Annotated in this window: 49 protein-coding genes, 1 tRNA gene and 1 pseudogene (2 of these 51 cut by a window edge); 28 read left to right on the top strand and 23 right to left on the bottom strand. The window is 65.6% G+C overall.

Features of this window, described 5'->3' with window-relative positions; genetic code table 11:
* A protein-coding gene (locus tag M9921_11235; GenBank protein ID MCO5297420.1) for a porin crosses the window boundary here: on the bottom strand, positions 1–516 show its beginning. It extends 813 nt beyond the left edge of the window; 516 of the gene's 1,329 nt are visible here — the first part of the coding sequence; its start codon is at positions 514–516; its stop codon lies beyond the left edge, outside the window.
* A gap of 150 nt (positions 517–666) precedes the next feature.
* On the opposite strand from M9921_11235, the gene M9921_11230 reads away from it, so the two are divergent.
* The gene (locus M9921_11230) at positions 667–2,142 is read left to right on the top strand and encodes a hypothetical protein (GenBank protein MCO5297419.1); all 1,476 of its coding nucleotides are present in this window, start codon (positions 667–669) and stop codon (positions 2,140–2,142) included.
* Positions 2,143–2,218: 76 nt separating this feature from the next.
* Here the strand turns inward: M9921_11230 and M9921_11225 are convergent.
* Positions 2,219–2,293 (bottom strand) — tRNA-Ala (locus tag M9921_11225).
* Positions 2,294–2,487: 194 nt separating this feature from the next.
* Between M9921_11225 and M9921_11220 the strand changes: the two genes are divergently transcribed.
* Positions 2,488–3,111: a PEP-CTERM sorting domain-containing protein gene (locus tag M9921_11220; protein MCO5297418.1), complete on the top strand. Its 624-nt coding sequence runs from the start codon at positions 2,488–2,490 to the stop codon at positions 3,109–3,111.
* Between the two features lie 112 nt (positions 3,112–3,223).
* On the top strand, positions 3,224–3,922 hold the full coding sequence (locus M9921_11215; GenBank protein ID MCO5297417.1) for a hypothetical protein: 699 nt from the start codon (positions 3,224–3,226) through the stop codon (positions 3,920–3,922).
* Between the two features lie 7 nt (positions 3,923–3,929).
* Here the strand turns inward: M9921_11215 and icd are convergent, their stop codons facing one another.
* The gene (icd, locus tag M9921_11210; protein MCO5297416.1) at positions 3,930–5,147 is read right to left on the bottom strand and encodes an NADP-dependent isocitrate dehydrogenase; all 1,218 of its coding nucleotides are present in this window, start codon (positions 5,145–5,147) and stop codon (positions 3,930–3,932) included.
* 75 nt (positions 5,148–5,222) lie between these two features.
* Between icd and coaD the strand changes: the two genes are divergently transcribed.
* Together coaD and M9921_11200 are read left to right on the top strand one after the other, a co-directional pair.
* Positions 5,223–5,705 (top strand): pantetheine-phosphate adenylyltransferase, encoded by a 483-nt coding sequence (gene coaD / locus M9921_11205; protein ID MCO5297415.1) that lies wholly within the window; start codon positions 5,223–5,225, stop codon positions 5,703–5,705.
* Between the two features lie 128 nt (positions 5,706–5,833).
* A complete protein-coding gene (locus tag M9921_11200; GenBank protein ID MCO5297414.1) occupies positions 5,834–6,406 on the top strand; it encodes a hypothetical protein in 573 nt (190 codons plus the stop codon).
* 4 nt (positions 6,407–6,410) lie between these two features.
* Here the strand turns inward: M9921_11200 and uvrC are convergent, their stop codons facing one another.
* The 4 genes from uvrC to M9921_11180 all read right to left on the bottom strand — a co-directional run bounded on the left by uvrC (position 6,411) and on the right by M9921_11180 (position 13,625).
* A complete protein-coding gene (gene uvrC, locus M9921_11195; protein ID MCO5297413.1) occupies positions 6,411–8,336 on the bottom strand; it encodes an excinuclease ABC subunit UvrC in 1,926 nt (641 codons plus the stop codon).
* Between the two features lie 87 nt (positions 8,337–8,423).
* Entirely contained in the window at positions 8,424–10,463 is a 2,040-nt protein-coding gene (locus M9921_11190) for a hypothetical protein (GenBank protein ID MCO5297412.1), read from the bottom strand.
* Positions 10,464–10,713: 250 nt separating this feature from the next.
* Complete coding sequence (locus M9921_11185) at positions 10,714–13,155, bottom strand: zinc-dependent metalloprotease (GenBank protein MCO5297411.1); 2,442 nt, start codon at positions 13,153–13,155, stop codon at positions 10,714–10,716.
* An 83-nt stretch (positions 13,156–13,238) separates the two neighbouring features.
* On the bottom strand, positions 13,239–13,625 hold the full coding sequence (locus M9921_11180; protein MCO5297410.1) for a hypothetical protein: 387 nt from the start codon (positions 13,623–13,625) through the stop codon (positions 13,239–13,241).
* 38 nt (positions 13,626–13,663) lie between these two features.
* Between M9921_11180 and M9921_11175 the strand changes: the two genes are divergently transcribed.
* The 4 genes from M9921_11175 (at position 13,664) to M9921_11160 (ending at position 15,125) form a co-directional block, all read left to right on the top strand.
* Positions 13,664–13,834, top strand: a complete 171-nt coding sequence (locus M9921_11175) for a thioredoxin family protein (protein MCO5297409.1) — start codon at positions 13,664–13,666, stop codon at positions 13,832–13,834.
* A 75-nt stretch (positions 13,835–13,909) separates the two neighbouring features.
* Positions 13,910–14,221 carry a hypothetical protein gene (locus M9921_11170; GenBank protein ID MCO5297408.1) on the top strand — a complete coding sequence of 104 codons (312 nt, stop codon included), beginning with the start codon at positions 13,910–13,912 and terminating at the stop codon, positions 14,219–14,221.
* Between the two features lie 38 nt (positions 14,222–14,259).
* The gene (locus M9921_11165) at positions 14,260–14,595 is read left to right on the top strand and encodes a VOC family protein (protein ID MCO5297407.1); all 336 of its coding nucleotides are present in this window, start codon (positions 14,260–14,262) and stop codon (positions 14,593–14,595) included.
* On the top strand, positions 14,595–15,125 hold the full coding sequence (locus tag M9921_11160) for a hypothetical protein (GenBank protein ID MCO5297406.1): 531 nt from the start codon (positions 14,595–14,597) through the stop codon (positions 15,123–15,125). Before M9921_11165 ends, M9921_11160 begins: the two co-directional genes overlap by 1 nt.
* A gap of 57 nt (positions 15,126–15,182) precedes the next feature.
* Here the strand turns inward: M9921_11160 and M9921_11155 are convergent, their stop codons facing one another.
* The 3 genes from M9921_11155 to M9921_11145 are packed head-to-tail and all read right to left on the bottom strand — an operon-like array spanning position 15,183 to position 17,573.
* On the bottom strand, positions 15,183–16,094 hold the full coding sequence (locus M9921_11155; GenBank protein ID MCO5297405.1) for a hypothetical protein: 912 nt from the start codon (positions 16,092–16,094) through the stop codon (positions 15,183–15,185).
* A gap of 45 nt (positions 16,095–16,139) precedes the next feature.
* Positions 16,140–16,355, bottom strand: coding sequence for a hypothetical protein (locus M9921_11150; protein ID MCO5297404.1), 216 nt, complete (start codon positions 16,353–16,355; stop codon positions 16,140–16,142).
* Between the two features lie 36 nt (positions 16,356–16,391).
* Complete coding sequence (locus tag M9921_11145) at positions 16,392–17,573, bottom strand: sodium:proton antiporter (protein MCO5297403.1); 1,182 nt, start codon at positions 17,571–17,573, stop codon at positions 16,392–16,394.
* A 120-nt stretch (positions 17,574–17,693) separates the two neighbouring features.
* On the opposite strand from M9921_11145, the gene M9921_11140 reads away from it, so the two are divergent.
* Positions 17,694–18,134 (top strand): Hsp20/alpha crystallin family protein, encoded by a 441-nt coding sequence (locus M9921_11140; protein MCO5297402.1) that lies wholly within the window; start codon positions 17,694–17,696, stop codon positions 18,132–18,134.
* A gap of 144 nt (positions 18,135–18,278) precedes the next feature.
* Here M9921_11140 and uvrB read toward each other — a convergent pair.
* A pseudogene (uvrB, locus tag M9921_11135) lies at positions 18,279–20,264 on the bottom strand (excinuclease ABC subunit UvrB).
* Positions 20,265–20,355: 91 nt separating this feature from the next.
* Here uvrB and M9921_11130 point away from each other — a divergent pair.
* Positions 20,356–22,662: a CocE/NonD family hydrolase gene (locus M9921_11130; GenBank protein MCO5297401.1), complete on the top strand. Its 2,307-nt coding sequence runs from the start codon at positions 20,356–20,358 to the stop codon at positions 22,660–22,662.
* On the opposite strand, the gene M9921_11125 is transcribed toward M9921_11130, so the two are convergent.
* The 3 genes from M9921_11125 to M9921_11115 are packed head-to-tail and all read right to left on the bottom strand — an operon-like array spanning position 22,657 to position 25,803.
* Positions 22,657–23,490 carry an MBL fold metallo-hydrolase gene (locus M9921_11125; protein ID MCO5297400.1) on the bottom strand — a complete coding sequence of 278 codons (834 nt, stop codon included), beginning with the start codon at positions 23,488–23,490 and terminating at the stop codon, positions 22,657–22,659. The two genes, M9921_11130 and M9921_11125, sit on opposite strands and share 6 nt — an antisense overlap.
* A complete protein-coding gene (locus M9921_11120) occupies positions 23,487–24,761 on the bottom strand; it encodes an aminotransferase class V-fold PLP-dependent enzyme (protein MCO5297399.1) in 1,275 nt (424 codons plus the stop codon). Before M9921_11120 ends, M9921_11125 begins: the two co-directional genes overlap by 4 nt.
* A gap of 40 nt (positions 24,762–24,801) precedes the next feature.
* On the bottom strand, positions 24,802–25,803 hold the full coding sequence (locus M9921_11115) for a uroporphyrinogen decarboxylase family protein (protein MCO5297398.1): 1,002 nt from the start codon (positions 25,801–25,803) through the stop codon (positions 24,802–24,804).
* A 124-nt stretch (positions 25,804–25,927) separates the two neighbouring features.
* Between M9921_11115 and M9921_11110 the strand changes: the two genes are divergently transcribed.
* A complete protein-coding gene (locus M9921_11110) occupies positions 25,928–28,138 on the top strand; it encodes a transglutaminase domain-containing protein (protein ID MCO5297397.1) in 2,211 nt (736 codons plus the stop codon).
* A 10-nt stretch (positions 28,139–28,148) separates the two neighbouring features.
* Here the strand turns inward: M9921_11110 and M9921_11105 are convergent, their stop codons facing one another.
* Positions 28,149–29,300, bottom strand: a complete 1,152-nt coding sequence (locus tag M9921_11105) for a beta-lactamase family protein (protein ID MCO5297396.1) — start codon at positions 29,298–29,300, stop codon at positions 28,149–28,151.
* Between the two features lie 33 nt (positions 29,301–29,333).
* Between M9921_11105 and M9921_11100 the strand changes: the two genes are divergently transcribed.
* Genes M9921_11100 through M9921_11085 form a run of 4 tightly spaced genes read left to right on the top strand, consistent with a single transcriptional unit; the run spans position 29,334 to position 33,778 of the window.
* The gene (locus M9921_11100) at positions 29,334–31,751 is read left to right on the top strand and encodes a prolyl oligopeptidase family serine peptidase (GenBank protein MCO5297395.1); all 2,418 of its coding nucleotides are present in this window, start codon (positions 29,334–29,336) and stop codon (positions 31,749–31,751) included.
* Entirely contained in the window at positions 31,724–32,419 is a 696-nt protein-coding gene (locus M9921_11095) for an alpha/beta fold hydrolase (GenBank protein ID MCO5297394.1), read from the top strand. Before M9921_11100 ends, M9921_11095 begins: the two co-directional genes overlap by 28 nt.
* The gene (locus M9921_11090; GenBank protein MCO5297393.1) at positions 32,412–33,008 is read left to right on the top strand and encodes a hypothetical protein; all 597 of its coding nucleotides are present in this window, start codon (positions 32,412–32,414) and stop codon (positions 33,006–33,008) included. The genes M9921_11095 and M9921_11090 overlap by 8 nt, the downstream gene beginning before the upstream one ends.
* Positions 33,005–33,778, top strand: a complete 774-nt coding sequence (locus M9921_11085; GenBank protein ID MCO5297392.1) for a class II aldolase/adducin family protein — start codon at positions 33,005–33,007, stop codon at positions 33,776–33,778. Before M9921_11090 ends, M9921_11085 begins: the two co-directional genes overlap by 4 nt.
* A 46-nt stretch (positions 33,779–33,824) precedes the next feature.
* Here M9921_11085 and M9921_11080 read toward each other — a convergent pair whose 3' ends face one another.
* From M9921_11080 to M9921_11065, 4 genes are read right to left on the bottom strand one after another with little or no spacing between them, the layout of a single operon-like run.
* Entirely contained in the window at positions 33,825–34,826 is a 1,002-nt protein-coding gene (locus M9921_11080; protein ID MCO5297391.1) for an ABC transporter substrate-binding protein, read from the bottom strand.
* A gap of 4 nt (positions 34,827–34,830) precedes the next feature.
* Complete coding sequence (locus M9921_11075; protein ID MCO5297390.1) at positions 34,831–35,829, bottom strand: ABC transporter permease; 999 nt, start codon at positions 35,827–35,829, stop codon at positions 34,831–34,833.
* A complete protein-coding gene (locus tag M9921_11070) occupies positions 35,826–37,313 on the bottom strand; it encodes a sugar ABC transporter ATP-binding protein (protein ID MCO5297389.1) in 1,488 nt (495 codons plus the stop codon). The genes M9921_11075 and M9921_11070 overlap by 4 nt, the downstream gene beginning before the upstream one ends.
* A 21-nt stretch (positions 37,314–37,334) precedes the next feature.
* On the bottom strand, positions 37,335–38,009 hold the full coding sequence (locus M9921_11065) for a hypothetical protein (GenBank protein MCO5297388.1): 675 nt from the start codon (positions 38,007–38,009) through the stop codon (positions 37,335–37,337).
* Positions 38,010–38,169: 160 nt separating this feature from the next.
* Between M9921_11065 and M9921_11060 the strand changes: the two genes are divergently transcribed.
* From M9921_11060 to M9921_11050, 3 genes are read left to right on the top strand one after another with little or no spacing between them, the layout of a single operon-like run.
* Positions 38,170–39,165: a substrate-binding domain-containing protein gene (locus M9921_11060; protein ID MCO5297387.1), complete on the top strand. Its 996-nt coding sequence runs from the start codon at positions 38,170–38,172 to the stop codon at positions 39,163–39,165.
* Positions 39,162–40,622 (top strand): sugar ABC transporter ATP-binding protein, encoded by a 1,461-nt coding sequence (locus M9921_11055; protein ID MCO5297386.1) that lies wholly within the window; start codon positions 39,162–39,164, stop codon positions 40,620–40,622. The genes M9921_11060 and M9921_11055 overlap by 4 nt, the downstream gene beginning before the upstream one ends.
* Positions 40,619–41,584, top strand: coding sequence for an ABC transporter permease (locus M9921_11050; GenBank protein ID MCO5297385.1), 966 nt, complete (start codon positions 40,619–40,621; stop codon positions 41,582–41,584). Before M9921_11055 ends, M9921_11050 begins: the two co-directional genes overlap by 4 nt.
* A gap of 97 nt (positions 41,585–41,681) precedes the next feature.
* Here the strand turns inward: M9921_11050 and M9921_11045 are convergent, their stop codons facing one another.
* Positions 41,682–42,404 (bottom strand): RsiV family protein, encoded by a 723-nt coding sequence (locus tag M9921_11045; protein MCO5297384.1) that lies wholly within the window; start codon positions 42,402–42,404, stop codon positions 41,682–41,684.
* A 244-nt stretch (positions 42,405–42,648) separates the two neighbouring features.
* Here M9921_11045 and M9921_11040 point away from each other — a divergent pair, with 244 nt between their 5' ends.
* On the top strand, positions 42,649–45,699 hold the full coding sequence (locus tag M9921_11040; protein ID MCO5297383.1) for a non-lysosomal glucosylceramidase: 3,051 nt from the start codon (positions 42,649–42,651) through the stop codon (positions 45,697–45,699).
* A gap of 73 nt (positions 45,700–45,772) precedes the next feature.
* Positions 45,773–46,243 (top strand): DinB family protein, encoded by a 471-nt coding sequence (locus tag M9921_11035; protein ID MCO5297382.1) that lies wholly within the window; start codon positions 45,773–45,775, stop codon positions 46,241–46,243.
* On the opposite strand, the gene M9921_11030 is transcribed toward M9921_11035, so the two are convergent.
* Entirely contained in the window at positions 46,233–46,784 is a 552-nt protein-coding gene (locus M9921_11030) for a hypothetical protein (protein ID MCO5297381.1), read from the bottom strand. The genes M9921_11035 and M9921_11030 overlap by 11 nt on opposite strands.
* 109 nt (positions 46,785–46,893) lie before the next feature.
* Here M9921_11030 and M9921_11025 point away from each other — a divergent pair, with 109 nt between their 5' ends.
* The 7 genes from M9921_11025 (at position 46,894) to M9921_10995 (ending at position 56,642) form a co-directional block, all read left to right on the top strand.
* Positions 46,894–47,643 carry a formylglycine-generating enzyme family protein gene (locus M9921_11025; GenBank protein MCO5297380.1) on the top strand — a complete coding sequence of 250 codons (750 nt, stop codon included), beginning with the start codon at positions 46,894–46,896 and terminating at the stop codon, positions 47,641–47,643.
* 35 nt (positions 47,644–47,678) lie between these two features.
* On the top strand, positions 47,679–48,923 hold the full coding sequence (locus M9921_11020) for a Gfo/Idh/MocA family oxidoreductase (GenBank protein MCO5297379.1): 1,245 nt from the start codon (positions 47,679–47,681) through the stop codon (positions 48,921–48,923).
* A gap of 4 nt (positions 48,924–48,927) precedes the next feature.
* Complete coding sequence (locus tag M9921_11015; protein ID MCO5297378.1) at positions 48,928–49,851, top strand: TIM barrel protein; 924 nt, start codon at positions 48,928–48,930, stop codon at positions 49,849–49,851.
* Between the two features lie 265 nt (positions 49,852–50,116).
* A complete protein-coding gene (locus M9921_11010) occupies positions 50,117–51,646 on the top strand; it encodes a Re/Si-specific NAD(P)(+) transhydrogenase subunit alpha (protein ID MCO5297377.1) in 1,530 nt (509 codons plus the stop codon).
* A 7-nt stretch (positions 51,647–51,653) separates the two neighbouring features.
* The gene (gene pntB, locus M9921_11005) at positions 51,654–53,135 is read left to right on the top strand and encodes a Re/Si-specific NAD(P)(+) transhydrogenase subunit beta (protein MCO5297376.1); all 1,482 of its coding nucleotides are present in this window, start codon (positions 51,654–51,656) and stop codon (positions 53,133–53,135) included.
* 28 nt (positions 53,136–53,163) lie between these two features.
* The gene (locus M9921_11000) at positions 53,164–53,919 is read left to right on the top strand and encodes a phytanoyl-CoA dioxygenase family protein (GenBank protein ID MCO5297375.1); all 756 of its coding nucleotides are present in this window, start codon (positions 53,164–53,166) and stop codon (positions 53,917–53,919) included.
* Complete coding sequence (locus M9921_10995; GenBank protein ID MCO5297374.1) at positions 53,919–56,642, top strand: glycoside hydrolase family 95 protein; 2,724 nt, start codon at positions 53,919–53,921, stop codon at positions 56,640–56,642. The genes M9921_11000 and M9921_10995 overlap by 1 nt, the downstream gene beginning before the upstream one ends.
* 213 nt (positions 56,643–56,855) lie before the next feature.
* Here M9921_10995 and M9921_10990 read toward each other — a convergent pair whose 3' ends face one another.
* The gene (locus M9921_10990; protein MCO5297373.1) at positions 56,856–57,614 is read right to left on the bottom strand and encodes a phytanoyl-CoA dioxygenase family protein; all 759 of its coding nucleotides are present in this window, start codon (positions 57,612–57,614) and stop codon (positions 56,856–56,858) included.
* A 9-nt stretch (positions 57,615–57,623) separates the two neighbouring features.
* Positions 57,624–57,671: the final stretch of a hypothetical protein gene (locus M9921_10985; GenBank protein ID MCO5297372.1), read on the bottom strand. The gene runs 2,118 nt beyond the window's last position; the window shows 48 of its 2,166 coding nt (coding positions 2,119–2,166); its start codon lies off the right edge, out of view; it ends in the stop codon at positions 57,624–57,626.

Genomic DNA, 57,671 nt, shown 5'->3' with positions numbered 1-57,671 from the left:
CGTGGCGAGGTCGAAGCTGACTTTGGCGCTCGTTCGGGCATCGGCTTGGTAGCCGAATCCCATGCGCAATCGGCGGAGATTGAACGAGCTCTGCTCTTTGCCCTCTTCGCCGCTGTCCCGGTACTGGAACTGCAGGTAGTTCGAAAGCTTGAGCTTCTTCGCATCCTCGTCCTCGGCCTTGGGCGCCGTCGGACGGGCATCGATCCAGTCGTGGATGCCGGCGACGGCGTCTTCGACCTTGGCCAGTCGCTCGTTGATCTCCTGAAGTTCGGCGACGAGCTTCTTCAACTCGTCCAAGGCGCCTTTGTCGGTCGCGACATCGCCCTTGATCGCCAGTTCGCCGATCTTTCTCGAGACCTCCCTCGCGCCTGCCGAGAGTTCTCGGACTTCCGACTGGCGCTGTTCGAGCAGGGCCCTGGCCTGCTGTTTGTCAAGGGACGGATCGGCGGTGGTTCCCTGCGCGTTCGCGAGCGCCGCGACGGCGGCAAGTCCCAACCAGATGAGTTTCCTGTTCATTAAGAGCACCCCCATGCTCGTCTTCGCCGGCTTCTGCCGACGATGCGGACGCTTGGGAGTTTCGGGGCGGGCGATTAAGGCGACGTTAGCGATTCGTTAAGAGTGGGTTAAGGGGGACGGGAATCGGGGCGGTGGGTAACCTGCGACTCTATGAGAGCCGGACTGCTTGGACCCGTCCTTCTCCTCGTTACGACCTGCGGTGCGCAGTCTGGGCCGATGGCCGTCGACGCGCTGGACGGCTATGTCGCCAAGACGAGCCACTCGATCCAGGTGCGCGGAGAGACGATCGATTACACGGCCGTTGCCGGGCACATCCCGATCCGCAGCGACGCGGGCGAACTCGAGGGGCAGATGTTCTACGCGGCCTATTTCAAGGACGGCGCGGACGTCGGGAGCCGGCCGATCACGTTCGCTTACAACGGCGGTCCCGGTTCGGCCTCGCTCTGGCTGCACATGGGTGCGATCGGCCCGAAGCGCGTCGCGATGAACGACGATGGGAGCATGCCCGCGCCGCCGTACCACGCGGTGGACAACGAGGACACCTGGCTGCCGTCGACGGACATCGTGATGGTCGATGCCATGGGCACGGGCTACAGCCGCCTGGCCAAACCCGAGTTTGGGAGCCGGTTCTACGGGGTGCAGCAGGATCTGCGGGCATTCACCGAATTCGTGCGGGCGTTCTTGACCAAATACAACCGGTTCCGCTCGCCGGTCTACCTCGCCGGCGAGAGCTACGGGGGCATCCGCACGGCCGGACTCAGCGCCTCGCTGCTGCGCTCGGGAATCGCCTTGAACGGAGCGATCATCATCTCGGGGACGATGAACTACGCCACCCTCGACGCAGCGCGTGGCAACGACCTCCCCTTCATCGGTTTCCTCCCCAGTTACGCCACGACCGCCTGGTACCACAAGAAGCTCTCGCCCGCGTTGCAGAAACTGACCGTCGACCAGATCGCGGCCCAAGCCGAGGCGTTCGCAAAGGGGGAGTACGCGGCCGCGCTGCTCCAGGGCACCTCGATCGACCCCGCGGAGGAGACCCAGGTCGTGAAACGGATGAGCGCGCTCACGGGGCTCTCGGAGACCTTCATCCGACAAGCCCACCTTCGCGTGTCCGACGGCCGCTTCTTCAAAGAGCTGATGCGCGACGAGAACAAGACGACCGGGCGCTACGACGCCCGACTGACCGGAACCGACGCGCTGCAGGTCGGAGATCGTCCGGACTACGACCCCAGCGACGCGGCCACGGGCCCGGTCTTCTACGCGTGCATCTGCGACACGCTCAGCCAGGAGTTGAACTACCACACCGAGCTCAAGTACCGGATTCGCAACACCGACGGAGGGGGTTGGGACGAGGGGGACGCCGGCGGTTACGTCGACACGAGCGAGGCCCTGCGGTCGGCGCTCGTGCGCAACCCCCACATGCGCCTGCTGATGTGCTACGGGTGGTACGACCTCGCCTGCCCGTTCGGAGCGGCTCACTACACACTGAACCACATGGACCTGAACGACCAGGCCCTTTCGAGAATCTCCTGGCAGTACTACACCGCCGGGCACATGATGTACATCGAGAGGGCGTCCAGAGAGAAGCTCGCGCGCGACGTGGCCGAGTTCATCCGCCTTCGCTGAAGCTTCGGCGGACGGTGTCCTGCCGTTTGGGCGAAGCCCCGGCAACGGCGAAGCCAGACGAAGCCTTGGCGGAGTCTGGTGGAGGCAGGGGGATTCGAACCCCCGACATCCTGCTTGCAAAGCAGGCGCTCTCCCACTGAGCTATGCCCCCACGGCGAGGCCAGAGTTTACCGCCGTCGCCGTCCCGGCAAAACTGCTGGTCTACAATGGGATTTTCTTGCAACCGCGACCCAATCGTGTTACAGTGGAGCTGGTAGAACGACTGCCGTTCTCTCAGCAGATCATTGAGTTGCTTGCGACAGGGGCATGCCCCGCCGATCGGCAATTTCAGGGGATACATTAAAGATGAAAAGACTCTTAACATTGACGTTTCTTGCGGTGTGCGCGTCGTCCTTCGGCCAAGTGTGGGTCGAGGTTGGGGATGCGCCGGAACTCCTTCCCGGGCAGTTGACCCTCGGTTCGGGCCCGTTGACGACGATTCGCGGCTCTTTTGACGCCACGACGAACGCCGACGTCTACTGCATCACGATCACCGACCCGGGTGCGTTCAGCGCTTCGACGGTTGGCGGCACGACGCTGGACACGCAGCTCTTCTTGTTCAACTCCAGCGGCTTTGGCGTCACGTTCGACGACGACGATCCTGCCGGGACTGGCCTCCAGTCGAAGATCACGGGCGCGTTCGTTCCGGGACCTGGGACGTACTTCCTCGGGATCTCGCGCTGGGACTACGATGCCAACAGCGCCGGCGGAGAGATCTGGCTTGACACACCGTACGGCGTCGAGCGGGCTCCCGACGGCCCCGGTGCGGGAGGACCTCTCTCGAGCTGGGCCGGCACCGGCACGACCGCCGGCGACTACTCGATCGCCCTGACCGGCGCGGGCTACCACGCCCCCGTCCCCGAGCCCGCTTCCATGCTGGCGCTCGGACTCGGCGCGGCGGCCATGCTGCGGCGACGCAAGAAGGCCTAACGTTCTTCGTTGCCTTTTGGGGAGACCGGGTTCCGCAAGGAGCCCGGTCTTCTTTGTTTTAGGACCCGTCCCCCTTGAGCAACTCGCGGCCCCGTCGTGCGTCTGTAGGGGTATGCGGACCGCTCTCCTCGCACTCCTCGCGTTCTTGGCCCTTCCCGCGTTCGGGCAGGAGGTCGACCTGGGCAAACCGATCGACGACGGCGTGCGACCGTTCGTCGTGGGGGCGCTCACGGCGGTCCAAAAGGACCCCAATGCCAAAGCGCGGATCGAGCCTTTCGCGCTCGGCCTCACCGGCTGGAAGATGCGCGGCATGGCGCCGTTCCTCTTCTCGACCTACGAGGCGCTGCAGTTCAAGGTCGCCGCGCTGGGCTTGGGCGTTTGGGACCCCGATCTGGGCAAAGCCATGGCCGCCATCGCCGACCGCGCCAAACCCGACGAACCCGCCACGCTCACGGACGACGAGCGCTCCAAGCTCAATCTGGGCACCATCGCCCACGCCGAGCGGTTCACCAAGCTGGGCGGTGTGCCGCAGTGGGAGTACTTCGTGGGCGCGGGGCTTGGCGAACTCGGCACGAACCTCACCCTGTGGATCTACATGCAGGAGGAGGAGTCGCTCGCCACCGACCTCACGAAGAACCTCAAGGGTCTCGGTGAGAAGGCCGACAAGGCGCCCAAGGGTGCCGACAAGGAGTTGGTCGCAGACCTCAAATCGCTCGCCGGCATGGCCAAGGACAAGTACGCCCGCCCCGACATCGAGAAGATCGCCGAGGCGGCCACCAAGGCCATGCAGCGAGCGCTAAAGGCAGGCTAGCCCCGACCTACATCTTGCCGACGACCGCGTCGCCAAACTCGCTGCACTTGAGCAGCGTGGCTCCCTCCATCTGCCGGTGGAAGTCGTAGGTCACCGTCTTGGCGGCGATCGCACCGTCCACACCCTTGAGGATGAGGTCGGCGGCCTCGGTCCAACCCATGTAGCGGAACATCATCTCGCCCGAGAGGATGACGGACGACGGGTTCACCATGTCCTTCCCCGCGTACTTCGGCGCCGTGCCGTGCGTGGCCTCGAAGATCGCGTGGCCCGTGGTGTAGTTGATGTTCCCGCCCGGGGCGATCCCGATGCCCCCCACCTCCGCGGCCAGCGCGTCGCTGATGTAGTCGCCGTTCAAGTTCATCGTGGCGATGACGTCGTACTCCTTCGGGCGCAGGAGGATCTGCTGCAGGAACGCGTCGGCGATCACGTCCTTCACGATCAGCCCGTGCTCCTCGATGATTTGCCACGGCCCACCCTCGTAGTCCACCGCGCCGTACTTCTCCTTGGCGACCTGGTAGCCCCAATCGCGGAAGGCGCCCTCCGTGAACTTCATGATGTTGCCCTTGTGGACAAGCGTGAGGCTCGGACGCTTGTTCGCGATCGCGTAGTCGATCGCGGCCACCACGAGGCGGTCGGTCCCGGCCCGCGACGAGGGCTTGATGCCAAAGCCGCTCGACTCGGGGAACCGCACCTTGGCGTACCGGTCGGGGAAGTGCTCCTTGAGCAGGGCCGCGAACTTCTTCGCGTCCTCGGTGCCTTCCTGGAACTCGATGCCGGCGTAGATGTCCTCGCTGTTTTCGCGGAAGATCACCATGTCCACGGCGCCGGGGTCCTTCACGGGGCTCGGCACCCCTTCGAACCACCGCACGGGGCGCAGGCACACGTAGAGGTCGAGGATCTGGCGCAGGGCCACGTTGAGCGATCGGATGCCTCCACCGACGGGCGTCGTGAGGGGACCCTTGATGCCGACCAGGTAGTCGCGAAACGCATCCAGCGTCGCGTCCGGGAGCCAGTTGCCCGTCTCGTTGAACGCCTTCTCTCCCGCAAGCACCTCGCGCCACTCGATCTTGCGCTCGCCTCCGTAGGCCTTCGCGACGGCCGCGTCGAAGACCCGGACGCTGGCGTTCCAAATGTCGGGGCCGGTGCCGTCGCCTTCGATGAACGGAAGAATCGGATCGTTGGGAACGTGAAGTCCCTGGGCGGACATGGTGATGGGAGAGGGCATGATTGCCCGGAGTTTACCGACTGCGTGCCGCCACGACGAACGACAAACGACCGCCGACAAACGATACAATGAACCATGAAGCTCGCGATCTACCCGGGATCGTTCGATCCCCCGACGCTCGGGCACATGGACGTGATCGAACGGGCCGCGCGGCTTTTCGACACGCTGATCGTGGGCGTGGGAATCAACCGGGCCAAGAAACCGTTGCTCGAGGCGACGGACCGGGTCGAGGCCCTGCAAAAGAGCTGTTCCAGCCTGCCCAACGTGCGGGTGGAGACGTTCGAGGGCCTGCTCATCGATTTCGCCGAACGCACCGGGGCCCGCGCCATTGTGAGGGGCCTGCGCGCGACCGCGGATTTCGAGTACGAGTTTCAGATGGCGATGGTCAACCGCCGGCTGCGCGAAGAGCTGGAGACGGTGTTTCTCATGACCAAGTGGGAGTACTCCTACTTGAGCAGCAGCATCGTGCGCGAGTTGGCGACCCTCGGAGGAGACTACACGTCGATGGTGCCCGAGCCCGTCGCCGAGGTGTTGGCGCAAGCGTTGCGTTCTCCCTAGCGGGTTGTGGATAACTCGCACGATTCGAGGGAATCCTGCATGACCCTCGAACCCGTCATGTCACAATAGGAGCGCGGCGCGGCCCGCGCGCGCGGGTCTTGGAGGCGGAATTCGTGGACATTCTACGCATGCTCGAGCAATTGAACGATCTGGCCGTGGAGCAGCCCAGGACCTACCTTGGCGTCACGTTCGGCTTGAACAAGGAAGAGATCGCGATGCAGATCGCGAAGGTCCGCGCTTCCCTGCCCAACGAACTCAAGGTCGCCGCGGTGACCGTTCGCGAATCGGAGCGCATCGTGGACACGGCCCGCGAGGACGCCACGATGACCCTCACCAACTCGAAGAAGGAGGGCGAGCGGATCCTTCAGGACGCCAAGGCGACGGCCGACAAGATCCTCCAGGAAGCGAAGCACGAGGCCGAACGCATCGTGGAAGCAGGCCGCTCCCAGCAAGAGCGCATGGTGGCCGAGAGCGAGGTCCTCAAACTGGCCAAGGCCCAAGCCGAAGAGATTCGGAACAGCGCGGACCGGGACGCGGTGCAGATGCGGCGCGGCGCCGACAAGTACGCCTACGACATGCTGACGCAGCTCGAAGGGGTCGTCGGCAAGGTCATGACCGCGATCGAGCGGGGCAAGGGCGAGATCCATAAGCCCGACACCGCGGTGGTGAATCCGCGGGACCGCGAAAGGGCCCGCGTCTAGCGGACTATTCGCCCAGACACTCTTTCACCGTCTCCGCCAGACGGCGCGTCATGGTGGGGACCGCGGCGATCTCATCGACGGTCGCGCGACGGATCGCTGCGACGGACCCGAAGCTCCTCAGGAGCAGCCGCTTGCGCCGAGGACCGACGCCGGGCACCTCTTCGAGCGCGGATCCGGTGAACCGTTTGTCGCGCACCTTTCGGTGGTAGGTGAGGGCGAACCGGTGCGCCTCGTCGCGGAGTCTGCGCAGCAGCAGCAGGCCCGGGGAGTGCATCGGCAGCTCGATCGCCCGATACCCGTAGCGCCCCCCGTCCGGCCCGTCGTAGGCGTACTCCAACACCCCGTTCTCATCGATCAAGACCCGCTCGTGCGGCTGCGCCTCTTCGATCGGGATGGGCACGTAAACCAGTTCCATGCGCTTGGCCAGGCCCACCATCGGCACCGTGAGTCCCAAGTCGTCGCGCGCCTTGAGCGCTGCGGAAAGTTGCCCCTTGCCCCCGTCGATCATCACGAGGTCGGGCAGTTGGCGGAACTTCTCGTCCTTGTCGAGGAACGCCCGGAACCGGCGCAGCAGCACCTCGTGCATCATGGCGAAGTCGTTCGGGCTCTCCGGGTGGTAGCGGATCTTGAACCTCCGGTACTCGTTCTTCGCCGGCTCGCCGCTCTCGACGACGACCATCGAGCCCACGGGCGCGGTGCCTTGGATATTGGAGATGTCGTACCCCTCCACGCGGACGGGCGGCGCAGGAAGGTCCAACGCCTCCTGCAACTCGGTCATCGCCTGCTCCGCCCAAGCCTCCTTGCGCTCGATCTCCTCGCTGAAGACCGCCAGCGCCTGTTCCGCGTTGTCGGCCGCCAGTTCGACGAGGCGCAACCGTCCGCCGCCCCGTGGGACTTCGAGCTTGACCGCCGATCCCCGCTTGGACCGCAGCCACTGCTCCACGATCGCGCGCTCCTCGATTTCCACCGGAAGCAGCACCTCGCGAGGCACCTCGGGCGCATCGGAGTAGTACTGCTTGACAAACTCCTGCACGGCCTCGCCGGGCGCGGCCTCGCTGCTCCCGTCGAGATAGAACTGGCGCTGGCCGATCAGTTTGCCGCTGCGGACGTAGAGCATCTGGATTGCGGAACCGCGCTCGTCCTTCACGACGGCGATCACGTCCTGGTCCACCTGGTTGGTGGAGAGCACCTTCTGGCGCTGAAGGATCGATTCCAGCGAGGCGATCTGGTCCCGGATCTTGGCCGCCCGCTCGAAGTCGAGGGCGTCGGCCGCTTCGCCCATCTCCGTGCGCATCCCTTTGAGCAGCCCCTCCTCTTTGCCGGAAAGAAACTGCTCCACCTGCTTGACGACGGCCTTGTACGCGTCGCGGTCCGCGAGGCCGGCGCACGGGGCGAAGCACTGGCCCAGGTGATGGTAGAGGCACGGCCGTTGTTCGGCTCGGCCGCTCCAGCTCTTGCCGCAGGGGATCAGCGGGAACACCTTGTGGAGGATTTGGAGCGTCTCGCGCACCGCCCACGCGCTGGTGTAGGGTCCGAAGTAGCGCGCCCCGTCCTTCCGGACCCGCCGGGTGAACAGGACGCGCGGGAACTTCTCGTTGGTGATGGTGATGTAGGGGTAGCTCTTGTCGTCGCGCAGGCGCACGTTGTAGGGCGGGCGGTGGCGCTTGATGAGGTTGCACTCGAGCACGAGGGCCTCGAGTTCCGAGTCCACGACGAACGTTTCGATGTCCCGCACGCGCGCGACCATCCGCGCGATGCGCGTGCTGTGCCGGGTGGAGGCCTGGAAGTAGCTTCGCACCCGGTTCTTCAGCACGAGGGCCTTGCCCACGTAGAGCACCTCGCCCTTCTCGTCGCGGAACACGTAGCAGCCCGGCTGGGCGGAGAGGCCCTTGAGCTTTTTGGCGACGTGTTCGTGGACTTGGCGGGGCATGGGGAGCGTTGATCGTTGGTCGTTTGTCGTTTGTCGTTTGTCGTGCAGACGATGAACGATAGACGATAAACGACCAACGATCAGAGATTACCGGCCGTCCAACTCCTTGGCGGCTTTCTCCGACTTTGCGGCCGCGTCGGCGTCTCCGCTGCTGCCCCAAGCCCGCGCGGCGTCTTCCCGGTGGCGGGCGGCCTCTTCGAGGGCTTGCGCCTTCTCGAGATCTCCGGCCTCGCGCGCCTTGGCGGCGGCGTCCCAGTCCTCGGCGGCGTGGTAGGCGTTCGCGGCGGCGTTCCGCTTCTGCTGCGCGCGCTCGGCGTTGGTCTCGCCCTTCGCCGACTCGCGCCAGCCCGCAGCGTCGGCTCGGGCCGCCTCCGCGTTGCCGCGATCTTTCTGGACGGCGCTCTCGCCGTCGGCAAGCGTCGCTTGGACCGAGTAAGCGCCGATCCGCGTGGCGACGAGTTCGATCGCGACGACGTTCGTCGCGCCTCCGGTGGACCGCTTCACGCCGCGCGAACGGATCGTGGCCGCGTCGTCCGAAGGGTCCTCGATCATCACGGCGACCGGCTCGGTGGTCCCGATCACCCGCAGGTTGCGCCGGGCGGCTTGCCCAAGCACGAGCGTCGTCGGCGCGGCGTCCCAAGCGATCGCGAGGGTTTGAAGCGTCGCGGGCGCGCTTGCGATCCCGTCCGCCTCCACCACGATCGAGGCCGAGCCGGGTGTCACGTCTGCCGGCACCGCGAACTTGATCGACGCGGGCGACGAAGCCAGGACCGGGACGACCCGGTCGTTGACTTTGACCACCGGGTTCGAAGGGCCGAACGAGCCGCCGAGAGAAACGACGCTGCCGGGCAGCGCGTACTTCGGCGCGTTGCGGATCGAGGGCTTGCCGTCGATCAGGGTTCCCGCACCGACCACCAGCGCCGAGACGAGTACGTCGCCGATGCGGACATGCGCGGTCGAGGACCCTGAAGGCACCTCGGCGACCCACGAGCCGTCGTCTCGACGCGTCACGGGAAGGGCCTGCCCTTGCCCATCGGTGACCTGGACGGCGTCAGGGGCGATCACGTTTCCCGAGAGGGTCGCGGCGGAGAACACCATCGGCGCCCCTGCGACGACCTGGTCGGGCACCGCGACCACGACGCCGGTCAACGTGCCGCTGTTCGCACCGAGCGAAGCCATCGGCTTGCCGTTCTTGTCGAACTTGGTCGTCTTCACCGGCTTGCCGTTCTTGTACTCGGTCTCGGTGCGGCTTCCGTCCGGGTGCTCCTCGATCTCGCGCACCTTGTGGCCGTTCTTGTACTCCGTCTTGCGATGCGTTCCGTCCTTGTCGGTCTCCTCTGTGGAGGTGGGCCTGCCCGATGGGTCGTAGTCGGTTTTCTTGACGGGCTTGCCATCGGGACCGTACTCGGTCTCGGAGCTCTTGCGGCCTTGGCCGTCGTACTCGGTCTTCTTCTTGGGCTTGCCGTCCTTGTCGTACTCGGTCGAACTCGTGGTCTTGCGCCCGTCGGGCGAGACGTCGTCCACCTTCTTGGGCTTGCCGTCCGGGTAGTACTCGGTCTTCGTGCGGGTGGAGGTCCCGTTCGCCTTCACCTCGGTCTTATCTTCGGTGACCTTCTTTCCGTCCTTCGAAGTCCCCTTGGAGACGCGCTTCGTCTTGGCTTTCTTATCGGTCTCCTCCTCCTCGTAGTTGCCATTGGCGTCCGTCGTCGTGGTCTTTTCGCGCACGACCTTTCCCTTCTCGCGGTCGGTTTCCTTGACCTGTTTGGTGCCGTTCTTGTCGGTGTACTCCTCGCGGGTGCTGGAGGAGTCCCCTTTCGTGTGGGTCTCGGTCGTCTTGCCCTTCGCGTCGCGTTCGAACTCCGTCTCCTCGACGGTTTCGCCCTTGGCGTTCACGGTCTTCGAGCTCTGCTTGCGCAGGGTGCCCTTCTTGTCGTACTCGGACTCGGTCCGGGTGGTGGTCCCGTCCCCGTTCTTGGTCTCCTTGACCTCGATTCGCGACCCATCGGCCTTGACGGTCGTACCGGACTGTTGCGGCTCTTGCCACGGCGAGGCGAAAGCCCGGGGGCCCGCGCCTAAGACGAAAGCGGCGACGGCGAGCGTCGCCAAGGTGCTGTTCTTCAGTTTCATCGCATCCTCCCCGCCCCCGGTTCGGGGGCCCTTCCGTTCCGCGGGGCGGATAACTACCAACACAGAAGATTACGGAGGACGAAATGTTCCCAACGAAGCCGTTTCGTCGTTGATCGTTGGTCGTTGATCGTTGGTCGTTGGTCGTTGGTCGTTGATCGTTGGTCGTTGATCGTTTGTCGTCGGAGGGTGCCCCTCTCCCCGACAAACGACAAACGACAAACGACAAACGATAGACGACAGGCGAGACGGCCTAGCCTCCCTTGTTCGGGTCCAGGATGCGGTCGATGGTTCGTCGGCAATCCTGAAGGTGCAGGATCGTCAGCTTGTCCTTGACCTTGGGAAGGGCTCGGTCGATCGTCGCCGCCAGACCCTTGAGCGCCCACACGGCCACGCCGCGCAGTTCGGTCGTTGTGGCGGCATCCCCCACCAGCTTGCCCCGATAGATCTCGAGATAGGCCCGCTGGAGGCTTCTTCGATACTCGTCGATCACCGGCGCCGTGGTCAGCAGCTCGCGCCAGATGCCGTTCTGCAGGTCGGCGACCATCTCCGTGATCGGATAGGCTCGATCGCCGATCATCGCCACGTTGTCGGTCATCCGGTTGATCCGGTCGTCCGAAAGGAGCGAGGCCAACAGCCCTCGCTGCGTGCCCACGACCTGCTCGGTCCAGCCGGCTGGGTCGATCTTGAGCAACACCCCCGGATCGAGGAACGGCTCGGGGGTGGCGAACGCATGCTCGTTCAGGAACGCGATCGCCGCGGCCTGGCGGGCCTTCGGCACCGGCACGAACACGTCCCCGCCGCGGCCTGCGTGCCAGTTCGTCTCGACGACGCCGCCGACGAGGCGCGTCACGTGGTTCAGCTCCATCGAGCGCTGCCCCAGCACGCGCTGGTAGACCTCCTGCAGGAACGAGTAATCCTCGCCCGGTTTGGTGGTGGCCGCCACGAGGTACTTCATCACGCGCTCGAGGTTCAACAAGCCGAGCCGGGTCGCTTCCAAGGCGTCGTCGCCGAGATCTTCCGACTGTTGGGTCGGATCCTCGCGCATGCCGCCGCCGAACCGCAGCATCGGGTTCGTCACCTGTCGCGCGGCAATCTTATCGAGCTCGGTCTTCTCCTGGGACGCGTTGCCGAGGATCGGTTTGTAGCCCCACTCGATCGCGAAGAGATCGTAGGGTCCGAGGGTTGGAATGAGGCGAGCCCCGTCGCCGGGTTGGGCGACGTAGTTGAAGCGCCCGTAGTCCATCACGGACGCCTCGGTTCCGTACTGCTCGGTGAACTTGGGGTCGCGCAGTTGAGCGATCGAGTAGGTCGACGAGCCCCGGAAGTTGTGCTGCAATCCGAGGGTGTGCCCGACCTCGTGGGCGACGACGTACTCGATCAGCCGGCCGGTCAGCTCGTCGGGAAGAGGCAACCGTTGGGCGGAGGGATCGTTGGGCGAAGCCTGCACGAAGTACCACATCTGCGCGAGGTTCAGCACGTTGTGCCAAACGATGATGTGCGCGGAGATCGTCTCCCCGCTGCGCGGGTCCTGAACGCTCGGCCCCATGGCGTTCTCCGTGGGTGTGGGCGCCCAGCGCACGACCGAGTAGCGCGCGTCCTCAGGGTCCCAGTTGGGATCTTCCGCTGCGGTCGGCGCGTCGCGGGCGACGATCGCGTTGCGGAAACCCGCGGTCTCGAACGCCTTGTTCCACCATTCGATGCCCTGCTTCATCGGGGCGCGCCACTTCTCGGGCACCTCCCGGCTCAAATAGAAGACGATCGGCTTGACGGGCTCGGAGACCGCCGCGGCGGGGTCCTTCTTCTCCAAGCGGAACCGCGAGATGTACCGCTTGTCCATCACCCGGTTCTCGGGTGCCCCGTACTCTTGGAAGCCCACGCTGAAGTAGCCCACGCGGGAGTCGTATTCGCGCGGGTGCATCGGCGTTTCCGGGAGGAGGACCATCGAATAGTGCACCAGTGCCGTCGCGCTGGAGGCCGTGTTGCGGGCCCCTCCCGCGCCCCGTCCGCCAAACGGGCTAGGTGCGGCGGGCGGCGCGGCGTTGAAGGTGAGCAGCGAGCGGGTCTCGATGTTCGTGGGGAAAGCCTTGACCGAGTCGATGTACGAGCGGGAGGCGTCCACGTTCCCACCGTTGACCGCGCGCTTGGCGGAAAAGTCCTGGGGGTCGCTCGTGAAGAACTTCGTGACGTCGATCACGGCCGATCCGCCCTCTCCCTCGGCCTCGACGTCGAACGCCGCGATGATCGGCTCGACGGAGGCGGCTGCGACGGCGATCTTGATCGCGGCGTCGTCGGCGGCTCGGATGCTGTGGCTGACTTTGCGGAGGAAGATCTTGTTCTCGCGGCGCGTCCAGCGCACGACGTTGTCTCCCAGTTGGGTTCCGCCGAATCCGCCCAGCGGGCTCTCGGCGATCTCCGTCGTCCAGAGCATTTCGGCTCCCAGAGCCTGCTTGGGGATTTCGAAGAGCACTTTGTCCCCAATGCGGTGAACGGCGAACAGACCGGTTTGGGTCTTGGCTTCGGCCGTGACGACCTCTTTGTACGGCTTCGGTTCACCGGGCTTCGACGTCTGCCGCTGCTCCTTGGGGGCCTCGCGTTGGGGTGGCGGCTCCGTCGGGGGCGACGTTTGCGCCCAGACGGCGGGCATGAGGACGGCGACGATCAGCGGCACCAAGCCGCGCGTGGGAAAACTCATTGGTTGGAAACCCTCCAAGCAACGATTCTAGCAAGGTCGCCAATCCCGACGGAAGGGCTGTTTCCCCCAAGGGCGGATCCGGGTCACTTCCGAGGGAGCGCCGCACGCACCCGAAGCATCTCGACGAGCAGCGCCTGATCCGACTTCGACATCGCCGCGTGCACGCTCGCGAACAGGTCTCGTTGCGACTTGCCCAACTGGGCGTAAGTGAGTTGCAGGGCCTTCTTGTCCGACCACAAGGCGGGTTTGGTCGGCTGCGGCGGGATCTTCCCTGCGGCCACGAGCGCCGATCGGAGCACACTCCGCCCCGTGCCCGACGCCCGGGCCAACAGCATCTTCGCCTGGGATCTTCGGGACGCTTCGAGCTTGTGAATCACCTCGTCCATGCGGTCCGCGGTGGGTGCCTTCTGCGCCGAAACGGCAGCAAACAGGCTCGCAGCCGCGACGATCGCAAGGATCAGGCGAAACATGGTGCCCATTATGGACCGAAGTCGCCTAAAATGGGGCCATGAAGATCCGCCCACTCTCCACGCTCGCCGTGTTGCTGGTCCTTGTGGGAAGCGCGATGAGCCAGACGCCTTCCAAGCCCAAGAGCACGGACGTTCTCCTTGCGGCGGCCAAGCAAGAGGCCCGCGCCCAGAAGAAGAGCCTTTTCGTCATCTTCCACGCCTCGTGGTGAGGGTGGTGCAAACGGCTGGATGCCGTTTTGAACCAGGAGCAGTTCAAACCGTTTTTCGATCGATACTTCGTACGAGTGTATGTCACCGTCTTGGAAAGCGGGGACAAGAAGGCTACCGAGAACCCAGGAGGGGCCAAGCTGATGGCCGACCTTGGGGGAGACAAAGCCGGATTGCCGTTCACCGCGATGCTCGACGCGGACGGCAAGATGATCCTCAACTCGATCCGCCCCGGCGAGAAGGGCGGCAACATCGGGCATCCGATGGAACCCGAAGAGATCGCGCACTTCATGGAGATGGTTCGCAAAGGGGCGCCCCGCGCCACCAAGGCCGAACTCGACAAGTTGGAGGCGTTTCTCAAGGCGCAAAAGAGAGGCGGGCTTCGGTGATCGCGGGGTTTGAGACCACGTGGTGCCAGACATCCGACATGGATCGCTCGGTGGCCTTCTACCGCGACGTGCTCGGGCTGAAGCCCGCGGTCGTGAGTCCGTACTGGTCGCACTTCGAGCTGGAGGGCGGGGCGCTGGGCCTGCACCCTCCCCTCGAAGGGGCGTCCGCCCCGTATGCGGTGGCCAAGAAGGGATGGGTCGTCGGTGTTCGAACCCCGGACGTGAAGGCGTTGCGCGAGAAGCTCGTCGCCGCCGGCGCCGACGTCGATGCGGACTACTACGAGCTTCCCCAAGGCACTTCGCTCACCTTTCGGGATCCCGACGGGAACCCGATCCAAGCCGTTCAGTTAGGGGTCAAGAAGGCCGACCTGTAGTGGAAGACCATCCGGAAACACGGTACACCTACCTCGTCGACGCCGACGACCGCATATTGCAGGTCGATCCCAACTGGTGCCAGTTCGCCATCGAAAACGGGGCGCCGCACCTGCCGGAGAGCGTGATCGGCGAAGAGCTCTACCGCTTCTTTGGCGACCCGACCCTCGTCCAGCTCTATCGCGAAATCGCAGCCGGCGTACGGAGAACCAAGCGGACGGTCATCGTCCCTTTTCGTTGCGACTCCGCCGATCGGGTGCGGCTGATGGAGTTGGAGATCGAGGCCCTGGACGACGGCGTGCTGCGTTACCAGGGGGTCCTGCTGGAAGAGTCGGCCATGGCCGAACGTCCGACCCCGCGGCCAGGCCGCCGGATTCCCACGTGCTCGGTGTGCCTATTCACCCAGATGGGGGAGGAGTGGGTGAGTCCAGGAACCCGCCCCAACGACCCCGAAATGTCCGAATGGTCCCTGTGCCCGACGTGCTCGGAGGCGTTGGCCCACTGGCGATCGCTCGGCTCTCCCGAACCCTGAATTCCATCTGCGTGCCCCATTGAGTCCCACGACCGCTCGACGGGCGTGCCAAGACGTTCAGCGACTCCCGATCCGAGGCTTGCGATACTCTCCTGCGAGAGAGGCGGCTTGCGGCGGCACCAGTTGCGCGACCGGATCGTCCGTCTCCACCAGTGCGATGATCAACGGGTATTTGCCCGGCGGTGCGAGTTCGGTGCACTTCGTCCCGATCGCCGAGCCCCAGGCGATCCCTTCGCTGTACCCTCGAAACCGCACGATCCTCCGCGCGGCGGTGTCGATGGCGAACTCGGCCGCGAGCGTTCCGCTCTGCCCGCGATTCCCCGCGGCGTTCTGTTGCGCAAACTCCCCCTCGAGTCCGAAACGCAGCACCGAACCTTCCCGGGCGAGCACATGCACCTGGAACGAGGCTTTGCGCACCTCTTCCGGCAGCCACATGTCGGGCTCCCCACGCACGTTGTCGATCAAGTGAAAGCGGGCGAGGCGCGCGGCAAAGGTCGCGGGCAGATCGAACGCATCGCCGACTTGGTGGGCGGAGAGAGCGGCGATCTCTTCCGGATACACCCAAATGTGGTCGCGTCCGATGCTTCGGTTGATGGGGTTCGCCCCCTCCGGCACCGGTCGGATGCGGGCGTAGGAGCGAAGCACCGACGTCCCGGTTTCGGCGGGCGGCTTCGGTCGAGGGGACGGACCACCGAAATCGGGATTCGCCGAAGGGTGCTTGCGCGATGCCGACAGTCCTTCGTCCAGAGTTTCGACCACTTTCTCGGCGGATTGCCAGTCGGTGAAGGCGAACGGCGCCCCGTCGGGCCCGAACACGTAGTAGCCCTCGGCCTCCTCGCCCATGTCCACGTGGTAGTTGAGCTTCCGGGCCATGGCCACGAACCAGTGCGCGACCGGGGTGTCGGGCCCCTGCAGTTCGCGAAGGTTCCCCGCCACCGGCACGAAATCGCGCCGGAGTCGCTCGATCACTTCGGGTTGGCTGAAGATCGACGCACGGCCGATCTGCCCCTTGGTTCACGTGGTGCCGAGCGGGTGGCCGTTCATCGTCCAGAGGAAGAGCGGCTTGTGCAGTTCCGCCGCCTCGCGCCGCGCCTGCATCAGGTCGACGCGCCACGGAATCTTCAACCAAGCGTCTTCCGCGGCGGTCGGGAGAACCGAAGCCACACGTTGGTCCAGGCTCGGGTTCTGGAGGCCGGAGAGCGCGAACATCGCCGCGAAAAGCGCAAACATGCCTTCATTGTACGTTTGTCGGGCCCTCGACAGAGGCTAATCGCACTGGTCGGCGGGAATGCGCGCGAGCAGGGGCTTCACCGTCAACCCCTGCACGACCACCGAGAACGCGACCACGGCGAACGCCACCGTCACCACTTCGTGCCGCCCCGGCAGGGACTCGGGCAGCGCGAGGGCCAGCGCGAGGGCGAGCGCACCGCGCAACCCGCCCCAAAAGAGGATGTGCTGGTGCAGGCCCCGCACCCGTTTGCCCGTGCGGGCGAAGAGCGCGCAGACCGCGTAGACGGAGACCGCGCGCCCCAAGAGCACGAATCCGATGCCCGACAAGGAGGCGACCCAAACCAGCGCGTAATCGGGTTGCGCCAAACGCGTCCCCATCAGAAGGAACACCAGCGAGTTGGCCACGAACGCCGCAAACTCCCAGAACGTCTCGGCATCGTCCCGCCCTCGGGCCGTGAGCGCCTTGAGCGGTCCCCAATTCCCGAGAATCAGCCCCGAGACGAGCGTGGCCAGCACCCCCGAAAGGTGGAGGTGCTCCGCGCCAAGGAACGCTCCGAACGCCGCCACCGTGGTGATGGTCACCTCCACCAGGTGGTCGGTTGTCCGGCCCATCAGCAGCAGGCATGCTCCGCCCACGAGCGCGCCCACCGCGATGCCTCCGCCAGCCGTGACCAAGAACGAGCCGGCCGCCTCGACCGCCGTGGGAGCCTCTCCTGTGACCGCCACCAACGCGACGGCGAAGAATGCCGCGGCGGCGCCGTCGTTGAGCAGACTCTCGCCCTCGACCAGCAGCTTCAACCGCCCCTGGACGTTCGCCTCCTTCATCATCGCGATGACCGAAACGGGATCGGTCGCCGAAATGAGGACGCCGAACATCAGCGCGGGACGCCAATCCCAGCCGAGCGCGTAGTGCATGCCCGCGAACACGCACAGACTCGCCAACAAAACCCCGACGGTGGCCATCGCCGCCAAGGGCGCGATGTCCCGCTTCAACTCGCCCCAGCGAATGGCCAGCGCCGCCTCGAAGATCAGAGGCGGCAGGAAGAGGGTGAAGATCAGCTCCTTCGTGACCCGGATCCCCGAGTCCCACTGGAAGACCGCCATCGCCCCTCCCGTGAGAACCAGACCGATCGTGTAGGGCAACCGCACGCGGCGCGCGAGAATCGACACCACCGCGGCGATCAGGAGCAAAATCTCGATCCGATCGATCGTGAACACCAGCCAACACTACCCGTGCCCGTCAGAAAATCTTGAGATTCTTGGAACTTGAGCGCATAATAGGGTTGTTATATGATATAGCCACACTCAAGTGGCGAAAATGGAGGTCAATTGAGAACGATGATTACCCGCTACACACCCTTTGCACGCCTTCGCGACATCGACCGCTTCGGCAAGATGATGGACGAGATGTTTGGCGGGGCGTCCGACGAAGTGCGCGGCACCTGGATGCCCGCTGTGGACATCAAGGAGACGGCCGAGGCGCTGAAGTTCGTCGCCGAACTGCCCGGCATGGACGAGGAGAAGATCGAGGTGGAGCTCGTCGGCGACGTCCTCACGATTCGAGGCGAGCGAGAGTTCGCCAAGGAAGAGAATCGCGAGGACTACGTTCGAATCGAGCGGAGCTACGGTTCCTTCCAGCGCTCGTTCACCATCGACATTCCGGTCGATCGCGAGAAGGTCGAGGCATCCTACGAGCACGGCGTGCTCACCGTGTTGGTGCCGAAGGCGCCGGGCGTCGTGGGTCGCAAGGTCCCGATCAATAAGCAGGCGACTTCGTAAGCGCCCGCTAGTCGTCTATCGTTGGTCGTTTGTCGACGGCTCTCCCCGACAAACGACCAACGATCAGCGCTCCCGGCCGTGCCGGCCGGGAAGCTTCCTCTTCGAACTCACGCCCAACTTGCCGTCGACGGCCCCGAGGTTTTTGCGCAAGGCGGCGATCTCGTCGCGGAGGGCGGCCGCCTTCTCGAACTCCATCGCCTTGGCGAGGTCTTTCATCTCCTGCTCCATCGCGTTGACCAGCAGAGGCAGATCCTCGAGGCGGATGGGGTTGTCGGGATCGACGATGCCCTCTCCGTACTGCGCCACGACCTCGGCCACGGCGTCGTAGGAGCGCACGGTCTCGCGGACGACCTTCTTCACCGTCTCCGGAGCCACACCGTGCTCCTCGTTGTACGCGGCTTGGATCGCGCGGCGGCGGTTCGTCTCGTCGATCGCCCGCTCCATTGAACCGGTCATCTGATCGGCATAGAGGATCACGGTCCCGTCCACGTTGCGCGCGGCCCGTCCAATGGTCTGCACCAGCGACGTCTCGGATCGAAGAAAGCCCTCCTTGTCCGCGTCCAGGATCGCGACGAGCGTGACCTCCGGCAGGTCGAGGCCCTCGCGCAAGAGGTTCACGCCCACGATCACGTCGTAGACGCCCAGTCTTAGATCGCGGAGAATCTCCGGGCGCTCCAAGGAATGCACGTTGGAGTGAATGTATTGCACCTTCACTCCCAAATCCTGTAGATAACCGGTCAAATCCTCGGCCATCTTCTTGGTGAGCGTCGTGACGAGCGCGCGCTGCTTCTTCGCGACCCGCGTCTGGATCTCGGCCATGAGATCGTCGATCTGGCCCTTGGTCGGCCGCACCACGACCTCGGGGTCCAGCAGGTACGTCGGGCGGATGATCTGCTCGACGCGGTTGCTCTCGTTCTCGGCCTCGAACGGGCCGGGGGTCGCACTCACGAAGATCACCTGCTTGACCCGGGTCAGGAACTCCTCGAACTTGAGCGGCCGGTTATCGAGCGCCGACGGCAAACGAAAGCCGTAGTCGACGAGCACCGACTTGCGCTGCTGGTCCCCGTTGTACATCGCCCGGATCTGCGGCAGGGTCTGGTGGCTCTCGTCGATGAACACCACGGCGTCGCTGGGAAGGAAGTCGAGCAGCGTGTACGGCGCGGTGCCGGGCGCCCGCCCGTCGAAGTAGCGCGAGTAGTTCTCGATGCCGCTGCAGTAGCCCAGTTCCCGCATCATCTCAAGATCGAACTCGGTGCGCTGGCGAAGCCGTTGCGCCTCGAGCAGCTTGTTCTGCTGCGTGAACGCGGCGCACTGCTGCTCCAGCTCCTCCTCGATCTGTTCGATCACCGCGTCGAGGCGCTCCCACGGCGTCACGTAGTGCGTCGCGGGAAAGATGCTGACCTTCGTGGGTTCGTCCAGCACTTCCTGCGTGAGGGGATCGAAGAGCCGAATCCGCTCGACCGAGTCGCCGAAGAACTCGATCCGGGTCACGACCTCCTCGTCCTTGGGCTGCACCTCCAGCGTGTCGCCGCGCACGCGGAACGTGCCGCGCTCCAACGCCATCTCGTTGCGCACGAACTGCATCTGCACCAGCTTCTTCAGCGCGGCGTCGAGGTCGAACGGCAGCCCGCTCTCAAACGTGATCACCGACTCCGCGTACTCGCTCGGCGAGCCCAAGCCGTAGATGCACGACACCGAAGCCACGACGATCACGTCGCGCCGCTCCAGCAGCGCCTGGGTCGCGGCATGGCGCAGCCGGTCGATCTCGTCGTTGGTGCTCGAGTCCTTCTCGATGTATGTGTCGGACTGGGGCACGTACGCCTCGGGCTGATAGTAGTCGTAGTAGCTGATGAAGTAGTGCACCGCGTTGTCGGGAAAGAACGCGCGGAACTCCTGGCACAACTGGGCGGCCAGCGTCTTGTTGTGCGCCATCACGAGGGCGGGACGCTGGGACTTGGCGATGATGCTCGCCATCGTGTAGGTCTTGCCGGTGCCGGTCGCGCCCAGCAGGGTCTGGAAGCGGTACCCCGAATCGAGGCCCTCGACCAACCCTTCGATCGCCGCGGCCTGATCGCCCTTGGGAGAGAAGTCTTGGCTCAGCTTGATGGGCCTGTCGTAGGAGACGATCATCCGTTCATTCTACGCCGGGGTCCGCCGCACGACGGCACGTCCCTCCATCGGAGGACTGTACGGGTCCTCGCGGGCGGGATAGACTGGGCCCATGATGCGGTCTTTGCGCTGGCTTCTCCCAACCCTTGCGACCCTGCTTGCGGCCATCGCCGTGGGGCAACCCAAGGAGCTCGTGTGGCGTGTCGCCGAGTCCCAGATCGCCACCACGGTGTACGAGCGCCACGCCGACGGGACGTTCCGCTCGGAGACACACCTCTCGGTGGCGACACAGAAGATCGACAGCGTGCTGACCGGCCGGTTCGTCGACGGCAAGCTGGTCGAGTTCCGACTCGAGCAGGAGGCCGGCCCGCAGAAGGCCGTCCTCACGGGAGCGGACGGCAAGACCCGGGTCACGGTCAACGACAAGACGACCGAGGGCAAGTTCACCCCTCCCAGCGCGGTGTTCTCGAACTACCATCCGTGGATTCTCTCGACGGCCATCGGGCAGTTCAATCCGGATGGCCCCCCTTCCCAGAAGGTCTCCACCTTCCTCCCCGAAGCCCTTGCCGAGATGCCCTTCGAGATCGTGCGCCTCGCCACGAAGAGCATCGAGGTCGGCGGCAAGGCCGAGGTGATCGACGCCTACCGCGTCAAGCTCCCCAACGTCGAGATCGACGTCTTTCTGAACCCGAAGAAGGAGGTCGTGGGCTGGCTCGTCCCGACGCAGCGCCTCGACGTGGGCGCCAAGGGGTACGAGGCCTTGTTTGTGGACCCGACGACCAAGATGCCCGAGCTCAGCCAGCCCACGTTCACCGCCAAGGTCGAGCGCGGGGTGAAGATTCCCGTGCGCGACGGGGTGGAGCTCGCCGCGGACATGGCACGCCCGACGGCCGAAGGCAAGTACCCCGCGATCCTCGTCCGCTCGCCCTACGGGCGGGCGGCGTCCGCGATCGAGGCCGAATGGTGGGCCAAGCGCGGCTACGTTTTCATCGCGCAGGACGTGCGCGGGCGCGGCGACAGCAAGGGCGACTGGAACCCGTTCATGCCCGAGCGCGCGGACGGTTTCGACACGATCGAGTGGATCTCGAAGCAGCCTTGGAGCGACGGCAAGGTCGGCATGATCGGGGGCTCGTACCTCGGCATGGTGCAGTGGCAGGCCGCGGTCGAGAAGCCGCCCGCGCTCAAGTGCATCGTGCCGCAAGTGTCTCCGCCCGACATGTTCTACAACATCCCGTGGGACCACGGAATCCCGTTCCTCTTCGGCTCGATCTGGTGGGCCCGGGTGGTGCAGGGCCAAGAAGGGGTCGGTGGGGCGTTCGCTCCCGTCACCCACTTCAGCGGCCTCCTCAGCCTGCCGATCACGAAGGCCGACGACGCCGTGCTCGGCTACGACGTGCCCTTCGTGGACGATTGGTGGACCCGCACGACCAACAAGGCGTTCGCCCCGGGCAACTTCCAAAGCGACCTCAAGAACGTGGACATCCCCGCCCTGATGATCAGCGGATGGTGGGATGGGGACGGCATCGGCACGAAGACCAACTGGGAGCGGATGCGCGCCTTGCACAAGCCCAACCAGTACCTGATCTACGGCCCGTGGACGCACCTGTTCAACACGACGTCCAGCATGGGCGACGTCGACTATGGGCCCGGGGCCATCCTCGAGCTGAACTCCGTCTACCTGCGGTGGTTCGACCGATGGCTCAAGGACAAGCCCGTTCTCGACGCCCTGCCGAAGGTGAAGATCTTCGTGACCGGCGACAACGAGTGGCGCACGTTCGCCGACTGGCCGCCCAAGGAGGCGCCGGAGACGACCCTGTACTTCGCCGCCGACGGCCTCCTGAGCGAACAGAAGCAGGGCATGCCAAAGCCCACCACCTACACCTACGACCCCTCGGACTTCAAGCTCCAGGACACGCTGGAGATCGGTACGGGCGGCGGAAGCACCGTGTTGGAGGCTCGCACCAAGGACGACTACGCGCTCTTCAAGACCGAGCCCCTCAAGGAGGAGACACTCGTCGGAGGGCCGCTTTCGGTGGACCTCTACTTCAAGACCGACGTCGTGGACACCGACTTCTTTGCGATGCTGGTGGACTTCGACGAGAAGGGCGTCATGCGGTTGGTCGGGATGCCGGGGAAACTGCGTGCTCAGTATCGGCACAACATGGACCGCCCCGAGTTGCTCGAACCCGGGCACCTCTACTCGTTGACGTTGGACCTGTGGGACACCGCCCACGCCTTCAAGCCGGGACACCGCATCGGCGTGATCGTGACCAGCGCGATGTTCCCGAACTACGCCAGGAACCTCAACACGGGGGAGCCGGTGACGACGGGGACGCGCATGGTCACCGCGCACCAGACGATCTTCCACGACGTCGCGCGGCCGAGCGCCCTGCGGTTCCACGAATTGCCAAAGTCATAACTCGAAGCGCATGCCTTCCTTCACCGCGTCGGGCGCGTCGCGCTCGGCGTTGGTGTGGTTGAGATGGATGAACCATAGCTTGGCGCGGGCTCCGCGCAGGAGTTCGCGCGTGTGCGGCACCATCGGGTGCGGGATTTCCGCGAGGTTGCGCCCGATCTCGGCGGGCTCGCCGAACGTGCCGTCCACGAACAGCAGATCCACCTTGTCCGCAAGGTCTCGGATCGAGCGGTTCCATCGCTCCCACTGATCGATGTCGGGAATGAACACGGCCTTTCGGTTGGGACCGTCGATGCGAAAGCCCACGGTGTCCGTGAACTCGTCGCGATGCGGCACGAGGAAGGGTGTCACCGTGACCCCACCGGGAAGCGCGACGCCCTCGTCGGGCACCAAGGGGTTCAGGTCGATGTTCCCGAGGGTCACCAGCAGACTCCATGGCCCGTTGTCCGCCAGGAACTTCCGCATCCGCTCGGTGCCCCATACCGGCACTTTCTTCGCGCCGATCGACTCCCGGCCGAAGTACATCAAGCCCGTGTAGTGTCCGAGGTGGGCGTGCGTCAGGAACACGCCGTCGGGCGGGTGTCCGCCATTGAGGGCGTAGAGTTGTTCCGACATGTCGGGGGTCGCGTCGAAGAGGTAGTTCGTGCCGGTCGTGCGGTCGATCAGGCCGAGGCAAGCGACCTTCTCCGGCTTCCGCAACCCGTCGTGGACCTCTTTGCACGCGCCCTTCATGCAGCCCAAGTGGGGCATGCCCGCATCCTGGGCGACACCGAGCACCACCAGCTCCCACCGCGGGGCGAGGACGAGTCCGGCGAGTGCCGCGAGGATCACGCGATCCCCTCCCGCGCGGCGATGCGCATGGCCGCGGCGAAGCGGTCGATCTCTTCGAACGTGGTGTAGACGTTCGGGGTCACGCGGATGCCCTTGAAGCTCGGGTGGTTGATGCCGGTGACGAACACCCCGTGCTTATCGAGCAACCAACCTGCGAGGTCCCCGGGCTCGATCCCCACCACCTCGACGGTGGTCAGGCCGCACGAGTGCGCTGGCTGGAGGTTGGTGTGGAAGCGCACCTTGGGCTCGTCGGCGAGGACCCGCGTCCATCGGGACCGCAGGGCCCGCAGGCGCGCGGCCTTGCGCTCGACTCCGATCAGCTCGTGGAAGGTCAGCGCCTCCGCGATCGCGTTGTGGTTCGCGGCGGGATGCGTCCCGATCTCCTCGAACTTGCGGATGTTCTCCGTCTGCTCCTCCGCCGCGGCCATCATCGGCCACAGGCCCGCGATCTTCTCCTTCCTCACGGAGAGGAAGCCGGTGCCGATGGGGGCCATCAGCCACTTATGCAGCGAGCACCCGTAGTAGTCGCACTGCAGCCCGTCGCGCGTGAACGGGAACTGGGCGAACGCGTGCGCGCCATCGACGATGACGGGGATGCCGCGCTTGCGACCCAACAGGCAGACTTCGCGCACCGGGTTGATCTGTCCGTTGAGGAAGACCACCTGCGACACCAAGATCAGTCTCGTCCGGGGGGTGATTCCTTGCTCGAACCGCTTCACGATCTCCGAGGTGGACCGCACGACGGGTGGCACCTCGACCTGCACGAGCTTGATTCCATCGCGTCGCTCGCGCTGCTTGATCGTGGTGACCATGCGCGGGTAGTCCAGGTCGCTGGTGAGCACTTCGTCCCCGGGCTCGAGGTCGAACCCGAGGAGGCAGATCTCCAGCGCCTCGGACGCGTTCCGGGTGATGGCCATCTCTTCGGGGTCGCATCCGAACACCGCGGCCAACCGACGTCGGACCGACTCGATTTCAGGCTCCAGGTGCCGCCACATCAGGTAGCTCGGCCCCTGGTTGGAGTACTCCAACTGCCGTTCGAGCGCCTCGAGCACCACCCGCGGGGACGGGCAGACGCCCCCGTTGTTGAAGTTCGCGAAGTTGCGGTCGAGGGTGAACGCCTGCTGAATCTGGATCCAGAAATCCTCGTCCTCGGCACACAATTCGGGCACGCCGTCGGCTTTGCTGACGAGTTTGGCGACAAGGTCGAGGGTGTCGTCGCGAAACGCTCCGGCGGCGATCGCGGACCCCAGAAAGGCACGGCGGCTCAACATGCCGTTGGAGTTCGACACACCCGCCCGGGTCCCTTCCCAATCAAAGGGCCGCCGCGCGCGCCAGGGCGCGGACGTTCGCGTCGCTGGTGTCGGGCGGAATCTCGCACCCCGCGGAGACGATCGCGCGTTCCCCGGCCTCCTCACGGCACCGCCGCGCGGAGGCGAACACCGCCTCCGGTGTCGCGTCGCGCACGACACCGACCGGATCGGAAGAGCCGCAGAACACCTGGTGTGGCGCCAACAACGCCGCGTGGGGGGCCATCGAGCCGGCGAGATGATCCACATCGACGATGTCGGCCCCAGTGTCGATCATGTCGGGCAGCAGCCGGGAGGTGTTCCCGCAAATGTGCAGCTTCGCCAGCGCCCCGAGCGAGTGCACGTGGGCCACGATCTCTTTCTCCCCTTCGAGGAAGAACTCGCGGTACTGCTCGGGGCCGATTTGGGAGCACGCGGCATCCCCCATCCCGATCGCGTGGGCTCCGGCCCGCACCTGCGCCTCCGCAAACCGCTTGGCGAAGGCGACTGCGATCTCCACGCCCCGCCCGACGGCCGCGGGATCGTCGTACAGGTCCATACACGCGTCCGCCAAACCCCGCCACAACGAGTACACCGCGAAGGGTCCCTCCACCCATCCCACGATGAACTGCTGGTCGCCGAAGCGACGGGCAAAGCGCTCGATCTGACAAATCCGCCCGTCCAGCCGAGGGTGGGTGAGGTCCTGAGGCGCGCGAAGGGTCTCCACCTCCGCTGCAGTTGCTGCGAGCGGGCCCGTTTCATGCGGCAGTCCGTTTTCGGGATACCGCACCTCCATGCCAAACGCCTCGACCTCCGCATAGGGATCGGACATGACGTTGACCCAGTCCATTCCGAAGTCGGCGGCAGTCCGTGCCATGGCCTCGACATGGGCCTCCGGATCGAGGCAGAAGGCCCTGTACGGGACCCCTGCGTGGAGTGCGGCAAACCGCATGACGATCGGGTGAAACGGCACACGGTCCACGGTTTCTCCGCGAAGAAATAGGAGGGTGCGTTCGAGGGAGTTCATTCCGTTCAGGGGTGGCCGGGCACCACGTTCTGCCTCATCCCATTATAATTGCGAGAGGCTTGCGGAAACGCTCGCTCTCATATCAAGGAGACATCATGCAAACGACAACCCGGAGGTGCGCCCGATGGCTCGTCACCTCTTGAATCTCGTCCTCGCGCTAGCGGCGTGCCCGCTGGCCCAAACCGCCCCGACTCCGGTCGACGGGCCCAAGACCCTCACCACCCGGTTCACTTACAAAGCGGTGGTCCCCAAGATCCCGAACGGCGCGCGCGCGCTCGATTTGTGGCTTCCCCTCCCCTCGGACAACGCGTTCCAGCACGTGTCCGACGTGGTGGTGACGAGTCCGACCGCGCACCGGATCACCCAAGAGCCCAAGTTCAACAACCGCATGGTCTACGTGCACGCCGACGGAGCGAAGGCGCCGTTTACCGTCGAGGTCGCATTCACGGTCCAGCGGACGGAAGCGGCCATTCTTGCGGGCAGCGCTCCCGGCCAAGTCGATGCGTCGAAGGCGGTCGCCTTCTTGGAGCCGGACGCCAAGGTTCCCGTCGGGGGCCGGTTCGGAACGATCGCCAACGAGGTCACCAGTGGCCAAGTCAGCGCGATCGACAAAGTGCGCGCGGAGTTCGACCACGTGGTCGCCACGATGGAGTACGACTACAAGAAGGAGTCGCCCCAATTGGGCGATGGGGACGTCCCCTTCGTCTGCGACTACAAGAAGGGGAACTGCTCCGACCTGCACAGCTACCTCATTTCACTCGCGCGCAGCGAAGGGATTCCCGCCTATCTCGAATATGGGTTTCCGATCGCCGGCGTGCCCGTCGCCAATCCGCTGCCCATGGAGGGCAAGATCGGCGGCTACCACTGTTGGACCTGGTTCCAGGACCAGAACAACCGATGGCTGCCCGTCGACGCGTCGGACGGCCGTCGTTGGAAGGACAGCGGCGATTCGAGGACGAGCGCTCACATGTTCGGCAACTTGATCCTCGAGCGAAGCGCCGTGGCCATGTCGCGAGGACGCGATCTCGTGCTGGCTCCCCCGCAAAAGCAGGGGCCGCGGAACTACTTCATCTACCCCTATGCCGAGGCTGATGGCAACACCATCGACGCCACGTGGGAGCTCTCGTACAAAGTGCTCGAGCTGAAGGGCGGCGACATGCAGCAACAGATGGACGAACTCCGTCGGCTCGTGATGAGCCAACAGGCGGAGATCGCCGCGCTCAAAGCCGCGAACGGGAGCGGGGCGAAGCCCCAAACTCCCGTGGCGCCGTCGACGGGCGAGAAGATCGGCGTGTACGGATTCGTCCGCCTCGATGCGATCTCGGACAGCCACAAGACCAGCGGCACGCAAACGCCGCAGTGGGTCTTGTCCGACTCCACCGCGGGGTCCGGCAACGCGCAGTTCGCGATGCACCCTCGGCTCACGCGGTTGGGTTTCAACCTGGCGGCCCCGTCGGGAGCCGTCAAGGGCTGGGACGTCACGGGCAAGATCGAGCTGGACTTCCAAAACGGGGGCAGCGAGTCGCGGGAAACCCCGCGGGCGCGCATCCTGTACGTGGACCTCAAGAATGGGCCGACCAGTTGGAGAATCGGACAGGACTGGGATCTGATCTCGCCGCTCTTCCCTTCGCCCAACGACGACACGATGATGTGGAACGCCGGCAACCTCGGTGATCGGCGTCCGCAAGTCCGATTCACCTACGCTCCTGAGAACCAGCCCACCACGTTTGCGGTGGCCCTGGGCCTCACGGGAGCGATCGACGCGAAGGACATGGACATGAACGGCACCCGGGACGGCGAGGAGTCCGGTGCTCCGCACGTCCAAGCCCGATTCGGGTTCAAAGGCGCCAACGTCCAAGGCGGCGTCTGGGGCCTGGCGGGAACCGAGCGCACCGCCACCGCGGTTGGCGGAGAGACCCGGTTCCAAAGCAAGGGCATCGGGGTCGACGCTTCGGTCAACCTCGGTGGGGGCGGCGATCTCCGCGGCGAGTGGTGGAGCGGCGAGAACCTCTCGGACTTCCGAGGCGGAATCGGCCAAGGCGTCAACACCACCACTGGGAACGAGATCCAGAGCAGCGGCGGTTGGGCCGAACTGGGCTATAAATCGTCTCCCAACCACCGCATCGCGGTGGGCTACACCATCGATGATCCGCGCGATGGCGATGTGGCGTCTGGAGGCCGCATCCGAAACCGCGCCTGGTACGTGCACAACAAGTGGACCCTGGGCTCAGGTCTTGAAATCGGCCTGAACTACATCAACTGGACCACGGACTGGAAGGGCATGTCGAGCGGAACCGACAATCGGTTCAACCTCTACGTCGCCCACAAGTTCTAGTCGAAACCCCTCATCCCCCTTGCCGCTCGGGCGGGGGGATGGGGGCCAACACTCCCACGATCTGCTCGATGACGCCGTGCGTTCTGGCGCCGATTCGCCGCCCGTCGTCGGTGTTGAACTGCACCGCGACCGCCAGACCGAGATCGGGGTAGTACTCCATCTCCGAGAGGTAGCCGGGAAACCACCCGCCGTGCCCATAGCTGCGGCCCCACTTCGTTTCGCGGATCTGAACGCCGAGCCCGTACTGCTCGTTCGGCCCCGTGTTGGCCTTCACTCCTTCGAAGAGCTTGGCCCGCATCGCCGGTGACACCACGTCACCCCCGAAGTAGGCGAGGGCCCATCGCGCCAAGTCGAGGGCGGTCGAGGCGAACCCACCGCCGGTCCACTCCAACTGCGGGTTGAGCCGACAGACCCCATCGACGAGGGTGGGGCCCTGCTGGGAGAACGGCGGAATCGGGCGCGCGTGGCCGGGGATCAGGCGCTCGAGCCGGCGGCGGTCTGAAGGGATGATCCCCTCCAGATGGAGCGACCGGAGCAAGGCCCGGGCATCGCCGTAGAACTCGCGACCGGTCTCTTCTTGGTAGATCTCGCCGAGGAGGATGTAGTTGGTGTCCGCGTACGAGAACCGCTCGCCGGGTGGCGCCAGGGGTGGACGCCCGGAGATGTACGCGACGCGCTCGGGCGTGGTCCACACGCGATCCGGGTGGGCCTCGGCCTCCGCGACGAACGCGGGGTCTTCGACGTGTTCGGGGATGCCGCTCGTGTGATGCATGAGTTGCTCCAGCGTGATGCGACCCGCGTTCGGGATGCCCTTGAACCACGGTTGGGAACCCAGCCAGTACGCAGCCTTCTGATCGAGGGACAGCCGCCCGGCTTCGACCTCGCGCAGAACCAGGGCGCCCAGGAAGGTCTTGCCGATGCTGCCGGCCAGCATCCGATCGGTGGGAATGAGCTTCCGGCCCGTCCGCTCGTCGGAGACTCCGACGGAGACCGTGAAGGACTGGCCATCCCGCGTGACGACGCCCACCGTGGCCCCCGGGAAACCCCTCGCTTCCCGAAGCGACCCGAGCAGCGCCGCGACTTTTGCTTCGCCGGCCTGAATCGGCGTCTGCGCTGGGGCAACGGCGCAAGCGCAGGCAAGGAGACATGCGATCGATCCCATGGATCCCAGTCTAGCCGTGCCAAACTCCAAACCATGTTGTGCGCTGCCCTTCTTTCGACGTTGTTCGTGGGCGCCCCGATTCCGATCGTCGATGCTGTCGCCATCGGGGGCGTCGCCCGGGGAGGGAGGCTTCCCGTTCCCGCGGACGCGGTGCTCGCGAAGATTGTCGACGGGTCGCTCGGCACGCCCCAAGACGGCGCGACGGTCGCGCGGCTCGGCGGCGGAGACGCCACGTGGAAGAGCATCCATGCGAACGCCGACGGTTGGCTGGAAGACGCCGCACTTCGGGGCGGCTACGCGTACGCGACCGTCGAATCGCCGAAGGCCGAGGTCCGGATCCTCGAGGCCGCCGGGCACAGCTTGGTGTACGTGAACGGGGAACCGCGTGGGGGCGACCCTTACGGATTCGGCTACTTCAAGGTGCCGGTCCAACTGCGGCAGGGGACCAACGCGTTCCTCTTCTCGGTCGGAAGGGGACGACTCCATGCGACGTTGACCGAACCGCCCGCCGGCGCTTACCTGGATCTGGGGGACCCGACCCTACCGGACGTCCTCGTCGGGCTGTCGCGCCCCTTGCTCGGAGCGGTGGTGGTGGTCAACGCCAAGGCCGAGCCTTTGGTGGGGGCCCGTCTCGTGGCGCGCGTCGGAGACCAGGCGGTGGAGACCGAGGTTCCCACGCTTGCCGCCCTCTCGATGCGCAAGGTGCCCTTTTCCATCCGGACGCCCAGGGCGGACGAGGCGGGCGAACAGACTCTGGAGCTGGACCTCATCCAAACCGAGGGCCGATCGCGCCTCCTCTTGAACCGCGCCTCGACCAAGCTTCGCGTACGGACGCCCCTTCAGGTGCATCGACGCACGTTCGAAAGCTCGATCGACGGGAGCGTACAGTACTTTGCCGTGAACCCGGCCCAGAAACCCGCCACCTCCAACACCCTGATTCTCACCCTCCACGGGGCGAGCGTGGAGGGCGAGGGTCAGGCGGCGGCTTACGGTTCGAAGGAGTGGGCGACGCTGGTCGCGCCGACGAACCGCCGCCCGTACGGATTCGATTGGGAGGATTGGGGTCGATGGGACGCCCTCGAGGTGCTCGAGATCGCCAAGCGCACGATTCCCCACGACCGCCGCAAGGTGGATGTGACGGGACACTCGATGGGCGGCCATGGCACGTGGCACATGGGCGTCACCTTCCCCGACCTCTGGGGCGTGATCGCTCCCAGCGCGGGCTGGTCGAGCTTCTTCAGTTATGGCGGTACCCCACGATTCGAAGGGAGCGACCCGATCGATGCGATCCTCACGCGCGCGGTTTCGCCCAGCGACACGTTGCTCTTGGCCCGCAACACCCTGTCCGACGCGGTGTACATCCTGCACGGCGACAAGGACGACAACGTGCCCGTCAGCGAGGCGCGCCTGATGAAGGAGACGCTCGAGAAGCTGGGGCACACGCGGCTCTCGTATCACGAGCAGCCGGGGGCGGGCCACTGGTGGGGCGGCGAGTGCGTGGACTGGCCGCCGATGTTCGATCTGTTCAAGACGGTCGAACGCCCTTCGCCGCGGGAGGTGAAGAGCGTGGACTTCACTACGATGAACCCGGCGGTTTCGAACCGCGACTACTGGGCGAGCATCGAGCAGCAGATCCACGCCCTGCAACCCAGCCGCATTCAGCTCACCTTGGACGGAGACACCTTGCGCGGGACCACCGAGAACGTCGCCTGGCTGGCGATCGATCGCCGCCTGACGCGCTTCACGCGAGCGGTGCTGGATGGCCAGACCTTCGAGAACCTCCCTCCGACGGGCGCGACCGCTCACTTCGAGCGCAAGGGCGACACGTGGGAGCGGCGCCCCGAGTTGCCTCGCGACGTGAAGCGGGCCGACCGCTCCGGACCCTTCAAGGAGGCGTTCAAGAACCGCATGGTGTTCGTGGTCGGGACCGCGGGCACCCCCGAGGAGAACGCGTGGGCCAGCGCCAAGGCGCGTTACGACAGCGAGACGTTCCAGTACCGGGGGAACGGCTCGGTGGACATCGTGCGCGACACGGCGTTCGACCCGGTCCGGTTCCACGGCCGGAACGTCATCCTGTACGGGAACGCGGACACGAATTCGGCGTGGCCCAAGGTGCTCGGCGAGGGTGGGATCGTGGTCAAGCGGGGATCGGTGGTCGTCGGCGGCCGCTCGGTGGCCGGGGACGACCTCGCCGCGCTGTTCGTTGCTCCGCGTACGAACGACTCGGGTTCGCTCGTGGGAGTCGTCGCGGCCACGGGTCCGAAGGGCGCGGAGATCGCGACCCGATTACCCTATTTCGTGAGCGGCGTGGCGTATCCGGACTGGATCGTGATCGGCGCCGACTCGGCGTTGCTCGGCAACCAGGGCATTCGGGGCGCTGGGTTCTACGGCAACGATTGGAAGGTGGAGTCGGGCGACCAGGCGTGGAGGAACGCGCCCGGGCTCCGATGACCGAAACGAGGTGGACGGTAGGGGTCGAGGGCGAGGAGGCTCCCGTTCTCATCCAAACGCCCGAGGCGCCGCGAGGCACGCTCGTGTTTGCGCACGGTGCGGGCGGCCACATGGAGCACCGCCACATGGCCTCGCTCGCCGAGGTCTTCCTGGAACTGGGTCTCGAGGTCGTGCGCTTCAACTTCCTCTACCGAGCGTCGGGGCGCAGCATTCCGGATCGCATGCCGAAGCTGCAGGCGTGCTTCAACTCCGTCGTCGCTTCGGTACGTGAGAGGCTGGCCCCGAAGCGCATCCTCCTCGGTGGGCACTCGATGGGCGGACGCTGCGCATCGATGATGGCGGCCGAGGGGTTTGCGTGCGACGGATTGTTGCTCTGCGCCTACCCCCTGCACCCACCCGGCCAGTTCAACAAGCTGCGGGACGCGCACCTGCCTGCGATCCAAGTGCCGACGCTCTGCCTCAACGGCACGCAGGACCCACTGTGCGACAAGGAGTTGATGGACGCGGTGCTCCCCCGCCTGGGCCCCGGCTTTCAGATGCACTGGCTCGAGCACGCCGACCACTCGTTCCACGTGCTCAAGCGAAGCGGCCGTACGGATGCCGAAGTGCTGGCGGAGGTAGCCGGTACCGTGGAGGAGTGGCTACCTGAGGGGCCTCCCGATGGGTGACCGCTGGGAGCAGATCGCCCAGCGCGAACTGCAAGAGGCACTTCGCAGCCTCCTCGTTGGCTTGCCTCTAAGCGACTACTGGAAACCCATCTTCCACGTGTTCGAGTTCGGCGAGCAGAAGCCAAAACTCAACAAGCGCGGCGTGGAAATCACCAAGGCCGATGTGAGCCTAAACGTCGAGTGTTCCTGGCGCATTCGTTGCGGAACCCGGTACGTGATGGGTTCGGATGACTTCGAATTCCCCAGGAGCGTCCAACGCGTCGCCCTCCCTCGACGACGGACCCCTCCAGGCGATCCAAACGACGCGATCCGTTGGAGGGTGTGCCAACAGTTTTTTCGGGAGGTAGAGAGGGCCAGCCTCGTGGTGAGGCGCGTTCAAGTCAGCGCCTTGGGCGACCTCAAGATCTCGCTCTCGAGGAATCACGTCTTGGATGTTTGGGTTCAAGGGAGTGGATGGATGCTGCACACCCCTCATGTCACTTGGGATGCCAGTGTTGCACTTTCGGGAGAGGTGAGCCTCACAAGGAGCCCGAGGCGCCGATTCCCGAATCCCGATTCCCGAGTCCCGTCCCCCCATAATAAGCTGTGAACCCGCGCGACACTCTGGTCGATCTTGTGGCGATGAGTCGCCGCTTGGCCGCGCCGGAACTGGGCTACGCGATCCTCGCCGAGGGGAACACGAGCGCCCGGGCGGCAGACGACTCCCTGTGGATCAAGGCGAGCGGCGTCTCGTTGCACGGCATCAAAGCCGGCGGTTTCGTCGAAGTCCTCCGCGACCCGATCCTGGCGGCGCTGGAGGGTCCCGACCTCGACGACGAGGCGGTTCGGCGCTGCCTCGAACAAGCGCGCAAGGATCCGCGCGCGCCGAAGCCCAGCGTGGAAACGTTCCTGCACGCGTGGCTGCTGCGCCTGCCCGACGTGCGGTTCATCGCGCACACGCACCCCACCCCGCTCCTCGGGCTGCTGTGCACCCCCCGCGCGGAAGAGTTCGCGGGGCGCCGGCTCTTTCCCGACGAGATCGTCTGCTGCGGACCCGCGACGTGCTGGATTCCCTACGTCGACCCGGGTCTCCCGTTAGGGCGTGAACTTAGGGACCGGGTGCAGGCGCACATCGAGTCGCACCGGGGGGCCCCAAAGATCCTCTGGCTTCAAAACCACGGCCTCTTCGCGCTCGGAGACACCCCCGCGTCGGTGGAGGCCGCGACGCACATGGCGGTGAAGGCCGCCCAGGTCTGGCTGCACGCACTGGGCACCGGCCAAGAGCCGGTCACCCTGACCCCCGAGCAGATCGAGCGCATCCACCGAAGGCCGGATGAGCACTATCGGCAGGGCGTTTTGGGCGTAAAGCGTAAAGCGTGAAGCGTGAAGCGTAAAGCGCCTCACGCCTCACGCCTCACGCCTCACGCTAATAAGCACTTTCCGGGAAGTAGTAGTCCTTCGCGTTCTCCGGGGTGATCAGGTCCACGTCTAGCACGAGGTGCTTGGGCATGAACTGGAGGGTCTTCTCGCGACCCGCGGTGAGGATCGAGGCGGCTTCGTGGATGCCGACGGCGATCATCGAGGGCGGGTAGGTGATGTCCGCGGGGTACATGGGGTCGCCGTCCATCACGCGCTTCACGATATCCTTCATGCCGGCGCCGCCGAGAATCCAGATGTTCTTGTCCCGGCCGGCGGCTTTCAGCGCGTTCTCAACGCCCAGCGCCATGTCGTCGTCGCTCGCCCAGATCGCATCGATCGCGGGCTGCGCCACGAGCATGTTCTGCATGACCTTCTCGGCCGTCTCCCGGTTCCACATGCCGCTGTCCTGCGCCACGACCTTGATGCCGGGGTAGGCGCGGAAGACCTCCAGGGCGGCCGTCACGCGGTCGGTGTTCACCGTGCTGGGAATGCCCTCGAGGATCACGATGTTGCCCTTCCCGTTCAGCTTCTGCGCCATGTACTGCGCTGACTTCCGGCCGAACGCCTTGTTGTCGCCTTCGATGAACAGGTCGGCCACGGGCTCCGTGAAGCCGCGGTCGACGTTGATGATGAGGATGCCCGCCTCCTTCAGCTTCTTCGCGATCGGGGTGATCGGCGCGCTCTCGGTGGCGAGGATCACGAGCGCGTCCACGCCCTGGCTCTGTAGGTTCTGCAGGTCGCCGATCTGCTCGTCGGGCCCCTTGGCGTCTTCGATCGTCCACTGGATGTTCGGGTAGAGCTTTGCGGCCTCTTCCGCCCACCACTTGATGCCGGCGGTCCAACCGTGGTCGGCGGCCGGAATCGAAACGCCCACCTTGTAGGTCTTGCCGTCGCCGCCGCCCGCGCCGCCCGACGCGGTCGTCGTGCCGCCCTTGGGCTGGCACCCGGCCAGCATCGCCAACACCATCGCCGCCACCGCGACGCAACCGATCCATTTGTTCTTCATCATCGCCCTATCCCTCGTCGGCGGACTTGCCGCCCCGTTGCAGAAGCACGGCCACCAGAATCACCGCGCCGCGCACCAATCCCTGCCAGTTCGTGTCGATGCGGTACGCGGTCATCATGTTCGCGATCAGCGTCAGCAAGACCACGCCCACGACGGTGCCCCAGATTCTACCTTTGCCCCCCCGCAGGCTCGTCCCCCCGATCACGACCGCCGCAATCGCGTCCAGTTCGTAGAAGAGCCCGACCGAACCGGTGCCCACCGAGTTCATCCGGGCCGCGTTCAAAAACGCCGCGAATCCGACCAGTCCGCCAATCAGGGTGTAGGCCGCGATCTTCACCGATCGCGTGTTGATCGCCGAGTAGCGGGCCGCGCGCTCGCTCGCGCCAACCGCGATCACGTAGCGCCCAAAGCGGGTCTTATTCAGAAGGAAGCTCGCGGCCAGCGCTACCCCGAGGAACGCGAAGAAACTCCAATACAACACGAGGGGTTCTCCGCTCTGGGTCACGGTCCCCGGGATGGGCAGACCGCCGAATCCGAAATCGCCGAAGGCCGGCACGTGGGACCGGATCTCGCCCCCCTCGCCCAGCACCAGCGCCAAGGACCGAAAGCCGGCCAATCCCGCCAAGGTGACGATGAACGGCGCCACACGCCCAAAGGCGATCGCGATGCCGTTGGCCAACCCTGAGACGAGGCCGACGCCCACCGAGGCCAGTCCGGCCACCAAGATCGCGGTGGTCGAAGCCGCCCCGCCCGCTTCCTGCTTGTTCAGAACCAGGACCGCGACGGCCCCGCAAAAGGCCAACACGCTTCCCACGGACAGGTCGATCCCGCCGGTCATGATCACGAACGTCATGCCGACCGCGATGATCCCCACGTAGGCGTTCTGGGCCACGAGGTTGCGCAGGTTCTCGGCCTGCAGGAAGTTCTCGCCGCGCGTGACGACGTTGATCACGAAGAGCAGCACGAAGGCCACCAGCACCCCGTACTCCTGGAAAAACTTCCTCACGCCGCGTCCACCCCTGCCGCCAACACCATCATCGCCTCTTCTGTGATTTCGGGTCCCACCAATTCACCCACCGTCCTACCCTGCCGCATCACGACCACCCGTTGGCATACGCCGATGATCTCCGGCAGTTCGGAGGAGATCACGACCACGGCCAACCCTTCGCGAGCGAGTTGGTGGATCAACGTGTAGATTTCGTGCTTCGCTCCGACGTCCACTCCGCGCGTGGGTTCGTCGAGGATGAGCACCCTCGGCTTGGTCTGCAGCCACTTTGCGATCGACACTTTCTGCTGGTTGCCGCCGGAGAGAAAGAGCACCTCGGCGCGCATGTCGCCGGCTCGAATACCCAGGTCCTCCTTCCACCGCTCCGCGGCCTCCAGCTCGGCCTTGCGAGACACCAGAGGCTTGCAGAAGGCGCGGAGACTGGCCAGCGTGATGTTCTCCACCACGTCCATCTCCATCACCAGGCCTGTGCCCTTGCGGTCCTCGCTGACGTAGGCGATTCCCAGTTCCGAGGCGCGCTTGACGGATCCCGTGCGCACCGGTTGGCCGGCCAGGGTGACGGTCCCTTCGCTCAGGCGCCGCGCGCCGACGATCGCCTCGGCCAACTCCGTGCGTCCCGAACCGACCAGACCGGCGATTCCGACGACCTCCCCGGCCCGCACCTCGAGATCGGCGGACTCGACGATGCCCCGCACCCGCGCTCCCTTGACCACCAGCGTCGGCTCCCCTTCGGGACGCGGAGGAATCTCTGGGTAGAAGTCGCCCAGCTCTCGCCCCACCATCAGCTTCGCCAAGGCGCGCGGATCGAAAGAGCCGCGGGAAAGCGTGGCCACGAGTTTCCCGTCGCGCAGCACGGACGCGCGATCGCAAACGCGCTCGATCTCGGCAAGGCGGTGGGAGATGTAGACGATGGTGAGCCCCTGCCCCTTCAACTCGTCGATCAGCCGAAACAGCGACTCGGACTCCCGGTCGCTGAGCACCGCTGTGGGTTCGTCCATGATCAGGATCGACGCCGCGCACGACACGGCTTTGGCGATCTCCACCAACTGCTTGTCTGCCAGCCGGAGTTCGCCAACCCTCGCGTCTGGCCCGAACGCCGCTCCGACCCGCTCCAACGTCTTCGCAGACTCCGTGCGCATGGCTTGGCGGTCCAGCATTCCGCGGCGCTGGGGCTCCCGGCCGAGGAAAATGTTCTCCGCCACCGTGAGATCGTCCACGAGGTTCAGCTCCTGGTGGATCATGGCGATGCCCTTGTCCAACGCCTCGCGGACGCTCGCCAGGTGGAACTCCACTCCGGCGGCGAGAAGCGAACCCGCGGTTGGCTGCTCCAGGCCGGAGAGGATCTTCATCAAGGTGCTCTTGCCCGCCCCGTTCTCGCCGACGAGCCCGTGCACCTCTCCCATTTCGAACGCCAGACTCACGTCGTCGAGCGCCCGCACGGCGGGGAACTCCTTCGTGATCGAGCGCACCTCGAGAATCGACATTGGGGCCATTATGCCCGTGCGCTAGAGCTTTGCGGGGGTCTTGTTCGCGGCGTCGCCGGGCTTGGGCACGGCGGTCGGGGGCTTCTGGCCCAGCGCTTCCCTCAGCGCCGCCTCCTGGCTCGCAGACCAGTACTTGGCGTTCAGCTCCATGAAGACCGTGGTGTAAGGAACGACCCCGTTGGTCTTGAGCACGAGGATCTTGTACGTTTTGCCCACCTGCGCCAGCTTGGCGAGCAGTTCCTCGTGAAGGATTCGCGTGACGTCCGCACCGGCGCGCAACTCGTCGAACTTTGCACGGAAGGCGTCGGCCCCAGGCGCGCTGGAGTCCGGAACGGCCTCGAGCTCCTTGTCGAGGTAGATCACGGGGCGGACGTGGATCGACGCGTTGATGGCCTTCATGGCCGCCTCGACGACGGTCACATGGTCTTCGTTGGTCACCACGGTTTCGATCGCAGGGTCGGTGTAGGTGGGAAAGGCGGAGTCCGCCACGACGATCCAGTTGCGGTGCCCGAACTCGGGGAGGACGGCGTTAAGCCTCGCCTGCCAGAACACGGGCGCGTCGGTCGTCGCTTGCATCGGTTTGGATTGGTCGGCAGGAGTTTGGGCAGGTTGGGCCGTCGAAGTCTTCTGCTCGGGCGGCTGGCACCCGGCAAGAAGCGCGGCAAGGGCGAGCGAAAGGCAGAGCGTGCGAAGCATGGTGCTTGTTTCGACGGGATGTTGGAGTTTCCCTGCTGGCGCGGGGTGTTGGCTTGTGGTTTGTGGTTTGGTCGGCCCGGGCACGGCAGGATGACGGGAGGGGGCTAGCAGGAAACCTCCCACCTGCACCAGAATCAGTTACCGACCAGGAGGTCACGCCATGCGCACTTGTTCTCTCGTCTTCGCCGCCTTCGCCGCGCTTGCCCTTTCGGGCTGCGGTTCGAAGAGCGATTCCGCCGCCACCACCGGAAACGGGGCCAAGACGACCACCATCGCCGTCATTCCCAAGGGCTCCACCCACGAGTTCTGGAAGGCCGTCCGCGCCGGAGCCGAAGAGGCCGGCAAGGAGTTGGGCGTCAACGTGATCTTCAAGGGCCCCATCAAGGAGGACGACCGCGAGAGCCAGATCAAGGTCGTCGAAGACTTCGTGGCGCAGGGAGTTCAGGGCATCGTCCTAGCCCCGTTGGACGATCAGGCGCTGCGCACTCCCGTCATGAACGCCCAGAAGCAGGACATCCCGGTCGTGATCATCGACTCGGACCTCAAGGACGTGGAGACCGTGAGCTTCGTGGCCACGGACAACCGCAAGGGCGGCGAGATGGCCGGTGCCGAGATGGCCCGGTTGCTTGGGGGCAAGGGGCGCATCGTGGTGCTTCGCTACCAAGAGGGTTCCGCAAGCACGAACAATCGCGAGGAGGGCTTCCTCGACGGCATCAAGGCCGCCCCCGGCATCGAAGTCGTCAGCAGCAACCAGTTCGCGGGCCCCACGACGGAGACCGCCCAACAAGCCGCCGAGAACCTGCTCGCGGCGTACAAGAACGCGGACGGGTCGCTCTCGATCGACGGCATCTTCACTCCCAACGAATCGTCCACGTTCGGCATGCTCCGCGTGCTTCAGGACAGCGGTTGGGCGGGCAAAGTGAAGTTCATCGGATTCGACTCCAGCGCCAAGCTCGTCGAGGGTCTGAAGGAGGGCCAGCTCAACGCCCTCGTTCTGCAGGATCCCCACCGCATGGGCTACCTCGGGGTCAAGGTGATGCTTGAGTACCTCAACGGGGCGAAGCCCGAGAAGCGCATCGATACCGGGGCCGTGCTCGTCACCCCCGAGAACATGACGGAAGACAAGATCGCCAAGCTCCTGGCCCCGCCGCAGTGAGCGCGCTGCGCGTCAGGGCGTTGGCCAAACGGTTTGGCCCCACGGTCGCGCTCGATGGCGTGGACCTCGAGCTGAAACCCGGCGAGGTCCACGCGCTGGTCGGCGAGAACGGCTCGGGAAAGAGCACGTTGATGAACGTGATCGCCGGCGTGTTCGCGCCCGACGCGGGAACCATGGAGAGAAACGGGCGTCCGCACCGGCCCGCCTCTCCCGCGGAGGCGCGCGATGCGGGTGTGGCGATGATCCACCAAGAGTTGGCACTTTGCCCTCACCTCACCGTGGCGGAGAACATCGGGCTCGGCCTCGAAGCCACGCGCTGGGGCTGGGTGCGGCGAGCGGAGCGGACCCGGAGGGCCGCGGACGCGCTCGCCTCCTTGGGCCACCCCCAATTGGACCCCGACACGCCTCTTTCTTCCCTCTCGATCGCGATGCGGCAGGTCGTCGAGATCGCGCGCGCCGTGGCGACGGGGTGCGAGGTGCTGCTCTTCGACGAGCCCACGAGCAGTCTCTCCGAAGCCGATGCGGAGCGCCTGTTCGGCGTGATCGCGGGCTTGCGAGACGAGGGGCGATCCGTGCTCTACGTGTCGCATTTCCTCGAAGAGGTGCGCCGCGTCGCCGACCGCATCACCGTGCTTCGCGACGGTACCGTCGCCGGCGAGGCGGGCGCCGACGCCAGCCCGGAGTCCCTCGTGCGTCTGATGGCGGGACGCGAGGTTGCGGACCCCTACCCCCGCTCGCCCCATACACCGGGCGACGTGCTTCTCGACGTCGAGGCTTTGAGCGGCGCGCGCGCTCCGCAAGGCGCCACGCTCTCGGTTCGGCGCGGCGAAGTGGTCGGCGTCGCGGGACTCAACGGAAGCGGACGAACCGAACTGTTGCGCTCGATCTTCGGCTTGGATCCCGTGCGCAGCGGTCGCGTTTCGGTCGGCGAGTTCTCGGGCGGCGCCAGCCCGGAAGCGAGGTGGCGCCAGGGTGCAGGCTTTCTGAGCGAGGATCGCAAGGAGGAGGGGCTGGCCCTCCAAATGAGCCTCGCCGAGAACGTGTGTCTGACCAAGCTGCCGCCCCTGGTGAACCCACATGCGCTGGAGTCGGAAACCGAGGCGTGGCTTGAGAGCGCGGGGGTTCGGCGCCGAAACGCGGGGCAGGCGGTGCGCGAGCTTTCCGGCGGAAACCAACAGAAGGTCGCCCTGACGCGCCTGTTCCGCCACGGGGTGGACCTGATGCTCCTCGACGAGCCGACGCGCGGCATCGACGTGGCGAGCAAGCACCGCATTTACGAGATGATCGATGAAGCCGCCGTGGCCGGCAAGGCCGTGCTCCTTACGAGTAGCTATCTGCCCGAACTGTTCGGCGTCTGCGACCGGATCGCCGTGATGCACCGGGGGACTTTGGGAGCGGCGCGGGCCGTCTCCGAATGGACGTCGGAATCGATCCTCCAGGAGGCGACGGGATCGTGAGCCTCCTCCAGCGGATTTCGCGCAGCCCCGCACTGGGCCTGGTCGGCCTCGTGGTCGCCTGGATGGCCGTGTTCGGACTGTTCGCGCTCCTGCGGCCCGAGACGTTCCCCACCGCCGCCAATCTCGAGACCCTGGCCCGGCAAGGAACGATCGTGGCCATGGCGGCCATCGGGATGACCTACGTGATCGTGAGCGGCGGGTTGGACCTCTCCGTGGGTTCGACGGTCGCCTTCACCACGGTTGTGATCGCGTGGCTCCTCGATCGCGGGCAGGGGCCGTGGGTCGCCCTTCTGGGCGGCATCGGGGCGGCGGTGGCGTGCGGAGTGTGCAACGGCCTGCTGGTCACCCGCCTCCGCGTGGGGCCGTTCGTGGTGACGCTCGGCACCCTCTTGGTGATCCGCGGACTGGCCAAGGGCTTGGCGAACGAGCAAAAGATCGACGCCCCGATGACCTGGTTGGCGGACGTGCTCGCGACCCTGGGCAAGGAGCAGCGGTGGATGCTCGTTCCGATCGGGGTGTGGACGATGCTGGTCTTCGCCGCCCTGATGGCGCTGGTGCTGAGGCGAACGCGTTTCGGCCGCCATCTGGTGGCGATCGGGTCCAACGAGAATGCCGCCCGACTGTGCGGCGTCCCGGTCGATCGGGTGAAGCTGAGCGTGTACGTCGTGGGCGGGCTGTTCGCCGGACTTGCGGGGCTGATGCAGTTCTCGCGCCTCACGGTGGGCGATCCCACCGTGGCGCAAGGACTGGAGTTGGAGGTGATCGCCGCGGTGGTGATCGGCGGTGCGAGCCTCTCCGGGGGACAGGGCACCATCGCCGGAGCGCTTCTGGGCGCCGCGATCATGACCACGATTCGGGCTGGCGGTTCGCACATGGGCTGGGCGAACTGGATTCAGGAGATCGTGACCGGCGCGATCATCGTGCTCTCCGTGGCCCTCGACAAGATGCGGCGGAGGGGTTAGCGTCTCGGCTCAGGAGTCCAGCGGCGACGGGCGTGTCCGGCAGCTACTCCCTCGCTAACCCAGGGTGCCACGCCCGCTCGACGGGCGTGTCCGGCAGCTACTGCCTCGCCCAAAAACCGAGCGGCCCGTCCGGCCGAATGTGCGTCTGAACGTCCATCCGGGGAATCGACAGCGTGTAGGGACCGGAAGAGTACGGCCCAAGCTCGTAGGGGTCGAACTCCCACACCAGCGCGTCCTGGTCCACCCAGAATCGATCGAGTTGCTCGTCCGAGAGGTACTTCACCTGCCCCTCGGCGATCCACATCGTGCCCTCGAGCATGCCGGCACGCTGCACCAGCAGCGACTGCAGGGCCACGCGAGACGCCTTGTCGCGAAGGAACGCCTCCTTGACGCCGAACCGCACGGGCTTGCCGGCGGCCAGCGCGAAGTTGTACGTTCGCGTGTTGCGCATGCCGTGCGCGCCACCCGAGTAGTACTCCGCGTGCGCCCAGACGCTCAACAGCTGCTTGGAATCGTATTTGAGCGCCGTATCGCCCTCGTAGCTGAGGTACTGCTCCATCTTGGGACGGTCCTGGAGCACCTCCCGCATCATTTCCTTCGATTCCCGGACCCAGAGTCGCGCGAGGTGCAACTCCGAGTCACGCACGGTCTGCTCGGCAAAGTCGCACAGCGGCGCGCTGGTTGCGAACTGGACCAGGCCGACGTTGGCCGCGACTTTCCCGACCATGGGAATCTTCACCTTCACCGTGGTGGGGTTTGCATAGCCGGGCCCTTGGGGGGCCGCCACGAGACCGACGAGCAGGGCGAGGGCGAGGTTCATGCTCTGAGACTACCAAAGCGGGCCCCGGAGGAGATCCCCTTCCATCGCCGAATCCTGAGAAGTGATCACCAGACGCTCGTTCCTCTCTCGTGCCGGTTCTCTGGCCATCGGGATGGGACTCCCCCTGGGTGTTGAGGGTTTGCTGCGCTCGTCCAAGCTCCAACAAGCGTCGCTGATCCCGGCCGACAAAGGACTTTCGCCCGCTTGGTTCAGAGGACTCCGCGAGAGGGGGCAACCCACCCTCATGCGGGGCAAGGGCCTGAAGTGGATTGGAATGCCGGTAGGCGGGCTCTGCGCGGGTCAGGTGTACCTGGGCGGGGACGGCAAACTGTGGCACTGGGACGTCTTCTCACCCCAGATGTCCTCCGACTACCAGTTCTCGTCGCGAGGGGGGCACTACGCCGAGCCGATGGAGGTGCGCTCCCCATTCGAGCAGCGCTTTGAGTTCGTGTTGGAGGGTCGGGGCGGCGACATGCCCGGCTTCGATTTGGGCACCATGCGAACGATCGAATTCGAGAACCGCTATCCGGTGGGCGTGGTCCGCTACTCGGACCCGGAGGTTCCTCTCCGTATCGAACTCGAGGCGTTTTCTCCGTTCATTCCTCTTCAAACCGACGATTCGAGCCAACCTCTCTCCGTGCTTCGGTACACCCTGCACAACCCGACCGACAAGCCCATGCGCGGCAAGGTTCTCGCAAGTCTGGACAATCGCATCGCCGGGTTCTCAGGCCACCAGGATCTGTTCAAGCGTGTGAACCGGGTGCGTTACGACGGCGACACGGTGATGGTCGAGTGCGTTGCGACGCCGCTTCACCCCGCCAGCTCCACCGGACGGCCCGACATCGCGTTCGAAGACTTCGAGCGAGCGACCTACGCGCCCTGGATCTCGACCGGCACGGCCTTCGGCGACGGTCCCTTCCCCCGAAGCCAGATGCCGGAGCGCAAGAGCGAGACCAAGGCGCACGGCGAGTACCTGGTCAACACCCACGAATCGCGCCACGGCGAGGAATCCGCCGCGAGCGACCTGCCTACGGGCACCCTCACGAGCCCCGAGTTCACGATCGAGCGCGGATACGTCAACTTCCTGATCGGGGGTGGCGGCCACAAGGGCCAGACCAGCCTTGACCTGCTGATCGACGGCAAGGTCGTGCGCACCGCCTCGGGTCGCAACTCCAATCCGATGCGCCCCGCGAGCTTCGACGTGCGCGAGTTTGCGGGCAAGCGCGCCGTCCTGCGGATTGTGGATGCCGTGACCGGTGGCTGGGGTCACATCTGCGTGGATCAGATCGTGTTCTCCGACACGCCTTGGAGGGATGACGTCGAGTGGGACAAGTTGCCCGACTACGGCTCCATGGCGCTGGCGATCCTGGACAGGCCCGCGGGGACCAGGGCGTGGACCGGCCCTCCGAATGTCATCGAGCCAGTGCCCGCGACCGCCTCGGAAGAGAAGCGCGAGGAGATGTTCGAACGGGTGCTCCTTCGAGCCTCCAGGTCCGATCCGGGCGTGCTGCTGGGGGTGATCGAGGCTCCTTTCGCCATTCCTCCCGGCGAGTCCCAAACGCTCGAGTTCGTGCTCGCGTGGCACTTTCCCAACTACGGGCCGCCGCAAGGCGAGTTCGGTGCCATCGAGGACCTCCCGAACCTCAAGAAGCACTATTCGCTGCGCAGCGACTCGGCGCGAGAGGCGGTGCACGCCTACGCCCGCGAAGCGCCGCGGCTCCGCGGCGAGACCCTGAAGTGGGTCGACACGTGGTTCGACTCGACCCTTCCGCACTGGTTTCTCGAACGCACGCTCGTCTCCGTGGACTGCCTCGCAACGGGCACCGCGCATCGGTTCGACAACGGGCGCTTCTACGGGTGGGAGGGTGTGTACTGCTGCCCGGGCACGTGCCAGCACGTGTGGAACTACGCGCAGGCCGCAGCGCGGCTCTTCCCCGAACTTGAGCGCGACGTGCGCGAGCGCGTGGACTTCGGGCTCGCATGGCAGCCCGACGGCACGATCTTCTACCGCGCGGAGAGCGGCAAACAGATCGCCCACGACGGCCAGGCCGGCACGATCGTGCGCGCCTACCGAGAGCACACGATGGCCACCGACGGCGCCTTCCTTCGCCGAGTGTGGCCGAAGGTGAAGGGTTCGATCGAGCGCCTTCGAAGAGAGGACGCCGATGGCGATGGCGTTTTGGAAGGCTGGCAGTACAACACCCTGGACGCCGCCTGGGCGGGCAAGATCTCCTGGATCTCGAGCGTCTATCTCGCGGCCCTTCGGGCTGGCGCGGCGATGGCACGCGATGTGGGGGAAGCAGCCTACGCGGAGGAGCTCGAGGCCGTGGTCGCCAAGGGCGGCGCGAGCGTCACCGAGCAGCTGTTCAACGGCGAGTACTTCGCCATGGAGCGCGATCCCAGCCACCCTGAGAGCATCGGCTACGGGCCCGGTTGCCACGTGGACCAGGTGCTCGGCGACAGTTGGCTGCACCAGGTGGGGCTCGAACCGGTGCTCCCGCGCGAGCAGGTGCGGACGGCGCTCAAGTCTCTGTGGAAGTACAACTTCGCGCCGGATGCGGGCCAGTACATGAACGCGATGCAGGCGGTGATCAAGGGCGGGCGCTGGTACGCGATGCCGGGCGAGGCCGGGCTGGTGATGACCTCCTTCCCCCGGGGCGGGGCGCAAGAGGCCAAGGGCAAGGGCCATGCCGACTGGGTGGTGGGGTACTTCAACGAGTGCATGAACGGCTTCGAGTACCAGGCCGCCGCGCATATGATCGCGGAAGGGCTGGTCGACGAGGGGCTTGCGATCGTACGCACGATCCACGATCGGTACGGCCCGGAGAAACGCAATCCCTTCAACGAGATCGAGTGCGGCGACCACTACGCGCGTTCGATGGCGGCGTATGGCGTCTTCCTCACAATGTGCGGGTTTCGCTACCACGGCCCCAAGGGCGAGATCGGGTTTGCGCCCAAGCTGACGCCCGATGAGTTCCGTGCCCCGTTCACTGCGGCCGAGGGTTGGGGCACGTACTCGCAGACCCTTCGTGGCAGGCGTCTCGAGGCCACGCTCCAGGTCCGCCACGGTTCCGTGGGCGTCGAAGCGCTCACGCTCGAACGGCCCGAGGGTTTCCGGGCCGTGGACGCCGTGTGCACGCTGGGCGGCAAAGGCTGTCGGGTTTCGATGTCGACCAAAGGTGCCAGCGTGCGCCTGGCGTTCGGCGAGCGCTTGAACGTGCGCGAGGCGTCGGACCTGCACGTCCGCCTGAACCTGGAACCCACTGGGACGGCGCGGAGTTCATCCGCGCTGTGATTTCCGCCGAGGCATAGGCATCCCGCGGTGAGAGTCGGATGAATGGGCGCACTCCCCCATTAGAATGGGGGTGATGAACGACGCCCTGGTGGAAACGTGGCGCATCAACGCCTGCATCAACCTCTACCTCCTCGACGCCCTCTCACCGGAACAACTGGTCGCCCCGGTGGCAAAGGGCAAGACCGCTGTGGGTCATCTGGCGCACGTACACAACGTGAGGCTCATGTGGCTGAAAGCCGCGGCCGAAGAGCTGCTGGAGGGTGTTGAGAAACTGGATCCCAAGGCCGCGGATGGCGCGGCTCTTCGCGAAGCCCTTGGGCGATCCGCCGACCGCATCGGGACGCTGATCGAACGGGCGGAAACCCCCGAGGGCCGGGTGAAGGGGTTCAAACCGCACTGCGCCGGGTTCGTGGGCTACCTCATCGCCCACGAGTCCTTCCACCGCGCCCAGGTGGAGCTCGGTCTGCGCCAAGCGGGCTTGCCCCTTTCAGACAAGGTCGCTTACGGAATGTGGGAGTGGGGCGCGAGGGGTGCTACTTCTTGAAAAAGTCTAATCCTCGCCTTGTGAAGTAAGACACATCCGATCCCGACATGGTGCTCGCCCGACCGTTCAGGGTTCGGTGGGAGGCCACGAGGCGGCCATCCTCGTCGAGGAAGAAGCGCTGCTCGAGCTTCTCCTTGCGCGCGTCGCGGCGGCCGAAGACGGGGACCGACTCGTCGCGCTCCTCGAAGAACGCGAAGAGCTTGCCGCGCTTGAAGAAATACTCGCGCGTGGCGACGAGGTTCTTGCCACGCTGCTCTCGCTCCCGGATGAACTTGATCTCGGAGCCGTCGCGATACGTCTCCCAGGTGTAGATCGGGTTGCGCCCCGTCTCGTCCTTCTCGCGATCCATCTGGCGCAACTTCGCACGGATCCGGTTCGCCTCGACGGTGAGCATCACTTCCTGACGCTCGGTTTCCTTGCGCACATCCTCGCGTTTGCCGCTTCGGAAGATGTCACGGATATCGCGCTGCGCAGAGGCGGGAAGCACCATCACGGCCAGGGCTGCGAAGGCCACGGAAAGTCGAAGAAGTTTGCGGATCATCACACCCTTTAGACGCCCTCGCAAGGCCATCGTTCCCCACGGTCCCAGCCGCACTGCTGAACAACGAACCACAAACGACTCGCGACCAACCGTATAATTCCGGCAAGCCATGCTTACCCTTGCCCTCGCCGCTCTCGCCACCGTCGCCTCCCATGCCCAGACCCCCGAAACGTTCGTGCAGAAGCTCGACAAGACGCTCGTCGAGTTCACGATGGTGCGCGTTCCCGACGGGTCCGTCACCGTGGGCGATAAGACAATCGAGGTGAAGAACCTCTGGATCGGAAAGACCGAGGTCACGTGGGACCTGTTCGACGTCTGGACGTTCCGCCTCGACCTCACCCAGGAGGAGCTGCAGCGGGGGGTCGATGCTGAGTCGCGGCCCAGCCGCCCGTACGGCGCCCCGGACCGAGGCTTCGGCCACCAGGGCTATCCGGCCCTGGGGATGGCGCACCAGGCGGCGGTCCGGTTCTGCGAGTGGCTCAGCCAGAAGAGCGGCCGCAAGTATCGCCTGCCGACGGAAGCCGAGTGGATTTATGCCGCAGGCAAGCCTGGAGATTTCGCCGCCGAGGCGTGGACGTGGGAAAACGGCGAGGACACCACCCACCCCGTCGCCACGAAGAAGCCGAATGCGTTCGGTCTCTACGACATGTGGGGCAACGCGCGCGAGTGGTGCGAGGGGCTCGACGGCGAGGCGGTGACGGTCGGCGGCTCCTACTGGGACAAGGAGGCGACGATCACACCCGGGGCCCGCTGGAAGTACTCGATCAAGTGGCAGGAGCGCGATCCGCAGAAGCCGAAAAGCAAGTGGTGGCTTTCGGATGGTCCGTTCATCGGCATGCGGCTGGTGTGCGAGCGCTGAGTTTGATGCACAATGACCCCGTACAGGAGGAAGAGATGACCCGCAGAGATTTCCTTGCCAAGTCCGCCCTTGCCGGAGCGGCCCTGACCGTGCCCCGCTCGTTCGGCGCTTTCACCCAGGCCAACGCGACCCTCAAGGTGGGCTTGATCGGGTGCGGCGGCCGAGGAACCGGCGCCGCGATCGACAACTTCACGTCCAGCCCCGGCGTCGTGCTTTGGGCGATGGGCGACGCGTTTGCCGACCGCCTTCAGGGCTCGCAAAACCAGCTCAAGGACTCTCTCAAAGACGCCTACCAGGTCACGCCTGCGCGCTCCTTCGTCGGGCTCGACGCCTACAAGGGCGTGCTGGCGACGGATGTGGATCTGGTCATCCTCGCGACCCCTCCCGGATTCCGCCCCGCGCACCTGAAGGCGGCGATCGACGCGGGAAAGAACGTGTTCATGGAGAAGCCGGTCGCCGTCGACGGACCTGGCATCCGCACGGTCTTCGAAGCGAGCGATCTCGCCAAGACCAAGAATCTCGCGATCGTCGCCGGCACCCAGCGCCGACACGACCTCGCCTACAACGAGGCCATGAAGCGGATCCACGACGGCCAGCTCGGCGACATCGTGGCCGCATCCTGCTACTGGAACCAAGGCGGTCTTTGGATGAACCAGCGCAAGGCAGAATGGAGCGACCTCGAGTGGCAGATGCGCAACTGGCTGTACTTCACGTGGCTCTCGGGCGACCACATCTGCGAGCAGCACATCCACAACATCGACGTCGTGAACTGGGCAATGGACGCGTACCCGGTCAAAGCCGTTTCCCTCGGTGGCCGGCAGGTTCGCACCGACCCGAGCTACGGCCACATCTTCGACCACTTCGCCACCGAGTTCCAGTATGCGAACGGGGTGAAGTGCCACAGCTACTGCCGCCAGATCGATGGCACCGCCAGCAACGTGTCGGAGCAGATCGTGGGTTCCAAGGGCGTTTCGGACGCCAACACACGCATCACGGGTGAGAACGCGTGGCGCTGGGACGGCGAGCGACCCAACCCGTACATGCTCGAGCACCGGGACCTCGTCGCGAGCATCCGCGCCGGCAAGCCCCTCAACGAGGGACGGCGCGTGGCGGAGAGCACGATGACCGCGATCCTCGGCCGCACCGCATGCTACACCGGCAAAGAGGTCACCCGCGAGCAGATCCTCAACTCCACCGAAAACCTCTACCCCGACCACCTCGAGTTCGGGCCGATGCCGGTTCCTCCGGTCGCGGTTCCGGGCCGGACCGAGTTCCACTAGCGCCATGGCCAAGAAGATCACCCGCCGCGCTCTGATCGCATCGACCGCCGCGGCGGGTGCCGGCTTGGCGGCGGCGCGCGCCGGCGCCGCAAGGAGCAGTACACCCATGCCCGCGCCGTTCAAGCTCAAATACGCCCCCCATTTCGGCATGTTCCAGAACCTGGCGGGTCCGGATCCGGTGGACCAGCTCAAGTTCGCGGCCGACCAGGGATTCACCGCGTGGGAGGACAACGGCATGATGGGCCGCCCGGTGCCCGAGCAGGAGCGGATCGCCAAGGCGATGCGCGACCTGGGGATGACGATGGGCGTCTTCGTAGCCCATGCCGAATGGAACAATCCCACCTACGCGTTGGGCGGCGCCGAGAACCGCGCGGCGCTGGTCGCCCAGGCCAAAGCCGCGGTGGAGGTCGCCAAACGCACGCAGGTGAAGTGGATGACCGTCGTGCCGGGGCCGTACGACAAGCGGCTGGCGTGGGACTTCCAGACGGCGAACGTGATCGACAGCCTGCGCGCGATGGCCGAGGTCTTCGAGCCCGAGGGTTTGGTGATGGTGCTGGAGGCGTTGAACCCGTACCGCGACCACCCGGGCATGTTCCTTTCGAAGATCCCGCAGGCATTCATGGTCTGTCGCGCGGTGAACTCGCCCGCGTGCAAGATCTTGTTCGACATGTACCACCAGCAGATCACGGAGGGAAACATCATCCCCAACATCGACGCGGCGTGGTCCGAGATCGCCTACTTCCAGTTGGGGGACAACCCCGGCCGCAACGAACCGGGCACGGGCGAGATGAACTACCACAACATCTTCCGACACCTCCACGGCAAGGGTTACGAGGGCGTGGTGGGAATGGAGCACGGCAATTCGAGACGCGGAAAGGAGGGCGATCAGGCCGTGATCGACGCCTACCGCGCAGCCGACGCCTCCTAACTTGTTTGTTTCAACGGTGGTAGCACGCCCGTCGAGCGGGCGTGGCACCTGTCGTCGCTTCTCCGTCAAGGATTGGAAGGACACCTCCGAGCCTGGGCATCCGGTATCTTGTCATCGGATACGGGAGAAGTGAGGGAGAGAATTTGAGCGTCGGAGAGCCAACGGAACCACACCTTGGCGGCCGGCCAATGATGCCGGGTCCCGACTCGGCCCACCCTCCAAGTGGGCCGCCCGCATCCATCCTTACCCCCAGCGGAGTGAAATCATGAAGATTGGCGTACCGAGGGAGACCTTCCCGGGCGAACGGCGCGTGGCGACGACGCCCGACGTCGCGGCCCAGTTGATCAAGCTTGGCTTCGAGGTGTCCGTAGAGTCTGGAGCGGGCGCGGAGGCAAGCTTCTCCGACGAGGCTTACCAGGCCGCGGGTTGCACCATCGCCACCGAGGGCGAGGTGTGGACCGGGTCCGACATCATCCTCAAGGTTCGGGGCCCGAACGAGGAGGAGGCGGCCAAGCTGAAGGCGGGACAGACCCTCATCAGCTTCCTTTGGCCGGCTCAAAACGCGGAACTTCTCAAGGAGCTGTCCGACCGCGGCGTCACGGCCATGGCGATGGACTGCGTGCCGCGCATCTCGCGCGCCCAGAAGGTGGACGCCCTCAGCTCGATGGCGAACATCGCCGGATACCGCGCCGTCGTCGAGGCCGCGCAGCACTTCGGGCGCTTCTTCACCGGCCAGATCACCGCCGCGGGCAAAGTGCCGCCGGCGAAGGTGCTGGTCATCGGCGCGGGCGTCGCCGGCCTGGCGGCCATCGGTGCCGCCAAGAGCATGGGCGCGATCGTGCGCTCGTTCGACACCCGACCCGAGGTCAAAGAGCAGATCGAGAGCATGGATGCCGAGTTCCTCATGCTCGACTTCGAGGGCGAGGACGGGGCCGGCGAGGGCGGCTACGCCAAGGTGATGAGCGAGGAGTTCATCAAAGCGGAGATGGCGCTGTTCGCCGATCAGGCGAAAGAAGTCGACATCATCATCACCACGGCGCTGATCCCCGGCAAACCCGCCCCCAAACTGATTTCCAAGGCCATGGTCGAGTCGATGAAGAACGGCAGCGTCATCGTCGACCTCGCCGCCGAACAGGGCGGCAACTGCGAACTGACCCAGCCCGGCAAGGTCGTCGTCCACAACGGCGTGACGCTCATCGGCTACACCGACATGCCGAGCCGCCTGGCCGCCCAGGCCAGCCAGCTCTACGCGACGAACCTGCGCCACCTCCTCACCGACCTGACCCCCGAGAAGAACGGCGAGATCGTGGTGAACATGGAGGACGAGGTCTTCCGTGGCGCGACGGTCTGCAAGGACAAGGAGATCACGTGGCCGCCGCCGGCCCCGACGCTCTCGATGGCCCCGGCGAAGCCCGCGCCCGCCCCCGCGCCGGCGGTCGCGAAGCCCAAACCCTCGCCTCTCGGCGGATTTGTCGGCATGGCGATCGCGGGTGTGGCCCTGCTGGGCTTGGGAGCCGTCGCCCCGCCCGCGTTCATGGCGCACTTCACGGTGTTCGTGCTGGCGTGTTTCGTCGGCTACATGGTGATCTGGAACGTCACGGCCGCCCTGCACACGCCGCTGATGAGCGTGACCAACGCCATCTCCTCCGTGATCATCATCGGAGCCCTGCTGCAGATCAGTTCGAGCGAACAGCTCATCGGCTGGATCGCAGCCGGGACGGTGTTGATTGCGAGCATCAACATCTTTGGCGGCTTTGCCGTCACCCGCCGCATGCTCGAGATGTTCAGGAAGTAAGACCGTCATGATCTACGAAGGAAGCGCCACCATCTCCAACCTCCTTGCGACCGTCCAGACGAACTTGCCGAACGAGGCGATCCCCCAGGGAGTCATCACGGTCGCCTACATCCTTGCGACCATCCTGTTCATTCTCGCTCTGGGGGGACTCTCCAATCAGGAGACCTCGCGCAGGGGCAACTGGTACGGCATCATCGGCATGTCGATCGCGCTGGTCGCCACGGTTCTGGGATTCGTCACGCACAACTATGCGGCCCTTCTGGGTGCCCTCGTGGTCGGTGGCGCGATAGGCCTGATCGCCGCCCGGCGCGTCCAGATGACCCAGATGCCGGAACTCGTTGCGATCCTCCACAGCCTGGTGGGCTTGGCGGCCGTCGCCGTCGGATTCGCGAACTTCATGGACCCGGAGCGGCTCACGCACTTCATCGGCGTCGACCTCACGATCCACGACATCGAAACCTACGTCGGCATCCTGATCGGCGCCGTGACCCTTTCCGGCTCGGTCATCGCCTTCGGCAAGCTGTCGGGCAAGATCGGCGGCAAGCCGATGATCCTTCCGGCGCGGCACTACTTGAACCTCATCCTGCTGGTCGCCGCGATCTGGTTCGGGCGCGAGTTCGTCGTGCAATCCGCCGCAGGCGCCGGCCTCCAGCCGCTGATCATCATGACGGTGATCGCCCTCCTGTTCGGCATCCACATGGTCATGGCGATCGGCGGCGCCGACATGCCGGTGGTCGTCTCGATGCTCAACAGCTACTCGGGATGGGCGGCGTCCGCGACCGGGTTCATGTTGAACAACGACCTGCTGATCGTCACCGGCGCCCTGGTCGGCTCGAGCGGCGCGATCCTGAGCTACATCATGTGCAAGGCCATGAACCGCAAGTTCCTGCACGTGATCGCAGGCGGCTTCGGCACGAGCGAAGGCACGGTGCTCGCTTCGGGCGAGGAGCAGGGCGAGGTCGTTCCCATCTCCGCGGAGGAGACGGCCGAACTGCTGCTCGATTCGAAGGAGGTCATGATCATCCCCGGATACGGCATGGCCGTCGCGCAGGCCCAGCACGTGGTGCAGGAGATCTCGCAGGCGCTGCGCGCGAAGAAGGTGAACGTGCGCTTCGCGATCCACCCGGTCGCGGGTCGCATGCCCGGGCACATGAACGTGCTCCTCGCCGAAGCCAAGGTCCCCTACGACATCGTGTTCGAGATGGACGAGATCAACGACGACTTCCCCCACGTGGACGTGTCGATCGTGATCGGCGCCAACGACATCGTGAACCCCTCCGCCCTCGACGATCCCGACGGCCCCATTGGAGGGATGCCGGTCCTCGAGTGCTGGAAAGGCAAGACCACCATCGTGCTCAAACGCAGCATGGCCACAGGCTACGCCGGCGTCCAGAACCCGCTGTTCTTCAAGGAGAACACGCGCATGCTGTTCGGCGACGCGAAGGCGAGTTTGGACGAGGTGTATAAGGCGTTGGGGCGTGAGGCGTGAGGCGTGGGGCGCCTAGTACACTTCCCACATGGATCTGGCGCGGCAGTTTGAGCGCGATGGGTATGCGTTGGCTCGGGGGGTGTTTGGGCCTGGCCAACTCTCCAAAATGGAGTCCGACTTTGACCGCATCGTCGGGGCGATGCTCGCTTCCGGCGAGGAGATCAATGCGCGTTGGGGCGGAGGGCAGATGGACGCCTTGGACGGTGGAAACTCCGTCGTGCTCCACACGCACAACGTGCAGCAGTACTCCGCGGTTTGGCTTCAGGCGCTCCTCGAACCCGCCTTTCTCGATCTTGCCGAACAGCTTCTCGGGCCGGACATCGTGCTCCACCACACCAAGCTGTTCCAGAAGCCGCCCGAAGAGGGTGCCCCGTTCCCAATGCACCAGGACTGGTCGTACTTCCCCACCCTCCACGACACGATGCTGGCGGCGGTGATCCACGTTTCGCGGGCCGACGATGCCATGGGCTGCCTCCGGGTGGTGCCGGGCTCTCACCGACTCGGCCGCTTGGAAGACTCCTCGGGTCTCTCTCCGATCCGCGAATACACTCTTGAGGGCGCCGTCCCCCTCGAGGCGGAACCCGGGGACGTGGCGTTCTTCCACTACCTCACTATTCATGGCTCGAAGCCCAACCGCTCCCCGCACACGCGCAAGACGGTGCTCGTCCAAATGCACTCCGGCGACGATCGCGTCGAAGACGGCGTGCAGCACCCCAACGAACGCCTCGCGTTGCGCGGATTCAACCACCACGCCTCGCGATCGACCGCAGGGGCTTTGAAGTGATGCTCGGAGTGCTCGCCCTGCTCGTCATTCAGAGCCCTGCCGAACTCAAACTCTGGTACAGGCAACCGGCGGCCGCATGGACCGAAGCCCTGCCGGTGGGCAACGGACGGCTGGGCGCGATGGTCTTCGGAGGAGTCGCCGAGGAGCGCATCCAGCTCAACGAAGACACGATCTGGGCAGGACCTCCGGTTCCCGTCCAACCCCCAGACGCGGGTCGGTACGTCGCCGAAGCGCGGGCGCTGTTCTTTGCCGGCAAAGCGGCCGCGGGCGAGGCCCTGATTCAAGACAAGGTCCTTGGCCCGCGCATCGCCCCGCGCTCCTACCAGCCGCTGGGCGATCTTCGCCTCACATTCCACTACCCCAACGTCGCCAAGGTCGCCCCCCTGCCTCTCGTGGCCTGGAAGCGGGGACCAGTCGCCGCCGGCTTGGATGACGCGAGCCTCCAGCCCGGGTTCGACGACGACCATTGGGCGGTGTCGGAAGATCGTTCGGTACCCGAACGATCTTCTGTGGTGTTCCGCACGACGTTCGAACTCTCTTACGAACAGGCAGCGGGACTGGCAACCTTGGCGCTCTCCCCGATCGACGACCGGTCCGTGGTGGTCCTCAACGGGGTTCGACTGGGGGAAACCACGTCGTGGGATCTACCCACGACCCTCGCCCTTCGCGGGGCGCTGAAATCAGGGGAGAATGTGCTCGCGATCGGCGTCACCAATGTCGGTGGGGTCGGTTCGTTCGCCCAGACCGCCCAGTTGCGGCCCGCCGTGCCGACCCGACGGTACCATCGCTCACTCGATCTCCCGACCGGCGTCGCAGCGACCAGCTACGAGGTGGGCGGCGTGACCTACACGAGGGAGGTGCTGGCTTCGCACCCCGACCAGGTGGTGGCGGTCCGGCTGACGGCATCACAGCCCGGCGCGTTGAGCTTCACCGTCGCCTTGGACCGAGAGTCCGGAGCCACGGCTTCCCTTGGCGCAGATGGAGACCTGCTCCTCGAAGGGCGGGCGTCCCACGGCGAAACGCACCCCGGCGTCCGTTTCACGGGAGCGGCGCGCGTCCTCGCAGAGGGTGGAACGGTCCACTCCACAGACGGAACCATCGAGGTCCTCGGCGCGAACCGCGCCACGATCTATGTGGCGGCGGCGACCGACTACAACGCCAAGGACCCCGCGAAACCCCTCGCCCGGGACCGCACGAAGGCGTGCCTGGCGGACCTCGACAAGGCAGCCCAAGCCGGATGGGACCGGGTCCGCAAGGTTGCTACTCGCGATCTCGGCGCGTTGATGGACAGAGTCTTGTTGGACCTCGGTGCGGCCCCCGACCTCCCCACGGACGAGCGTCTCGAAGCGGTGAAGAACGGGGGCTCGGACCCCGCCCTGCTCGCGCTCTACTTCCAGTACGGCCGCTACCTCCTCGCCAGTTCGAGCCGGCCGGGCACCCTTCCGGCCAACCTTCAAGGGCTGTGGAACGAGCAACTGGAGGCTCCCTGGAACTCGGACTTCCACACGAACATCAACCTGCAGATGAACTACTGGCCGGTTGAGGTCGCGAACCTCTCCGAGTGCGCCGAGCCGTTCTTCGACTTCATCGAGCGCGTGCGCCCCGCTGGAAGGGTCATGGCCCAACGGCTCGGGTCGCGAGGGTTCACGTTGGGGCACGTGAGCGACGCGTGGCTTTGGGCGGCGGCCATTGGCTCCCCGGTCTACGGCATGTGGCCGATGGGTGCCGCTTGGTCCAGCGCGCACTTCATGGAGCACTACCGGTTCACCGGCGACAAGGTGTTCTTGCGCAACCGTGCATACCCCGTGCTGCGCGAGTGCGCCGAGTTCCTGCTCGGGTGGCTGGTGAAAGACCCGAAGACAGGTTTGCTCGTCTCCGGCCCCAGCACTTCGCCCGAGAACTCCTACCGCCTCGACGGCAAGACGCTGAGCCTGTCGATGGGCCCCTCGATGGACCAGGAGATCGCGTGGGAGGTCTTTACGAACTTCCTGGAAGCAGCGGGCGAACTGGGCCAGAGCGGCAGTTTCGTCGAACAGGTCGCCGCGGCAAAGGCCAAATTGGCCCTCCCGCAGATTGGGACCGACGGAAGGCTGATGGAGTGGGCGGAGCCGTTCGAGGAGGCGGAACCGGGCCACCGCCACATGTCCCACCTGTACGGGTTGCACCCCAGCTTCCAGTTCACTCGCGAGGGGACGCCCGGAATGGTGGCGGCCGCCAGGAAGTCGATCGACGCACGCCTGGCCAAAGGCGGCGGCCACACGGGGTGGTCGCGCGCGTGGATCGTGAACTTCATGGCGCGCTTCGGAGATGGGAACGCGGCCGTGGAACACCTGAACCTGCTGCTCGCCAAGTCCACCTTGCCGAACTTGTTCGACAACCATCCCCCGTTCCAGATCGACGGCAATTTCGGCGGCGCCGCGGGCATCGCCGAGATGCTCTTGCAGAGCCACGAGGGCTTCCTTCGCCTGCTACCAGCCCTGCCGACCTCTTGGCCCAAGGGTTCGGTTCGCGGATTGAAGGCCAGAGGGGGCTTCGAGGTTTCGATCGAGTGGGACGAGGGCCGGTTGAAGTCCGCTGAGATACGGTCGAAGGTCGGCGGCAATTGCCGCATCATGGCACCCCAGTCCGTGGAGGTCAGCGCCGGAGGTCGCCGCCTCGCCTCGGGGTCCGGTGTGCTCGGGTTCGACACTCGCCCGGGAGCGGTGGTAACGATCAGGGGGTAAGGGCCTCCCGTGCCCCTCGGTCACCCCTGCCCCCCGGTCATCCCGAGCGGAGTCGAGGGATCCAGCTGTCAAGTCGAGCGTGGTCGTGGCGGTTGCTTCAATCCTACGACTCCTGCACGAGCAGATCCCTCGCTTCGCTCGGGATGACGGGGGCCGCTCGGAATGACGGGGGCCGCTCGGGATGACCGGGGGGTCGGAATGACGGGCGCGAGGCTACTCCCCCGCGCGCTTCGCCCTGGCCGTTTGCTTCGCCTCGTTCCATGGGAATCGGCGGCCGTCGTTTCTGGGCGTGGCCGCGAGGCCGCCGCTGAGAATGTAGGCGCGCCTTGGGATGTCCGTCGTATTCGGACCTGCGTAGTGAAGCGTTCGGGAGAGGTGAAAGGTCGCCCCGCCTGCGGGCAAGGGGCACATCACCGCTCGGGAAACATCCGCGCCGAGAACCTCCAGCGCGTGGACCCGCACGTCCCCGCCCACGCTCTGGTGCGGCAAGACCTCCAGCCGGTGCGAACCGGGGACAAACCCCATGCATCCGTTGGCGACCGTCGCCTCCTGAAGGGGCACCCAGATCGAGAGCGACGTGTAGTCGAGCGAGGGATCCCAATACGCCTCGTCTTGATGCCACGGCGTCTCGGCGCCGGTTCGCGGCGGTTTGAAGATCATGTGTCCGTCTCCAAAAGCCGCCTCGGGCCCGAGCAGGTCCCGTACCACCTCCGCGGCGTTCGCCCAGAGGCGAGAGTCCCGCAACTCGGGCGCGTACTTGGCGGGTCCGAGAATCTGGGGAAGGACCGCTTCCTTCCCCTCCTCGTCGGTGCCCGCCAGGTCGAACTGGTCTCCCGTCTCCCAGCCGGCGCGCTCGGCGAACAACCGATCGTAGATCTCGCGCATCCAGACGACCTCGTCGTCGGGCATCAGGCGCTCGATGGCCAAATAGCCGTTGGCGTGGAAGAACTCGATCAGATCTGCGGTCAGCATGCTGCCCTCCTACGGGGTGAACACGAGCCAGGTGCGTCCGTTCGGCGGGATCGTGAC

Source organism: Fimbriimonadaceae bacterium (assembly GCA_023957775.1).
In the GTDB taxonomy this organism is placed as follows: domain Bacteria; phylum Armatimonadota; class Fimbriimonadia; order Fimbriimonadales; family Fimbriimonadaceae; genus JAMLGR01.
This window is presented reverse-complemented; position numbering and strand designations above follow the sequence as displayed.

Coding starts and splice junctions, on each gene's coding strand:
- M9921_11185 (MCO5297411.1), bottom strand. CDS start 13,155: ATGAGTTTTCCCACGCGCGGCTTGGTGCCGCTGATCGTCGCCGTCCTC.
- coaD (MCO5297415.1), top strand. CDS start 5,223: ATGAAGCTCGCGATCTACCCGGGATCGTTCGATCCCCCGACGCTCGGG.
- M9921_11220 (MCO5297418.1), top strand. CDS start 2,488: ATGAAAAGACTCTTAACATTGACGTTTCTTGCGGTGTGCGCGTCGTCC.
- M9921_11010 (MCO5297377.1), top strand. CDS start 50,117: ATGAAGATTGGCGTACCGAGGGAGACCTTCCCGGGCGAACGGCGCGTG.
- M9921_11015 (MCO5297378.1), top strand. CDS start 48,928: ATGGCCAAGAAGATCACCCGCCGCGCTCTGATCGCATCGACCGCCGCG.
- M9921_11120 (MCO5297399.1), bottom strand. CDS start 24,761: ATGTTGAGCCGCCGTGCCTTTCTGGGGTCCGCGATCGCCGCCGGAGCG.
- M9921_11100 (MCO5297395.1), top strand. CDS start 29,334: ATGTTGTGCGCTGCCCTTCTTTCGACGTTGTTCGTGGGCGCCCCGATT.
- M9921_11130 (MCO5297401.1), top strand. CDS start 20,356: ATGATGCGGTCTTTGCGCTGGCTTCTCCCAACCCTTGCGACCCTGCTT.
- M9921_11165 (MCO5297407.1), top strand. CDS start 14,260: ATGGATCGCTCGGTGGCCTTCTACCGCGACGTGCTCGGGCTGAAGCCC.
- M9921_11190 (MCO5297412.1), bottom strand. CDS start 10,463: ATGAAACTGAAGAACAGCACCTTGGCGACGCTCGCCGTCGCCGCTTTC.
- M9921_11180 (MCO5297410.1), bottom strand. CDS start 13,625: ATGTTTCGCCTGATCCTTGCGATCGTCGCGGCTGCGAGCCTGTTTGCT.
- M9921_11105 (MCO5297396.1), bottom strand. CDS start 29,300: ATGGGATCGATCGCATGTCTCCTTGCCTGCGCTTGCGCCGTTGCCCCA.
- M9921_11080 (MCO5297391.1), bottom strand. CDS start 34,826: ATGATGAAGAACAAATGGATCGGTTGCGTCGCGGTGGCGGCGATGGTG.
- M9921_11065 (MCO5297388.1), bottom strand. CDS start 38,009: ATGCTTCGCACGCTCTGCCTTTCGCTCGCCCTTGCCGCGCTTCTTGCC.
- M9921_11215 (MCO5297417.1), top strand. CDS start 3,224: ATGCGGACCGCTCTCCTCGCACTCCTCGCGTTCTTGGCCCTTCCCGCG.
- M9921_11110 (MCO5297397.1), top strand. CDS start 25,928: ATGGCTCGTCACCTCTTGAATCTCGTCCTCGCGCTAGCGGCGTGCCCG.
- M9921_11045 (MCO5297384.1), bottom strand. CDS start 42,404: ATGAACCTCGCCCTCGCCCTGCTCGTCGGTCTCGTGGCGGCCCCCCAA.
- M9921_11070 (MCO5297389.1), bottom strand. CDS start 37,313: ATGTCGATTCTCGAGGTGCGCTCGATCACGAAGGAGTTCCCCGCCGTG.
- M9921_11035 (MCO5297382.1), top strand. CDS start 45,773: ATGAACGACGCCCTGGTGGAAACGTGGCGCATCAACGCCTGCATCAAC.
- M9921_10990 (MCO5297373.1), bottom strand. CDS start 57,614: ATGCTGACCGCAGATCTGATCGAGTTCTTCCACGCCAACGGCTATTTG.
- pntB (MCO5297376.1), top strand. CDS start 51,654: ATGATCTACGAAGGAAGCGCCACCATCTCCAACCTCCTTGCGACCGTC.
- M9921_11140 (MCO5297402.1), top strand. CDS start 17,694: ATGATTACCCGCTACACACCCTTTGCACGCCTTCGCGACATCGACCGC.
- M9921_11040 (MCO5297383.1), top strand. CDS start 42,649: ATGCGGGGCAAGGGCCTGAAGTGGATTGGAATGCCGGTAGGCGGGCTC.
- M9921_11060 (MCO5297387.1), top strand. CDS start 38,170: ATGCGCACTTGTTCTCTCGTCTTCGCCGCCTTCGCCGCGCTTGCCCTT.
- M9921_11200 (MCO5297414.1), top strand. CDS start 5,834: ATGCTCGAGCAATTGAACGATCTGGCCGTGGAGCAGCCCAGGACCTAC.
- M9921_11020 (MCO5297379.1), top strand. CDS start 47,679: ATGACCCGCAGAGATTTCCTTGCCAAGTCCGCCCTTGCCGGAGCGGCC.
- icd (MCO5297416.1), bottom strand. CDS start 5,147: ATGCCCTCTCCCATCACCATGTCCGCCCAGGGACTTCACGTTCCCAAC.
- M9921_11000 (MCO5297375.1), top strand. CDS start 53,164: ATGGATCTGGCGCGGCAGTTTGAGCGCGATGGGTATGCGTTGGCTCGG.
- M9921_11115 (MCO5297398.1), bottom strand. CDS start 25,803: ATGAACTCCCTCGAACGCACCCTCCTATTTCTTCGCGGAGAAACCGTG.
- M9921_11090 (MCO5297393.1), top strand. CDS start 32,412: ATGGGTGACCGCTGGGAGCAGATCGCCCAGCGCGAACTGCAAGAGGCA.
- M9921_11025 (MCO5297380.1), top strand. CDS start 46,894: ATGCTTACCCTTGCCCTCGCCGCTCTCGCCACCGTCGCCTCCCATGCC.
- M9921_11150 (MCO5297404.1), bottom strand. CDS start 16,355: ATGTTTGCGCTTTTCGCGGCGATGTTCGCGCTCTCCGGCCTCCAGAAC.
- M9921_11030 (MCO5297381.1), bottom strand. CDS start 46,784: ATGATCCGCAAACTTCTTCGACTTTCCGTGGCCTTCGCAGCCCTGGCC.
- M9921_11230 (MCO5297419.1), top strand. CDS start 667: ATGAGAGCCGGACTGCTTGGACCCGTCCTTCTCCTCGTTACGACCTGC.
- M9921_11175 (MCO5297409.1), top strand. CDS start 13,664: ATGAAGATCCGCCCACTCTCCACGCTCGCCGTGTTGCTGGTCCTTGTG.
- uvrC (MCO5297413.1), bottom strand. CDS start 8,336: ATGCCCCGCCAAGTCCACGAACACGTCGCCAAAAAGCTCAAGGGCCTC.
- M9921_10995 (MCO5297374.1), top strand. CDS start 53,919: ATGCTCGGAGTGCTCGCCCTGCTCGTCATTCAGAGCCCTGCCGAACTC.